The sequence below is a fragment of the Polaribacter sp. BAL334 genome (assembly GCF_015767435.1).
Lineage (GTDB): Bacteria > Bacteroidota > Bacteroidia > Flavobacteriales > Flavobacteriaceae > Polaribacter.
The window spans coordinates 1-57,671 of sequence record NZ_JADWOV010000233.1; the positions used below are offsets into that span (position 1 = coordinate 1).

At 33.7% G+C, this 57,671-nt stretch carries 46 protein-coding genes and 2 pseudogenes (1 of these 48 running past the window's edge); 21 read left to right on the forward strand and 27 right to left on the reverse strand.

Features of this window, described 5'->3' with window-relative positions; all coding sequences use genetic code 11:
- Positions 1 to 153 precede the first annotated feature (153 nt).
- The 11 genes and pseudogenes from IU405_RS03055 (at position 154) to IU405_RS03105 (ending at position 15,227) form a co-directional block, all read left to right on the forward strand.
- Positions 154 to 1,032 carry a heparin lyase I family protein gene (locus tag IU405_RS03055; protein ID WP_197437144.1) on the forward strand — a complete coding sequence of 293 codons (879 nt, stop codon included), beginning with the start codon at positions 154 to 156 and terminating at the stop codon, positions 1,030 to 1,032.
- A gap of 28 nt (positions 1,033 to 1,060) precedes the next feature.
- Positions 1,061 to 1,936 carry a polysaccharide lyase gene (locus IU405_RS03060; protein WP_197437145.1) on the forward strand — a complete coding sequence of 292 codons (876 nt, stop codon included), beginning with the start codon at positions 1,061 to 1,063 and terminating at the stop codon, positions 1,934 to 1,936.
- Between the two features lie 24 nt (positions 1,937 to 1,960).
- Positions 1,961 to 2,779 carry a heparin lyase I family protein gene (locus IU405_RS03065; protein WP_197437146.1) on the forward strand — a complete coding sequence of 273 codons (819 nt, stop codon included), beginning with the start codon at positions 1,961 to 1,963 and terminating at the stop codon, positions 2,777 to 2,779.
- 33 nt (positions 2,780 to 2,812) lie between these two features.
- Positions 2,813 to 4,204 (forward strand): sulfatase-like hydrolase/transferase, encoded by a 1,392-nt coding sequence (locus tag IU405_RS03070; RefSeq protein ID WP_197437147.1) that lies wholly within the window; start codon positions 2,813 to 2,815, stop codon positions 4,202 to 4,204.
- 252 nt (positions 4,205 to 4,456) lie between these two features.
- Complete coding sequence (locus tag IU405_RS03075; protein ID WP_197437148.1) at positions 4,457 to 6,274, forward strand: sulfatase; 1,818 nt, start codon at positions 4,457 to 4,459, stop codon at positions 6,272 to 6,274.
- A 112-nt stretch (positions 6,275 to 6,386) separates the two neighbouring features.
- Entirely contained in the window at positions 6,387 to 7,952 is a 1,566-nt protein-coding gene (locus IU405_RS03080; RefSeq protein ID WP_197437149.1) for a sulfatase, read from the forward strand.
- A 121-nt stretch (positions 7,953 to 8,073) separates the two neighbouring features.
- On the forward strand, positions 8,074 to 10,359 hold the full coding sequence (gene bglX / locus IU405_RS03085; RefSeq protein WP_197437199.1) for a beta-glucosidase BglX: 2,286 nt from the start codon (positions 8,074 to 8,076) through the stop codon (positions 10,357 to 10,359).
- A 573-nt stretch (positions 10,360 to 10,932) separates the two neighbouring features.
- The gene (locus IU405_RS03090; protein ID WP_231749495.1) at positions 10,933 to 12,459 is read left to right on the forward strand and encodes a sulfatase family protein; all 1,527 of its coding nucleotides are present in this window, start codon (positions 10,933 to 10,935) and stop codon (positions 12,457 to 12,459) included.
- A 9-nt stretch (positions 12,460 to 12,468) separates the two neighbouring features.
- The gene (locus IU405_RS03095) at positions 12,469 to 13,917 is read left to right on the forward strand and encodes a sulfatase (RefSeq protein WP_197437150.1); all 1,449 of its coding nucleotides are present in this window, start codon (positions 12,469 to 12,471) and stop codon (positions 13,915 to 13,917) included.
- 32 nt (positions 13,918 to 13,949) lie between these two features.
- Positions 13,950 to 14,271: pseudogene (locus IU405_RS03100) on the forward strand (sodium:solute symporter family transporter); the annotation flags it as partial.
- Between the two features lie 143 nt (positions 14,272 to 14,414).
- On the forward strand, positions 14,415 to 15,227 hold the full coding sequence (locus IU405_RS03105) for a DMT family transporter (protein ID WP_197437151.1): 813 nt from the start codon (positions 14,415 to 14,417) through the stop codon (positions 15,225 to 15,227).
- 122 nt (positions 15,228 to 15,349) lie between these two features.
- Here IU405_RS03105 and IU405_RS03110 read toward each other — a convergent pair whose 3' ends face one another.
- From IU405_RS03110 to kduI, 7 genes are read right to left on the reverse strand one after another with little or no spacing between them, the layout of a single operon-like run.
- Positions 15,350 to 16,015 carry a bifunctional 4-hydroxy-2-oxoglutarate aldolase/2-dehydro-3-deoxy-phosphogluconate aldolase gene (locus IU405_RS03110; RefSeq protein WP_197437152.1) on the reverse strand — a complete coding sequence of 222 codons (666 nt, stop codon included), beginning with the start codon at positions 16,013 to 16,015 and terminating at the stop codon, positions 15,350 to 15,352.
- A gap of 4 nt (positions 16,016 to 16,019) precedes the next feature.
- Entirely contained in the window at positions 16,020 to 16,532 is a 513-nt protein-coding gene (locus IU405_RS03115; protein WP_231749497.1) for a YhcH/YjgK/YiaL family protein, read from the reverse strand.
- Complete coding sequence (locus IU405_RS03120; RefSeq protein WP_197437153.1) at positions 16,480 to 17,520, reverse strand: sugar kinase; 1,041 nt, start codon at positions 17,518 to 17,520, stop codon at positions 16,480 to 16,482. The genes IU405_RS03115 and IU405_RS03120 overlap by 53 nt, the downstream gene beginning before the upstream one ends.
- A gap of 19 nt (positions 17,521 to 17,539) precedes the next feature.
- Complete coding sequence (locus IU405_RS03125; RefSeq protein ID WP_197437154.1) at positions 17,540 to 19,093, reverse strand: sulfatase family protein; 1,554 nt, start codon at positions 19,091 to 19,093, stop codon at positions 17,540 to 17,542.
- A gap of 10 nt (positions 19,094 to 19,103) precedes the next feature.
- On the reverse strand, positions 19,104 to 20,279 hold the full coding sequence (locus IU405_RS03130) for a DUF4861 family protein (RefSeq protein ID WP_197437155.1): 1,176 nt from the start codon (positions 20,277 to 20,279) through the stop codon (positions 19,104 to 19,106).
- A 4-nt stretch (positions 20,280 to 20,283) separates the two neighbouring features.
- Complete coding sequence (locus tag IU405_RS03135; RefSeq protein ID WP_197437156.1) at positions 20,284 to 21,072, reverse strand: gluconate 5-dehydrogenase; 789 nt, start codon at positions 21,070 to 21,072, stop codon at positions 20,284 to 20,286.
- Positions 21,073 to 21,092: 20 nt separating this feature from the next.
- Positions 21,093 to 21,935 carry a 5-dehydro-4-deoxy-D-glucuronate isomerase gene (kduI, locus tag IU405_RS03140; protein ID WP_197437157.1) on the reverse strand — a complete coding sequence of 281 codons (843 nt, stop codon included), beginning with the start codon at positions 21,933 to 21,935 and terminating at the stop codon, positions 21,093 to 21,095.
- Positions 21,936 to 22,233: 298 nt separating this feature from the next.
- On the opposite strand from kduI, the gene IU405_RS03145 reads away from it, so the two are divergent.
- Positions 22,234 to 23,244 (forward strand): LacI family DNA-binding transcriptional regulator, encoded by a 1,011-nt coding sequence (locus tag IU405_RS03145; RefSeq protein WP_197437158.1) that lies wholly within the window; start codon positions 22,234 to 22,236, stop codon positions 23,242 to 23,244.
- A gap of 438 nt (positions 23,245 to 23,682) precedes the next feature.
- Here IU405_RS03145 and IU405_RS03150 read toward each other — a convergent pair whose 3' ends face one another.
- The 5 genes from IU405_RS03150 to IU405_RS03170 all read right to left on the reverse strand — a co-directional run bounded on the left by IU405_RS03150 (position 23,683) and on the right by IU405_RS03170 (position 26,516).
- Complete coding sequence (locus IU405_RS03150) at positions 23,683 to 23,958, reverse strand: hypothetical protein (protein WP_197437159.1); 276 nt, start codon at positions 23,956 to 23,958, stop codon at positions 23,683 to 23,685.
- Between the two features lie 7 nt (positions 23,959 to 23,965).
- Entirely contained in the window at positions 23,966 to 24,241 is a 276-nt protein-coding gene (locus IU405_RS03155; protein ID WP_197437160.1) for an ATP-dependent Clp protease adaptor ClpS, read from the reverse strand.
- A 20-nt stretch (positions 24,242 to 24,261) separates the two neighbouring features.
- Positions 24,262 to 25,098 (reverse strand): 50S ribosomal protein L11 methyltransferase, encoded by an 837-nt coding sequence (prmA, locus tag IU405_RS03160; protein ID WP_197437202.1) that lies wholly within the window; start codon positions 25,096 to 25,098, stop codon positions 24,262 to 24,264.
- A gap of 80 nt (positions 25,099 to 25,178) precedes the next feature.
- The gene (gene tpiA, locus IU405_RS03165) at positions 25,179 to 25,937 is read right to left on the reverse strand and encodes a triose-phosphate isomerase (protein ID WP_197437161.1); all 759 of its coding nucleotides are present in this window, start codon (positions 25,935 to 25,937) and stop codon (positions 25,179 to 25,181) included.
- Positions 25,938 to 26,024: 87 nt separating this feature from the next.
- On the reverse strand, positions 26,025 to 26,516 hold the full coding sequence (locus IU405_RS03170) for a TlpA family protein disulfide reductase (protein WP_197437162.1): 492 nt from the start codon (positions 26,514 to 26,516) through the stop codon (positions 26,025 to 26,027).
- 98 nt (positions 26,517 to 26,614) lie between these two features.
- Between IU405_RS03170 and pyrF the strand changes: the two genes are divergently transcribed.
- Positions 26,615 to 27,427, forward strand: a complete 813-nt coding sequence (pyrF, locus tag IU405_RS03175; protein WP_197437163.1) for an orotidine-5'-phosphate decarboxylase — start codon at positions 26,615 to 26,617, stop codon at positions 27,425 to 27,427.
- A gap of 305 nt (positions 27,428 to 27,732) precedes the next feature.
- Here the strand turns inward: pyrF and IU405_RS03180 are convergent, their stop codons facing one another.
- From IU405_RS03180 to IU405_RS03210, 6 genes and pseudogenes are all read right to left on the reverse strand, one after another.
- On the reverse strand, positions 27,733 to 29,355 hold the full coding sequence (locus tag IU405_RS03180; protein ID WP_197437164.1) for a family 16 glycosylhydrolase: 1,623 nt from the start codon (positions 29,353 to 29,355) through the stop codon (positions 27,733 to 27,735).
- A gap of 115 nt (positions 29,356 to 29,470) precedes the next feature.
- Positions 29,471 to 29,638, reverse strand: a complete 168-nt coding sequence (locus IU405_RS03185; RefSeq protein ID WP_197437165.1) for a DUF5522 domain-containing protein — start codon at positions 29,636 to 29,638, stop codon at positions 29,471 to 29,473.
- An 18-nt stretch (positions 29,639 to 29,656) separates the two neighbouring features.
- A complete protein-coding gene (locus tag IU405_RS03190; protein ID WP_197437166.1) occupies positions 29,657 to 31,096 on the reverse strand; it encodes a flavin-containing monooxygenase in 1,440 nt (479 codons plus the stop codon).
- 5 nt (positions 31,097 to 31,101) lie between these two features.
- Positions 31,102 to 31,521: pseudogene (locus tag IU405_RS15620) on the reverse strand (DUF4174 domain-containing protein).
- Positions 31,521 to 33,341, reverse strand: coding sequence for a Xaa-Pro dipeptidyl-peptidase (locus IU405_RS03205; protein WP_197437169.1), 1,821 nt, complete (start codon positions 33,339 to 33,341; stop codon positions 31,521 to 31,523). Before IU405_RS03205 ends, IU405_RS15620 begins: the two are co-directional and overlap by 1 nt.
- A gap of 10 nt (positions 33,342 to 33,351) precedes the next feature.
- Positions 33,352 to 35,265: a CocE/NonD family hydrolase gene (locus IU405_RS03210; RefSeq protein WP_197437170.1), complete on the reverse strand. Its 1,914-nt coding sequence runs from the start codon at positions 35,263 to 35,265 to the stop codon at positions 33,352 to 33,354.
- A 180-nt stretch (positions 35,266 to 35,445) separates the two neighbouring features.
- Between IU405_RS03210 and IU405_RS03215 the strand changes: the two genes are divergently transcribed.
- A complete protein-coding gene (locus IU405_RS03215) occupies positions 35,446 to 37,401 on the forward strand; it encodes a YgiQ family radical SAM protein (protein ID WP_197437171.1) in 1,956 nt (651 codons plus the stop codon).
- Between the two features lie 20 nt (positions 37,402 to 37,421).
- On the opposite strand, the gene IU405_RS03220 is transcribed toward IU405_RS03215, so the two are convergent.
- Both IU405_RS03220 and IU405_RS03225 read right to left on the reverse strand, forming a co-directional pair.
- Positions 37,422 to 38,282, reverse strand: coding sequence for a hypothetical protein (locus tag IU405_RS03220; RefSeq protein WP_197437172.1), 861 nt, complete (start codon positions 38,280 to 38,282; stop codon positions 37,422 to 37,424).
- Positions 38,283 to 38,288: 6 nt separating this feature from the next.
- On the reverse strand, positions 38,289 to 38,990 hold the full coding sequence (locus tag IU405_RS03225) for an Ig-like domain-containing protein (RefSeq protein ID WP_197437173.1): 702 nt from the start codon (positions 38,988 to 38,990) through the stop codon (positions 38,289 to 38,291).
- A gap of 212 nt (positions 38,991 to 39,202) precedes the next feature.
- Between IU405_RS03225 and IU405_RS03230 the strand changes: the two genes are divergently transcribed.
- Positions 39,203 to 40,696: an amidohydrolase family protein gene (locus IU405_RS03230; protein ID WP_410896739.1), complete on the forward strand. Its 1,494-nt coding sequence runs from the start codon at positions 39,203 to 39,205 to the stop codon at positions 40,694 to 40,696.
- Here IU405_RS03230 and IU405_RS03235 read toward each other — a convergent pair.
- The 5 genes from IU405_RS03235 to IU405_RS03255 all read right to left on the reverse strand — a co-directional run bounded on the left by IU405_RS03235 (position 40,693) and on the right by IU405_RS03255 (position 45,218).
- Positions 40,693 to 41,583 carry a dienelactone hydrolase family protein gene (locus IU405_RS03235; RefSeq protein ID WP_197437175.1) on the reverse strand — a complete coding sequence of 297 codons (891 nt, stop codon included), beginning with the start codon at positions 41,581 to 41,583 and terminating at the stop codon, positions 40,693 to 40,695. The genes IU405_RS03230 and IU405_RS03235 overlap by 4 nt on opposite strands.
- Positions 41,584 to 41,737: 154 nt before the next feature.
- Positions 41,738 to 42,613, reverse strand: a complete 876-nt coding sequence (locus IU405_RS03240; RefSeq protein WP_197437176.1) for a sterol desaturase family protein — start codon at positions 42,611 to 42,613, stop codon at positions 41,738 to 41,740.
- Positions 42,614 to 42,617: 4 nt separating this feature from the next.
- Positions 42,618 to 43,541, reverse strand: coding sequence for a sulfurtransferase (locus IU405_RS03245; protein WP_197437177.1), 924 nt, complete (start codon positions 43,539 to 43,541; stop codon positions 42,618 to 42,620).
- Entirely contained in the window at positions 43,525 to 43,998 is a 474-nt protein-coding gene (locus IU405_RS03250; RefSeq protein ID WP_197437178.1) for a monoheme cytochrome C, read from the reverse strand. The genes IU405_RS03245 and IU405_RS03250 overlap by 17 nt, the downstream gene beginning before the upstream one ends.
- Complete coding sequence (locus tag IU405_RS03255) at positions 43,998 to 45,218, reverse strand: sulfite oxidase (RefSeq protein ID WP_197437179.1); 1,221 nt, start codon at positions 45,216 to 45,218, stop codon at positions 43,998 to 44,000. Before IU405_RS03255 ends, IU405_RS03250 begins: the two co-directional genes overlap by 1 nt.
- 139 nt (positions 45,219 to 45,357) lie before the next feature.
- Between IU405_RS03255 and IU405_RS03260 the strand changes: the two genes are divergently transcribed.
- Entirely contained in the window at positions 45,358 to 46,038 is a 681-nt protein-coding gene (locus IU405_RS03260; protein ID WP_197437180.1) for a hypothetical protein, read from the forward strand.
- A 99-nt stretch (positions 46,039 to 46,137) separates the two neighbouring features.
- Here the strand turns inward: IU405_RS03260 and IU405_RS03265 are convergent, their stop codons facing one another.
- On the reverse strand, positions 46,138 to 49,656 hold the full coding sequence (locus tag IU405_RS03265; protein ID WP_197437181.1) for a methylmalonyl-CoA mutase family protein: 3,519 nt from the start codon (positions 49,654 to 49,656) through the stop codon (positions 46,138 to 46,140).
- A gap of 256 nt (positions 49,657 to 49,912) precedes the next feature.
- Here IU405_RS03265 and IU405_RS03270 point away from each other — a divergent pair, with 256 nt between their 5' ends.
- Positions 49,913 to 50,455, forward strand: coding sequence for a DUF4136 domain-containing protein (locus tag IU405_RS03270; protein ID WP_197437182.1), 543 nt, complete (start codon positions 49,913 to 49,915; stop codon positions 50,453 to 50,455).
- Between the two features lie 102 nt (positions 50,456 to 50,557).
- Entirely contained in the window at positions 50,558 to 51,268 is a 711-nt protein-coding gene (locus IU405_RS03275; RefSeq protein WP_197437183.1) for a DUF4197 domain-containing protein, read from the forward strand.
- A 97-nt stretch (positions 51,269 to 51,365) separates the two neighbouring features.
- Here IU405_RS03275 and IU405_RS03280 read toward each other — a convergent pair whose 3' ends face one another.
- Positions 51,366 to 52,388: a glutamine synthetase beta-grasp domain-containing protein gene (locus IU405_RS03280; RefSeq protein ID WP_197437184.1), complete on the reverse strand. Its 1,023-nt coding sequence runs from the start codon at positions 52,386 to 52,388 to the stop codon at positions 51,366 to 51,368.
- 168 nt (positions 52,389 to 52,556) lie between these two features.
- On the opposite strand from IU405_RS03280, the gene IU405_RS03285 reads away from it, so the two are divergent.
- The 3 genes from IU405_RS03285 to IU405_RS03295 all read left to right on the forward strand — a co-directional run.
- Entirely contained in the window at positions 52,557 to 54,740 is a 2,184-nt protein-coding gene (locus IU405_RS03285; RefSeq protein ID WP_197437185.1) for a glutamine synthetase III, read from the forward strand.
- A gap of 73 nt (positions 54,741 to 54,813) precedes the next feature.
- Positions 54,814 to 56,013, forward strand: a complete 1,200-nt coding sequence (locus tag IU405_RS03290) for an AIR synthase related protein (protein ID WP_197437186.1) — start codon at positions 54,814 to 54,816, stop codon at positions 56,011 to 56,013.
- A gap of 173 nt (positions 56,014 to 56,186) precedes the next feature.
- Positions 56,187 to 57,671: the 5' portion of an adenosylcobalamin-dependent ribonucleoside-diphosphate reductase gene (locus tag IU405_RS03295; protein WP_197437187.1), read on the forward strand. It continues 1,065 nt past the right edge of the window; only the first 1,485 of its 2,550 coding nucleotides appear in the window; it begins with the start codon at positions 56,187 to 56,189; its stop codon lies beyond the right edge, outside the window.

Here is a 57,671-nt window from a genome sequence, read left to right on the forward strand (position 1 = left end):
AGAAAATAGGTAATTATAGTAAATATGCAGCATTAACTGCATTAGGTACTTATATGATTTTGAATCCTAAAAAAGCTCAGGCACAAAGTCCTGCTGCTCCTGGAGATGGATTTTAAGTATTGAAGCAACTAAAATTAAAAAAAAGGATTAACTATGAGAAAAATGTTTTACACCAAAAATCAATTAAAAATCACACACAAAATTACAGTTTGGTCAAAAGGTTTTTTTGCTGCATTGTTAATATTATTTACAGCTTCTTCAGAAAGCAAAAATAAACTTCCAGCAATAATAACACCTGAGGTTGAGGTGCAAGAATGTAAAGAAGGTGCCCAACTGATATTCGAAGAAGGATTTGAACTAGGAGAATTAAACTTAAAGGTTTCGGGTGATAGGAGCAATCCTCCTGAAGTGATACAAAGTGAAACTGCACGAGGAGGGAATTATGTCATGAAATATCAATTATCTTTTGAAACTGCTCATCCCTACCGAACAGAAGTTACGTTAAATAAATCAGGGTTGTTGTTTGAACCACAAAAGGAGTATTGGGTAGGAATAAGTACCAAACTTGATGAAGATTTTAACATGTTCCACTCTTTCAATGATCAAGGAATGATATTTCAATGGCATTATCATCAGCGTAGCACAGGAGTTCCGGATGCTCAACCACTTGTTGGACGCTATAGAGATGGAAAAGTATACATACAATGTGAGTTGTTAGATGATTATTTAGCTTCAACTCCTGCCAAATTTGGCGAATGGGTAGATTGGGTGATTCATGTAAAGTTCGATAGTAAAGAAGGTCTTTTTGAGGTATGGTGGAACGGTAATAAAGTGGTTGATTGGACTGGAGATAATCATCAGGAAGAAAGGGCGAATGGTTCTACTTATATGAAATTTGGATTGTATTCATCTCAATATAGAGAAACAAACATGGGTCCACTGCCTAAAGGACAGTCTCGTACTGTTTATCATGATGAAGTACGTATTGCAGGCAAAGAAGGATGTTACGAACTTGTAGCGCCTAAACATTAAATTAGTTTTAATTAAAAATAGATAAGAGATGAAAACAAAAACAAATAGCAAATTCCATTGTAATACATTACAGATATCAAAATTATGTATGGTGCTAATCTTAGTACTATCGGTTTCATGTGAAAAAAAAGAGCAGGATAATAATATAATAGTACCGCCAGATGAAGTTGGCGACTGTGTCGCTGGTGCTCAATTAACAATGCAAGAGTCTTTTGAAACTGGTGATTATACGTCAAATATAAAAGAAATTAAAACAAGCGGTAACCCAGCCGAAGTTATAAAAACCACAGATGCTCGTGAAGGTGAGTATATACTTAAATCGCAAATATCCCCAGAAAGAGATAATCTGTATCGTACTGAGCTTTCCCTTAAAGATGCCATGTACTTTAAGCCTGAAGAAGAATATTGGGTAGGTATCAGTACAAAGTTAGATACAGATTTTGTATTGCCTTCTCCTTTTAATGATCAAGGCATGATAATGCAATGGCATTACGATAATTGGAGACGTCCAGAAGTGCCAGATGCTCAGCCTTTCGTATTACGTTATGACAATGGTAAAATAAATATTCAATGTGAAATGATAGATGGGTACTTAGCAGATGTTCCTGCAACAATTGGTCAATGGATAGATTGGGTAATTCATATAAAGTTTGATGACAAGGATGGTATAATTCAAATATGGTGGAATGGTACCCAGGTATTGGATTGGACAGGAGATAACCACCAGGTAGAAATGATTGAGGGAGCTTATATGAAATTTGGGCTATATGCTGCTCAATTTAATCCAGACAAAGATTTTGTAATATCAATGCCACAAGGGGCTACACGTACAGTTTACCACGATAATCTTCGAATTGCTGGAGCTGACGGATGCTATGATCTTGTAGCCCCAGTAAGGAATTAAATTAACAAACTCAACATAAATAGTATGAAAAAAAAATTAGCAATAGCGGTAGTATTTTTGTCATTTTTTTTAAACGCAGAAGCGCAAAAATTAACAAAACAAATTGAAAAAAAGGCGCTATTGTTTGAGGAGGGTTTTGAATCCGGGCAAATGAATCTTAAAAAATCAGGAAATGCACCTGAAGTGGTAAAGATGAAAAATGCACGTGCTGGAAAATACGTAATGAAAACTCAAATAAGCCCAGACAAAGAAGTAAGGTATAGAACCGAAGTTAGTTTGAACAGGGAAGACATCATTTTTAAACCAGGTAAAGAGTATTGGTTAGGAATAAGCACTATGTTGGGTGATGATTTTAATGATTCTGATAGCATCCAAGATCAGGGTATGCTGCTGCAATGGCATTATTTCGACTGGAAATACCCTAAAGAATTGGGTCTAGGTCAGCCACAACCCCTTCTTATAAGGTACATAGGAAATAAAGAGGTAATTGTAGATAGTGAAGTCTTAGGTTTAGAAGGAACTGCTTCCCGAGAAATGGTAAAATTACCAATTGAAATTGGAAAATGGGTAGATTGGGTAATTCATTATAAAATTGATAATAAAGACGGTATTATACAGGTGTGGTGTAATAATAAGCTTGTTGTAGATTGGATTGGGGATAACCATCAAATTGAAAAGAAAGAAGGGGCTTATCTGAAGTTTGGCCTTTACTCTGCACAGTTTAAAAACAATTCTTGGGGTATAGATATGCCTGCTAATTATTCTCGTACAGTTTATCATGATGAGATACGTATTGCCGATGAAAATGGTTCTTATCAGTTAGTTGCACCTCGCAGTAAATAATATATTTTGTAAATACTTTTTATAATGAAACGTATGTCTTTAAAAACAATTTATGTTAGTATCACTGTTTTAATTTTCTCTTGCAACAATACTTCTAAAAAAACAGAGCATCAAAACAAACCTTCACAACCCAATATTGTGATTCTTTTAGCGGATGATATGGGGTATGGTGAGTTAGGTTGCTATGGTCAAGAAGTAATAAAAACACCCAATATTGATAAATTAGCTAGCGAAGGCATGCGGTTTACGCAGTTTTATGCAGGAAGTGCTGTATGTGCACCATCAAGAGGGGTGTTAATGACAGGTATGCAGGTGGGTAAGTTAAATGTTAGAGGTAATTATGGTCATGTAGCAGATGGCAACTGGGGGCGAGTAGCACTAAAAAAATCAGAAATTACTATTGGAGAAATGCTTAAAGATGCTGGTTATCAAACTTCATTTATTGGCAAATGGCATCTTGGGGTTCCTGAAGATGTAAGTACTTGGGCAACAGGTAGAGGTTTTGATTACGCAATACAAGAGCAATGGGGCAATAAGTTAGAGGGTGGAAAGTTTGATGAAAACGACCATTGGGTAAACAAAAGAGATAGTGTGCTTTATTATGATTGGAAACAATATGATTGCAAAGACGTTTTCCGTACCAATTTAGCGATTGATTTCTTAGATAAAAAAAGAGATGCTAATAAACCGCTTTTTCTAGTGATGTCATATAGAACTCCTCACGTCCATGAACCCGATTTAAGAGAAACTGAACGCTACAATGAGTTTGGTTGGCCAGAAAACGAACGACGTCATGCATCACGCATTACCATGCTAGATGAACAAGTACAACGTTTGTTAGATAAGCTAGAGGAAATGAACGAATTAGATAACACATTGGTAGTTTTTACTAGTGATAATGGGCCACAAGCCGAAAATCACAGCGATTTATTCTTTAAAAGCGCTGGAGGATTAAAAGGTAAAAAAAGAGATATGTATGAAGGAGGTATTCGTGTTCCTATGATTGCCTGGTGGAAAGGAAAGATTAAAGCAGGAAGCATTTCTAATCATCCAGGTATTTTTTATGATATCATGCCAACATTGGCTCAAATAGTGGGTGTAGAAAGTCCTTCTCAAACCGATGGTATATCTTTCTTGCCTGAGTTAATGGGTAATACCCAAAAAAAGCACGAACACCTATACTGGGAATTGCAAGAAGGTAAAACGCAAGAAGGCTTCAGAACTGCTTTGCGTAAAGGCGATTGGAAAGTATTGCGTTATCAGAAAAGTGGTAATGCCGAACTCTATAATATTAATAACGATGTGTATGAGCAGCAAAATCTTGCATTGGAGTATACCAAAAGGGTAAAGGAAATGGATACCATAATGTTAAATCAGAGTGAAGCCAATCCGCATTGGCCATTTTCTGGAAAAATAAAGAAGTAAGGGGTATTTAGACATAGGCGAAACAATTTTTAATTCTAGATAAAAAGGAGCTACATCTTATAAATGATGTCTTTCTTCTTCATAAAAATGCTGATTTAACATTAAATACTCATATTCAATACTCCCTATGAGTTAAAGATGCCATAATCGTATCATTTTAATAGAGATGTATATATTTATAAAACAAGTGTACAATCATTAAAAAAGTAAGGTTGTATACTCACTAACTTAGTAAAAATAAAATTTCATCTAATGCCTAAAATAAGATTTTTTTTGTATGTAGTGGTTTTCTTGGTAGTGAATACAAACGCACAAGACAAACCCAATATCCTTTGGCTTACAAGCGAAGACAACAGCGTTAACTGGATTGGGTCTTATGGTAACCCTTATGCAGAAACCCCAAATATTGATGGATTAGCAGAGCAAGGTTTTCGTTATACCCATTGTTATGCCAATGCTCCGGTTTGTGCACCTCAGAGAAGTTCATGGATAACAGGTGTTAATGCTATTTCAATGGGGACACACCACATGAGAAGTAGAAACAATATTCCGCATGACATGATACCTTATTATCCTGATGCATTGAAGAAAAACAAATACTATGTAGCAAATTCTAAAAAAACTGACTATAATATTGGTGGAAGAGATGACAAGGAATGTTGGGATAATAATAGCCAACCTGAAGTCGAATGGGATATTCTTAAAGCGAATCAGCCTTTCTTTCAAATTATTAATTTTGGTGAGTCTCACGAAAGCAAAGCTCATGATGGTAAAGATGGACGTGATATTGAAAAAACGGAACATAGTCCTAACGATTTGGAATTGTATGCCTACCATCCAGATTTGCCCACCATTCGAAAAAATTATGCATTATACTATGATGCAATTAAAAAAATGGATGCCAAGATTGGTGAAGCTATTCAAAAATTGGAAGAACTTGGACTGGCAGAAAATACCATTGTAATCTATAATTCTGATCATGGTGGAGTTATGCCACGCAGTAAACGTTTTTTGTTTAAAGGTGGAATTCACTCGCCTCTAATTATTAGAATTCCTGAAAAATATAAACACTTATGGCCAAATGCCGAGAAAGGAACAACAGTAGATCGTTTAGTGAGCTTCGTAGATATGCCAAAAACTTGGTTAAGTCTTACCGGTAGCGAAGTGCCTGACTGTATGCAAGGAAATATATTTATAGGGAAAGAAAAGGAAGCAGAACAACCATTTCATTTTGCTTTCCGTGGTAGAATGGATGAACGATTGGATAACGCCAGGGCTGTATATTCAAAGGATTTTCTTTACATCCGCAATTATATGCCGTATGTTCCCTGGATGCAGAAGCTTGGATACCTTTGGAAGGCAAAAGCAGCTCAGTCTTGGGATAATTATGTAAAAGAAGGCAAAGCCAATGAAGTGCAGTCGAAATACTTTTATCCGAAAATGTATTCCGAAGAGTTTTATGATTTGAACAATGATCCTGATAATATTCACAATTTAGTAGGGAGCGATACACATCACGAGCAAATTAAAAAAATGCGTGAGGCTTTGCGTAATTGGCAATTAAAAATACACGATTCAGGATTACTTCCAGAATCTGAAATGTTAAAACGGGCATCAGATCATAACACCACCATTTATCAAATGGTTCGTAATCCTGAACTTTATAGCCTACCAGCGTTATTAGATGCTGCAGATGTGGCACTTGAAAAGAAAAAGGAAAATTTACCCAAATTACAAAAACTATTAAAATCAACCGATTCAGGACTTCGCTATTGGGGTATCGTGGGTTGCTTTTTACTTGACGATTATAAAGCTGCAGAAACAGTTCTTAATGACGATTGCGACGAGGTACGTGCAATGGCTGCTTGGACACTAATACGCAATAAGAAAAAGAAAAAAGGGTTAAAATGTTTACAAACGCTTCTTACAGAAAAATCAGAAGCAACATTAACCGTGCTTAATATGATAGATTGGATAGATAAGGATGCCAAGGTGTTGATGAATTATATACCAGAAGAAGAACAATTGGGCGATTATGAAAAACGCATGTTACAAATTTTAAAAAATTAGAAAAATGAATACTAAAAAGTCGTTTAGCAAAATTTCAAAAACAAGAATAGTAAAAAGTACTTACAAAACCAGTTGGTCTGATTGTTAATATTCAAAATAGAATCTTAGACCTATGAAAATATTAAAACAATTAATAACCTATATCCTTCTTTTAGGATTTGTTGTAGTTTCATGCACGAAACCTAATAATAAACAGGCTCGCCCTAACATCATTTGGTTATTTTCCGATGATCATGCCTATCAGGCTTTAGGAGCCTATGCAGATCGGTTTCAACAATTAAATCCTACTCCTAATCTAGATCGTTTGGCTAAGGAAGGAATGTTGTTTGAAAAAGCCTATGTGGCCAACTCTATCTGTGCACCAAGTAGAGCCACTCTGCTCACGGGTAAGCATAGCCACATCAACGGAAAAGTAGATAACCGCGTACCTTTTAATCATAATCAAGAACAGTTTCAGAAGATATTACAACAGCATGGCTACCAAACAGCTATGGTAGGTAAAATTCATCTGGATGGCAAGTTACAAGGCTTTAACTATTGGGAGGTATTACCAGGACAAGGAAATTATTGGAATCCTGAGTTTGTAACCGAAAAAGATACCACGCATTATAAAGGACGTCACTCCTCCGAAGTCATTACAGAACGAGCCATTAATTGGCTAGAAAATGGTCGGGATACGAATAATCCTTTTATGATGATGGTGCACTATAAAGCACCGCATCGTAAATGGGAACCTATGAAACGTTGGCAAGAGCATTATAAAAATGTTGTATTTCCTGAACCCGAATCGTTATTCGATGATTATGATCATCGAGGTACAGCTGCCAAGAATCAGGACATGACCATCGCTTACACCATGCGCATGCTAGAAGATTTAAAGGTTGTTAAGGGAAGTGATAGATGGAACGAGTTAAAGACAAAAAATTTAACTGGAAAGGAACTGGTACGCTGGAAATATCAGACTTATATGCGCGATTATATGGCTTGTGTTTCTGGTATGGATGAACAAATTGGAGTGCTATTAAAGTATCTAAAAGAAAATGGTTTAGACCAAAATACAGTGATAATGTATGCTTCCGATCAAGGTTTTTATCTTGGTGAACATGGCTGGTTTGATAAACGTTTTATGTACGAAGAGTCATTCCGAACACCCTTAATAGCCAAATGGCCAAATGTGATTACACCTAATTCTTGTGACAAGCACTTAGTTCAAAATATTGATTTTGCAGAGACGTTTTTAGATATTGCAGGTGTTCAGATTCCCCAAGACATGCAAGGGTTAAGTTTATTACCGCTATTAAAAGGGAAGTCTCCTGAAGATTGGCGAACACATTTGTATTACCATTATTATCAATATCCAGGCTACCATGCTGTGCGACGTCATGAAGGGGTAACAGATGGGCACTTTAAATTGATAAAATTTTATGGATTAGATGTACCCAATGATGAAGAATGGGAGTTATATAATCTTAAAAATGACCCTAATGAGATGCGCAACGTTTACTCTAATACAGCATATATAAAAGTAGTAAAAGACTTAAAGTTAAAACTTAAAGAGCTTAGGATGAAGTATAAAGTTACCCAAGTACCACAAGTTGATCGTAGAAAAGAAACACTTAAGAAGCGTCAGGAGAAAAACTTTAAACGTGCAAAAAATGGCTTGGAGGGGGTAAAATGATCAATTCAATTAAAAATGTACGGATAAAGTTTTAAAGACGAATTAATTTTGCATTCTACAACCTTAAAACAAAACTATTGATTTGAAAGAAAAATTATCAAAAACTACACAAAACAAAAAAATGAAAAACTACACAACACTTTTTAAAATTCTCGTGCTGCTTACTGTAATAATAAGCTGTGAATCATCGACAGGTAAAAAGTCTAAAATAGCCATAGATAAAAAAGTAGATTCTTTATTACGTTTAATGACTCTTGAAGAAAAGATTGGTCAAATGAACCAATATACAGGTTTTTTTGATCCTACTGGGCCAAGCCCAAAAGCAGGAAGTGATGCAACTAAATACAAACATATAGAACAGGGTTTAGTAGGATCTATGCTAAATGTTAAAAGTGCAGAAGCTGTATTGGAAATACAAAAAATAGCAGTAGAAAAAACACGACTAGGTATTCCTTTAATATTTGCCTTAGATGTTATACACGGTCAGAAAACATTAGCACCAGTGCCCCTAGCAGAATCTGCAAGTTGGGATTTAAAAGCTATTGAACAATCAGCTAGAAATGCAGCCATAGAATCATCAGCACAAGGAATAAACTGGACATTTGCTCCAATGGTTGATATCTCTAGAGACGCCAGATGGGGCAGAGTTATGGAAGGAGCAGGAGAAGATACCTATTTAGGAAGCCTTATCGCAACAGCAAGAGTCAAAGGGTTTCAGGGTGATGATTTATCTGCTCACAATACAATTGCTGCTTGCGCTAAACATTTTGTAGCTTATGGGTTTGCTGAATCTGGTAGAGAATATAATACTGTAGATGTAGGAACCTCTACGTTGCATAACTTTATTTTACCACCATTTAAAGCGGCAGCAGATGCAGGTGTAAAAACCTTTATGAATTCCTTTAACGATTTAAATGGTATTCCTGCAACAGCAAATACGTATTTACAACGAGAACTCTTAAAAAAGGAATGGAACTTTGATGGTTTTGTAGTATCTGATTGGGGTACAATAGCAGAATTAGTAGCACATACCTACGCAAAAGATTTAGAAGAAGCTACAAAAATGGCGGTCTTAGCAGGTAACGATATGGATATGCAATCTTTTGCGTATGTAAAACATCTTGCGAATTTGGTAAAGGATGGGCAAGTAGATGAGGTTTTAGTAGATGAAGCTGCTGGTAGAATTTTAAAAGTGAAATTTGAATTGGGACTTTTTAATGACCCGTATAAATATTGCGATTTAGAAAGAGAAAAAGAAGTATTAGGCAATAAAAAATTACATGCAGACGCTTTAGATATCGCAAAAAAATCTATTGTTTTATTAAAAAATGAAGGCCAATTATTACCACTTAAAAAAGAGGGACTAGATATTTTAGTTGTGGGTGAACTTGCTAATGATAAAACAAGTCCATTAGGCAATTGGAGAGTAGCTTCTAAAGATGGTACTGCTATTTCTGTTCTAGAAGGCTTAAATACATATACAAATAATAGAATTAGCTATCAACCAGGACCAAAAGTGTTTGAAGGAAAGCCGAACTCTAGAGATGAAATTAAAATTAATACTTCAGATAGAACTGGGATTAAAAAGGCTGTAAATGCTGCAAAAAATAAAGATGTAGTTCTTATGGTACTTGGTGAACACGGTTTACAATCTGGAGAAGGAAGAAGTAGAACAAACTTAGATTTACCAGGTTTGCAACAAGAATTGTTAGAAGCTGTGTATAAAGTCAATAAAAATATAGTACTTGTTTTAATGAACGGAAGGCCCTTGGCAATTAATTGGGCAGATGAACATTTACCAGCTATAGTAGAAGCTTGGCAATTAGGTACGCAAAGTGGTAATGCCATAGCCGAGGTTTTATATGGTGATTATAATCCTAGTGGTAAACTAACAATGAGTTTTCCAAAAAACGTAGGACAAGTGCCAATTTATTATAATCATAAAACTACAGGAAGACCCGTATTAAAAAAAGGAAAAGGTGTGTATTGGAGTCACTACTCTGATGTTGATAATGAGCCTTTATATGAGTTTGGGTTTGGGTTAAGTTACACATCTTTTTCTTATGAGGATATCAAGTTAAGTACAAATTATTTATCAAAAGACAGTGCTATACAGGTTTCCTGTACTTTAAAAAATACCGGTAATTATACGGGTAAAGAAGTGGTGCAAATGTATATTCAAGATTTGGTAGGTTCAACAACAAGACCCGTAAGAGAGTTGAAAGGTTTTGAAATGGTTACTTTAAAACCTGGTGAGTCTAAAGAAGTATCTTTTACTATTGATAAAGAAACCATTCAATATTATACAGTAAACAATAAGTGGGAGGCAGAACCTGGCGATTTTAAAGTATATATTGGTGGTAGTTCAAATGCTTCATTAAGTGCTAGTTTTAATCTTGCTGAATAGATAAAACAACTCTAAAGGTTTTGAAAATGAAGATGCAGTAAACTGCAATTATCAGGTATATAGGAATTATTCCCAATGATATTTATAAACTAGATTTTACAATCATTTTTATTGAGGTCAACAAAGGTAAAAGAGTTGCTAAACTAAGGGAGATACAATTTCATAAAGGCAAATTCAAAAATGTAATTCAATAATCAGTAGTAATGAAATAAATAGTTCGGGTAAATTATTTCAAGAGATTTCTCGTTTTCTAGGGGTATTTTAAGTTAAAATCAAAATTCAAAAAAATGATTTATGCTATGGTATCCCTTTTTTTGTATGCATTTTCTAATCGATTTAATTCGACTACTAATGGATAAAAATATAAAATAGCTGTACAATTGTTAAAACAGTAAGGTGTCATACTTTATACTTTAGCGAAGTATTAAAATCTTTAAAAAGATGTACTCTATTTATTTTTTTGTTGATGCAGAAACATTTAGAGAATAATTTGATAAGATGAGTAATAGTATGAATACAATAGAAGTTTACGTTAAAAATAAAATTTAAAATATGATTTTTTGTATTAGGGAAATGAAACATAAAATAAAATGGATGGTAACTATTGTGCTTGTATTACTAGGTACTCAAATGGTATTATCTCAAGAAAATCCAAACATCATTTTAATTTATGCAGATGATATTGGTTATGGCGATATTGGTTGTTACGGAGGAGAAGCAATTCCTACACCTAATATAAATAAACTTGCTGAAGAAGGTATGCGTTTTACTGCAGGATATGCAACAGCTTCAACCTGCACACCTTCGCGTTATTCTATACTTACGGGTCAATATCCATTCCGTAATTATCGTGCAAAACAAGAAAAAGTATTACCAGGAAACGCACCATTAATTATTGATCCAGCACAACCTACATTACCAGCTATGTTAAAAGGCGTAGGTTATACAACAGGCTTAGTGGGTAAGTGGCATTTGGGTTTGGGTAGTCCTAAAAATCCATTAGATTGGAATACCTTTATTACACCTGGGCCAAACGAGGTAGGTTTTGACTATTCTTACCATATGGCAGCAACAAATGATCGTGTACCTTCAGTGTATATAGAAAATGGATATATTGAAAATTTGGATAGCAACGACCCTGTACAAGTAAGTTATAAAAAGCCTATTGGTAATGACCCAACTGGTTTGTCTCATCCTGAGTTATTAAAAACTCAAACCAACATACAACATTCAGGTACTATTGTGAATGGCGTAGGTCGTATTGGTTGGATGAGTGGAGGAAAAAGTGCTCGATGGAAGGATGAAAATATGGGCGATATTTATCTAAATAAAGTCGTAAATTTTATAGAGAAGAATAAAAAGAAACCGTTTTTTTTATTTTATGCTTCGCATGAAAACCACGTACCTAGAATTCCACATCCACGTTTTAAAGGTTCTACATCTCTAGGTGTTCGCGGTGATGTAGTGGTACAATTAGATTGGAATGTAGGACAGATTGTAAAATCTTTAAAAGAAAATGGTTTGTATGAAAATACAATTATTGTATTCACTAGTGACAATGGACCCGCAGTTTATGATGGCTACTATGATGGTGCTTATGAGAAGAATGGCGATCATCAACCAACAGGGCCATATCGTGGTGGAAAATATAGTGCTTGGGAGGGAGGCTGTCGTGTGCCATTTATTGTTTCGGGTCCCAACAATATACAAAAAGGGGTCTCAGATGCTATTATAAGTCAGGCAGATTTATTGGCCAGTTTTGCGGACTTAACAGGAGGTAAGATTTCCGATGATTTTGAAATCGATAGTCAAAACCTCATTAATCTGCTAACCGGAAAATCCAACAAAGGTAGAGAACACGTTGTTTTGCAAGGAGTGGGTATAAAATCCATTCGCAAAGGTGCGTGGAAGTACATTCCACCAGGTAAGGTTCGCAGCAAAGGTAGTATCGATGAAATGATATTTGATTACATAGGTAATGAAGGTGCGCTTTTCTTTTTACCAGAAGATCCAAGTGAAACAAATAATTTGGCGAGTAAGTATCCTCAAAAAGCTAAAGAATTAAGCTTATTATTGAACGCTGAGTTGAGTGAAAAATAATTTAATACAATGAATAAGGCAAATCAAATAAAAATTCAAATTTTAATAGGACTATCTCTTTTAGTTATTTTATGTATTTCTTGTAAAAATGTTTTTGATAACACGAATACAAAAAAGCCCAATGTAGTATTTATTTTAGTGGACGATTTGGGATGGAAAGATATTAGTTGTTATGGAAGTGATTACTATCAAACCCCTAATGTAGATAAACTAGCAAAAGCGGGAGTTAGTTTTTTTAATGGATATGCTGCTTGTACTGTTTGTTCTCCTACCAGAGCCAGTATTATGACTGGCAAATATCCTGCTAAAATTAACTGCACTGATTGGATTGAAGGGCATAAAAAACCTTATGCTAAGCTTAAGGTGCCAGACTGGACGATGTATATGGATACTACAGAGGTAACACTAGCAGAGGCTTTTAAACTAAATGGTTATACCACTGCTCATATAGGCAAGTGGCATTTGGGCGAAGATGCTATATACTGGCCTGAAAATCAAGGTTTCGATATGAATAAAGGGGGTTGGTCAAAAGGGAGTCCTAATAGAAATGTTGCAATGGGCAGTAAGGGGTATTTTGCACCCTTTGGGAACCCTCGCTTAAAAGATTTACCTAGTGATGAATACCTTACAGAGCGTTTGACAAATGAAGCCTGTGAGTTCATAAAAGCGCATAATGAGAAACCCTTTTTTTTAAATTTTTGGCTTTATAATGTGCACACTCCATTGCAGGCCAAAGAAGAAAAAGTAAATAAGTATACTGCCTTAGTTGATTCATCTGCGTATCAAAAAAATGCCGTTTATGCTGCTATGGTAGAGCATATGGATGATGCTGTAGGCCGAATTATTGATGAGTTAGAGCGTGCTAAAATTCTAGAAAATACCATTATTGTGTTTACATCGGATAATGGAGGATTAATTGGCAATAAAAAAAATAAGGTGACCGATAATTATCCTTTAAGAGAAGGTAAGGGTAATATGTATGAGGGTGGCGTTAGAGTGCCAAGTATTATTGTAGCTCCAGATATGATTGATAAGGGGACTAAATCTTACACGCCAATAATTTCTATGGATTATTATCCAACTTTACTAGAATTAGCGGGTTTAGAGTTGCCATCATCAATAAAAAAAGAGATAGATGGTATTAGCCTACTGCCAATTATAAATAATGAAAACGCTTATGAAAGAGAGGCCCTTTTTTGGCATTATCCCCATTATCATACACAAGGAGCAAAGCCGTACAGCGCTGTTAGAAAAGGAGATTGGAAGCTAATACGGCATTTTGAAAATGATAGTTATGAGTTGTATAATCTAAATAATGATATATCAGAAGAACAAAATCTATTGAATGAAAACCCTGAGAAAGTACTGGAATTAAAAGAACTTTTGTTTAAATGGTATCATAAAGTTGATGCTCAATTTCCGACAGAGAACCCTAAATACGATCCTAACATAAAGTAAAAAATAATTCACATTCAACTAAATACATAATAATGACTTCAAAATTTCATCTAATAGATTACATCATTTTTATTGCGTATGCTATTCTGATTCTAGGAGTAGGATTATGGGTTTCTAGAGACAAAAAAGGGCATCAAAAAAAATGCCGAAGATTACTTTTTAGCCAGTAAATCATTGCCTTGGTGGGCAATTGGAGCCTCGTTAATTGCAGCAAATATTTCTGCTGAACAATTTATTGGAATGTCAGGCTCGGGATTTGCCTCAGGTTTGGCAATTGCTTCTTATGAGTGGATGGCAGCCCTTACTTTAATCATAGTAGGGAAGTATTTCTTGCCCATTTTTATTGAAAAAGGTTTTTAAAATAATATTTTTTTGATAATTAACATGTTACTTTTGAAAAGTATAAATGAATCTAAAATAATTTTAATCACTCTGAAAATTGATTTTTTATATGATTAATATTTTTTAATATGAACAAAAACGCTCCAATATATTTCATGATTTTTAGCGTAATTGCTTTTGCGCTTATGAATATTGTTGTTAAATACTTATCAAATTTCAATGTGTATCAAATAGTATTTTTTAGGACTTTAGGAACATTGGCATTTACAATTCCAATTGTTTTAAAACAAAAAATTCCCTTTTTAGGAAACAAAAAGAGATTATTAATAGCAAGAGGTTTTTTGGGTCTTATTTCTCTTTCTTGTTTTTTTTCATCATTACAGTATTTATCTGTTGGAACCGCAGTTTCTCTTAGATACACAGCACCAATTTTTGCGGGGGTTTTTGCAATGTTTTTTTTAAAAGAAAAAATAAAAGCAATTCAATGGGTGCTATTTATCATTGCATTTATAGGGGTCCTTATCATAAAAGGCTTTGGTATTGACGTCACAACAATTGGATTGATTTTAGCAATTTCATCAGCATTTTTTATGGGGTTAACTTTTGTTGTTTTAAGAAAAATTGGAACAAATGATCATCCATTAGTAATTATAAATTATTTTATGATAATGGCTTTTTTATTTGGCGGTTTTATGTCTATAAATCATTGGAAACAACCCAATTTTTCAGAATGGTTTCTATTACTTAGTCTCGGACTTTTTGGTTATATTGGGCAGTTATTTTTGACAAAAGCATTCCAAGTTGGAGAAACTTCATTAGTTGCACCTTTAAAATATTTGGAAGTTATTTTTACAATTATTTTTGGTGTTATTGTACTCGAAGAAAACTATAATTTATGGACTTTAGTTGGGATTTCATTGATTTTAGTTGGGTTGATTTATAATATTTATCTTAAGAAAACTGATTAAAATCTATTTTAACTCACTTCAATATTACGAAGGAATAAATATTTTTTTTAAAAAAGCAAACCACAAATAGTCCATCTGTATTTTCCTATAGTTGTGTTTGTTGCAGTCATGGCGTTTTTAGGTTAGTTATTTTTAATAGTTTGTATCAAACGCAATACTTTTTTGGTTTCAGATTCAATGGTTGTATAATCGTTGTTTGCCATCAATGTTTTACTGATCAATTTGCTGCCCATTCCAACCGCAGAAACGCCTGCTTTAAACCATGCACCAATGTTTTCAGCTGTGGTATCTACACCTCCAGTAGGCATAAAAACCAAGTCAGGAAAAATATCTTTTATGCCACTTAAAAAATCAGGACCCAACATATTTCCGGGAAATAATTTGATGAATTGTATCCCTGCATTCTCAGCAACAATAATTTCTGTAGGAGTCATACAGCCTGGACTGTATAAGATTTCTTTTTCTTTGAGCAATGCAGCAACTTCTGGAACAAAACCAGGACTGATAAAAAAATCAGCGCCTATTTCAATGTATTTTTCTGCTTGCTTTTTGTTTTTAATGGTGCCAATTCCTAATAATAAATCAGGCATTTCTAAATTTCTAATGGCAACCATTTTGGTAAAATTACTGGCAGCAGTTTCTCCACGACTTGTATATTCTACGGCTTTTATCCCAGCTCTGTATAAAGCTCTTAACACTTCTATAGTGGTATGTTCGTGTGCATGAAAGTACAATGGAAGCATTCCTTGTTGAACGATGGTATTGATGACAACTTGTATTTTGCTCATTTTTTTAAATTTTAACTTTAAATACCAATTTCTTAATTATTCCCTCACCAATCATTGGCGCATGAACATCTTCAGGAAAGAAGATGACAAATTGCCCAGCTGTTAATTGAAAATCCATGTCTGGAACATCATCAAAAAAGAGGACATCTTTTTCAGAATTGTAATCGCCTTTTGGTTTGGTACATTTTTCTCTTGGTTTCCATCCCATGGTTTCAGTACCTTGTAAACAAACTTGAATATCAATATGTTGATTATGGCATTCAAATTTAGCATAACTCATTTCCCGAGTTTTTCCTTGAGCTGTATTGACAATTACCTTCAATCCTTCTTCGATTTCGATGACGTCATTTTCGATAGTTGCAAAATCATTTTGACGAATAAAATCAAAAGCTTTTGCAAAAAGAGGATGCAAATTGGTGTATTTTGAAGCGTTGTGTAGTGAATCTATGATCATTTTATCTGAATTATCTTGCCACTCTACCAGATGCATCACCACCCATAAGTTTGGTAACTTCATCTACTGTTACTAAGTTCGCGTCTCCTTTTATAGTGTGTTTTAAGCAAGATGCTGCCACTGCAAAATCTAATGCATTTTGATCATTGTCTGGATACGTTAATAATCCGTAGATTAAGCCTCCCATAAAACTATCACCACCACCAACTCTATCAACAATGTCAGTGATTTGATATTGACGTGTTTGTAGCATTTGTTTTCCATCATATAAAACACCAGCCCAAGTATTGTGTGATGCTGAGATAGAACCTCTTAAAGTGGTAATTACTTTTTTAGCTTTTGGGAACTTTGCCATCATTTGTTGACATACTGATAAGAAAGCTTCTGCCTTTACATCATGTCCATGTGTTTGAACGGCTAATCCTTCTGGTTTGATACCAAAATGCATTTCAGCATCTTCTTCATTTCCTAAGATGATATCACAAAACGAAGTTAATTCAGTCATGATTGCTTCTCTATCTCCTCCAAATTTCCAAAGTTTTGCTCTGTAATTTAAATCTGTTGAAATAGTAATTCCCATTTTGCTTGCTGTTTTTACAGCCTCTAAACAAACATCTGCTGAACTTTGAGAAATTGCAGGTGTAATGCCTGTCCAATGAAACCATTCTACGCCTTTAAACACTTCCTCCCAATTTACCATGCCTGGTTGAATGTCTGCCATTGCTGAATGTGCTCTATCATAAACGACTTTAGAACCTCTAGAAACAGCTCCTGTTTCAAGGAAATAAATTCCTAAACGATCACCACCCCAAACAATTTTATCAACACCAACGCCTCTTTTGCGCATTTCCATCATGGCACATTCTCCAATATCATTTTTTGGTAAACGCGTTACAAAATCTACTGAAATGCCATAATTTGCTAAAGAAACTGCAACATTCGATTCTCCTCCACCATAGACAACATCAAAGCTATTTGCTTGTGAAAATCTTAAAAACCCTTCAGGAGCTAATCGTAACATGATTTCTCCAAATGTGACTACTCTACTCATATTATTTTATTATTTATTTTTATTTAAACTCAACTTCTTTTACTCCAATATTGTAATCTTCACCCCTTAATTGAATGAATAGTTTTTTCATTTCGTTTCTTTTTTCAGGATTTGAATTCGCTAAATTGTTTTGTTGACTTTTGTCTTTTGTTAGATTGTATAATTGCTCAAAAGGGAAATTCCCCACTTCAATACCAACTTCTTCACGGAAGTTTTTGCCATCATAGGCTGGAATGTATAACCAGTCACCACTTCTTAAGGCAGTTTTTCCAGTAGCTTCAATAATCAATTGATCACGACCTTTTTTAGAGTTTCCTAAGAAAGCCTCCAAGATATTTTCACTATCTGTAGTTGATTCTTCAGAACCAATCAATTTTGCAATAGAAGCTAATAAATCCATTTGACAAACAATAGCATCAGACACTTGAGGTATAATTTTTCCTTTCCAATAGGTTATGAAAGGCACTCTTGGTCCTGCTTCAAAAATGCTGTATTTACCACCTCTTAAATCACCATTTTGTTTGTGATTACCAATTTTTTCCACAGCATCATCATAATAACCATCATTCAAAACAGCGCCATTATCACTTGAGAAAATGACTAAGGTATTTTCTAAAATCCCTTGTTCTTTTAAGGTTTTCATAAATTCCCCCACAATCCAATCGGCTTCTAAAATAACATCACCCCTTGGACCCATGCCCGATTTTCCTACAAATCTAGGATGTGGCGTTCTTGGTACATGAGGTTGTTGCAAGGCATAATACAAAAAGAAAGGTTTGTCTTTATGCGTTTTTACATAGTCTTGCGCTTTTCCTAAAAAATGATCTGCCATATCAACATCACTCCATTTGGCAGCTTTTCCACCTTTCATAAAACCAATTCTTGGAATGCCGTTTACAATGCTACTGTTATGTCCATGATGCCATTTCATAGTGAGCATTTCAGGATTGGAAATAGCAGTTGGTTCGCCATTAAAATTCTCAAAATAATTGACCTCAATAGGATCATTTTTGTCCAAGCCAACTACATTTCCATTGTTGATATACACCGTTGGCACTCTGTCTTGTGTTGCAGCCATGATGTAAGATTCGTCAAAACCTACTTCATTTGGTCCTGGCGAAATATGCTGATTCCAATCCACCACACCAGTTCCTAAACCTAAATGCCATTTACCCACAATGGCAGTTTGATAGCCATTATTTTTGAGCAATTTGGGCAATGTTTGTTGGGTAGTATCAATTAATAAAGGCGCGGTTCCAGGTAGAATTTTGGCGTTTTTATTTCTCCAAGGATACATTCCTGTGAGCATTCCATACCTACTTGGTGTGCAAGTTGCAGAAGTTGCATAGCCATTTGTGAATTTAATTCCGCCATTGGCAAGCGCATCAATATTGGGTGTTTTTAGTTCAGTTGCACCATAAGCACTTAAATCCCCATAGCCTAAATCATCCAAATAAATAATGACAATATTGGGTTTAGAAGTCTTATTTTCAGCCTCTTTTGCGGGTTTTTGTTTTGATTGGTTGCAAGCACAAAAAATAATTAGACCAATTAATAATTGATAAATTCTCATTTAGGTTATTTTATTTTTTTATTTCAATTAGTAACGGATTATTAATTTTTGTTGAGAACTCATTCAAATAGTTTCCCCAAGCCAATTTATCTTTAAATTGATTGCTTTTTTTCCAAGTAAACCCTGCATAATAAATCGTTTTATTGTCAATAACATGAAGATGTAAATAAGCATTGCTTTCATCTTTTGCAGTTGTTTCATATGTTTCTTGACCAGCAAAATAGTTGTTTTTTGTTACAATGGCTGTTCCAAGTTCTGAGTCTGTATGAGGTTGCCAATAACTTATAAAACCAAGTTGATTGTTTGCAGTTACTTCACCATCATTTTCATGCAGCGTTAATCCAGCAGAAATAGTTTCTGTTCCTGAAATTGTTGTTTCAAATTTTGATAAATTACTTCCATAATCTAAACTAATAATTTTTGATTCGTTAATTTCCTTTGATCCAACTTTCCAATTAGCATACTCTAAATAAAAACTTGTACGTAAAGGTCCAGAAGTAATAGTTCGCCATTTGATAAAATTCTTTGAATAATGAAAAACACTATCCTCTTTTACAGCAATTCCTCCAACACCTCTGCTAATTCCTACATGAAAATTATCCAAGCCTTCGCCTGTATCTTCGTGATAAGTTCCTTCGGTTTCTGTTTCTTTTTTATACCAATTGTTGATAATTGGATAGTCAACTCGTTTTAACCAAGCATCAATTCCGCTAGAAAGTGTGCCACCTTTGATGTTTTCTTCTACCATTTTTTGGGCAGTTGGGCCATAGGTTCTGAAAGCAACTCTGTCATTTTCCCAAGCGTAATCATCTGTTCTTTCAGGCACAAATCGAGAGTAACAATACACATTAGCTTTCGGTTTATTATCTTTGGGGAGTACAACAACTTCAAATTTCTTTTCTGAATTTACATTTATTTTTGGTTGAAATAGTAATTGATCCATTATTCCATCACCATCTAAATCAACGGTTTGAGATACTACAAATTCACCAGCATCAATATCTTTAATTGCATAAAGACTTAAATCTTTTACATTTAATTGTTCCTTAGATAATTCAACAGTTTCAAATTGTCTATCAATTGAAAGCGTATTTTTTACAGTAACAATAAGTTTTGATGATCCTTTAGAACAAGAAAGAAACAGCAATACTAAACTTACAAGAAATACATTAGAATAATATTTCATGATTTTATTCATTAGCAGGTTTTCCAATAGTAGCTAAAATACCTCCGTCAACATACAAAATATGTCCGTTTACAAAATCACTAGCTTTTGAACTTAAAAAGATGGCAGCACCCTGTAAATCCTCAGGATCTCCCCAACGTGCAGCAGGAGTTCTACTGATGATAAACTCATTAAATGGATGTCCATCAACTCTGATTGGAGCAGTTTGACTAGTGGCAAAATACCCAGGACCAATTCCATTGGTTTGAATATTGAATTTTGCCCATTCTGTAGCCATGCTTTTTGTCAGCATTTTCAATCCTCCTTTTGCGGACGCATATGCGCTTACAGTATCTCTTCCTAATTCGCTCATCATAGAACAAATATTGATGATTTTTCCACCACCACGTTGAATCATTCCTTTGGCGACATTTTTTGAAACGACAAAAGGACCCACCAAATCAACATCAATCACCATTTTAAAGTCACTCACTTCCATATCAACAATGGGCGTTCTTTTAATGATTCCAGCATTATTTACCAAAATATCTATTGGACCTACTTCTTTCTCGATTTTTTCAATGGCTTCAATCACTTCATTTTCTTTGGTGACATCAAATACATATCCAAAAGCATTTAATCCGCACGCTTTGTATTCTGCAACAGCATCAGCAAGAGCTTCTTCGGAGTTGTTATTTACAACAATTGTAGCCCCAGCATTTCCTAAACCTTTTGCCATTGCCATTCCTAAACCGTGAATTCCTCCAGTTATTAAGGCTGTTTTACCTGTTAAATCGAATAAATTGATTGACATAATATTTTAAAGTTTGATAGTTATTTTAATTCGTTTATTTTACAATGATCCATATCACCATAATCTAGATTTTCACCAGCCATTCCCCAAATAAAGGAATAACTACTAGTGCCTGAACCAGAATGAATAGACCAAGGAGGAGAAATGACAGCTTGATGATTTGCCATCCAAATGTGTCTTGTTTCTTGTGGTTCGCCCATAAAATGACATACTGCTTGATTTGGATCAATTTCAAAATAAAAATACACTTCCATTCTTCTGTCATGAACATGTGCAGGCATCGTATTCCAAGAACTTCCTGGTTTTAGCGTTGTCATTCCCATTTGTAATTGGCAAACCTCCACAACGCTATTCACAATATATTTTCGCAAGGTTCTTGCATTGGCAGTTTCAGGAGCACCTAATTCAATGGTTTCAACATCCTCTTTACCAATTTTTTTTGTTGGATAGGATTTGTGTGCAGGAGTAGAGTTTATATAAAATTGTGCAGGTGTATCTGAATTCTTGCTAGAAAAAATCACTTCTTTATTTCCTTGACCAACATACAATGCCTCTTTGTGTTCTAACGTAAATGTTACTCCATCAACAATTACACTTCCTGCTTCGCCAACATTGATGATTCCTAATTCTCTTCTTTCTAAAAAAAACTCCGATTTTAAAGCATCAATAGTTTCTAAAATCAAAGAACCGTTTTTTGGAACAGCACTTCCTGTGATAAACCTGTCAAAATGAGAATAAATTATACTAATTTTATCTTCTACCATAAGCGTATCAATTAAAAATTCCTCACGTAATCGTTTGGTATCGTATGATTTAACATCTTTTGGAGAAGAAGCGTATCTTGAGCTATAATAAGTTTTCATTTTAATAAGTTTGTAAAATTTTGGTAAAAGTAAAAAAATATTTTAAAAATACAATCGATTGTATAAATAAATATTTCCTATTTTTGTTTCCAATAACCTGTTGGGTGAAATTGAATTTTAAAAATAGGTTGCCACTAATTCATGAATTTATTGCTTCCGTAAATCCAATTTTCATCAAAGATGAAAACAATTATATTGATGAATTATTGAAAATTTGTGAATTCGTGGCGAAAAAATATACATATTGAATACAATTAGAGTTCCCAAAGAGTTAAAAATAGTTTTGCATTTTAAATAGATGAATCAGAAAAAAATTACCATTCACGATATTTCTAGAGTACTAGGAATTGATAGTTCTACGGTTTCAAGGGCTTTGAATGATAGTGACAGAGTTACCCAAAAAACGAAAGAACTCATATTAAATAAGGCAAAAGAATTAGGCTATCAGCGAAATATTTTAGCGTCTAATTTGAGAACCAATAAAACCCAAACAATTGCCATTGTATTGCCAAGAATTTCGAGATACTTTTTTGCTACTGTAATTGCGGGTATTGAAGAAACTGCGCAAGAAAAAGGATTTAATGTGGTGATTTGTCAAAGTTTGGACAGTTTTGAACGAGAGAAAAAAATTATTCATAATTTAATTGCCAATAGAGTTGATGGAATTTTAATCTCTATTGCTATGGAAACAACCAATTATGAACATTTAGAATCGTTTCAATCCTTAGGAAATCCGATTGTTTTTTTTGACAGACCCTGTCATTTAGACAACTGTGTGAACATTACTATTGATAATTATACTGCGAGTTTCAAAGCTACAGAACATTTGATTTTAAAAGGGTGTAAACACATTGCCCATTTTTCCGGAAAACAAAATATAGACTTGTACAAACAACGAAAAGAGGGATATTTAGGCGCACTTCAAAAATATCAAATACCAATTGATGAAAACTTAATTTTTGAATCCAACCTTTCTGAAGAGGATGGTGTCATCATGGCAAAGAAAATGCTCGAAAATCCTGAAATTGATGGATTGTATTCCTCAAATGATACTGCTGCCATCAGTGCCATTCAATATTTAAAAACGCAAGGAAAAAAAATTCCACAAGACATTGCAGTAGTAGGTTTTAATAACGACCCAATTGCGGCTATCATTGAACCTTCATTAACAACAGTGAATCAACCTGGATTTGAAATTGGGAAAATAGCTGCCAACCAATTAATTTTACAAATTGAGAATAAGACATCACAAAACAATTCACTCATATTGAACTCAGAATTGATCATCAGAGATTCTTCAAACAGATAATAAAGCGAGAAATATTTGAGATTAGTTACCAAATTAAAATATCATCTTTTTAATTGTTGTGATATTTTTTTCATTTTCTTTTAAAATCAAATTAAAATCACCCATAATTTCATTTTTTTGTTTACAAAATACTTTTTCAATTTTTTTATGAAACCCACTTCAATTTCTTTTAAAGTAATTTTAAAAATAGATTATTCATCTCCAAATTTTTTTTAATCTAAAATTTTCAAGTTTATTTTTTCAAAAAACTCAAATGTTTTATTTGAAGTCAGGTCTATATGGTTCACCACTCGAACCCGCAACTTATATGTTGCGGGTTTTATTTTTAAAAGAGATTTTACATTCCAAAATTATTTTAAAATCATTTAAAATATTTGAACTTTGGAATGCTTGGGGTACAAAAAAACTCATCTAAAAAGATGAGTTTTTTTATGCTTTCTATTCCGAAAAATATTGTTTCAGCGCAATTCGATGTTCAGGAATACTTTTGTCATAGTTTTCAACCAAAATTTCTAGAATCTCGGGAGCATTTTTACCAATTTCTTTCCTGTTTTTGTATCTAGAAACGTATAAATTAAAGTTGGGGTTTGTTTTTTCAAAAATCAGAAAATGAGTATTGTTTAGTTCCGAAAAACTAATTTCATTGGATGAAAAAGTCCCAGATTCATCCTTGAAAAATTCTGAAAATTGGTAATACTTGAATACGTTTTCCATAAGTTTTTTATATCAACTCAGCAGATAATCCTAGCTGTAATAGTTTGGAACATCTTGGTTCTAAATCTTTTAATTCACCAGATTTTACGGTGCATTTTCCTTTATAATGTACCAAATACGTGCATTGTTCTGCTTGTTCTAAAGTGTGTTCGCACACATTGATGAGCGATTCTATCACAAATTCAAAAGTGTTTACATCGTCATTGTGCAACACAATTTCATGTTGATGCGTTTCTTGCTCTAAAATGTCAACTTCTTCTTGAATTTTCTCTTTAGTTCCCATGCTATAAAAATAAATAAAAATTATTGTTTTTTATAATGAACAGAAAGCCATTGATTTTTTTTGATGCTTTTTTGAAATTTTAATTGATTTTTAGAAGCTTCTTCATCAATCATCGGTAAATCGTCTTCATAAAATCCACTTAACAATAGAATTCCATTGGTATCCAAACATGTTGCATAGGTTTTCATATCCTCCAACAAAATATTTCTATTGATATTTGCGATGATTACATCGTATTTTTTATCTTTTAAAAGCGATGCATCTCCTTGATAAACAGTAATATGATTACAATTATTTCGTTCGATATTTTCAATAGAATTGGTGTAACACCATTCGTCAATATCAATGGCATCAATAGGTTTTGCGCCTTTTATTTCTGCAAAAATGGCTAAAATTCCAGTGCCACAACCCATGTCCAACACTTTTTTATCGGTCAAATTGAATGCTAACAAATGTTGAATCATCATGTGAGTTGTTTCGTGATGACCTGTCCCAAAACTCATTTTTGGTTCAATAACTATATCGTATTGTAAATTTGGATTTTCATGAAATGGTGCTCTAATACTCACTAAATCATCCACTTGAATCGGTTCAAAATTCTTTTCCCATTCTTCATTCCAATTCGTTTGTGCTACTTCATGAAAATCATATTCAATTTCGAATTCGTCTGAATTAAGAATATAAATATCATCCAAAATAGCTTCATACCAATCATTTTTTTGAATGTAAGCAAACATTCCATGTTCGTTTTCTACAAAACTTTCAAATCCAACTTCTCCTAATTCAGCAACTAAAATTTCGGTTGCGGGTTCTTTGGGCGAAATGCGAAAATCGTATTCAATATAAATATTATCCATAAAAAAAAGCGTCAAGATTTCTTTTGAAATCTGACGCAAATTTATTGCATTTTAAAGGAAGTTTTATAAAAATCTTGGTTTTATATTGCTTCAATAATGGCTACAAAATCTTCAGCAACTAAAGAAGCTCCTCCAATAAGTCCTCCATCAACATCTGGTTTTGAAAAAATTTCTTCAGCATTCGAAGCTTTTACGCTTCCACCATATAAAATGGAAACAGCATCAGCAGTCTCTTGTCCGAATTTTTTAGCCAATACATTTCTTACAAAAGCATGCATTTCTTGCGCTTGTTCAGGCGTTGCTGTTTCTCCAGTTCCAATTGCCCAAACAGGTTCGTATGCCAAAATAATATTTTTAAAATCTTCCTCTTTTAAGTGAAACAAAGTATTTTTCAATTGACTTCCCACTTCTAAAAGGTGATTGTCTAGTTTTCTTTGTTCTAACAATTCACCAAAGCAAAAAATAACTTCTAAATCATTTGCCAAAGCTGCATCAATTTTTTTAGCAATCAATTCATCATCTTCACCAAAATATTCTCTTCTTTCTGAATGTCCTAAAATCACTGTTTTAACGCCAATTGATAGCAACATTTCCGCAGAAATTTCTCCAGTATAAGCACCACTTTTTGCTTGATGCATATTTTGTGCAGCAACTTCAATTTTTGAATCTTTTGCGCTATGTATTGCAGTTGTCAAGTTTACAAATGAAGGCGCAACCAAAACGCGAACATTATCCAAGTCTAATAACGAAATGGAATTTTTAACTGCTGAAATTAATTTTTCAGTCTCGCCAACACCATTATTCATTTTCCAATTTCCAGCTACTATTTTTTTTCTCATGATTATTCTATTTGAAATGATATGTAAATTTATAAAAATGAGTGTTACAAACACATCAGATTTTGAAATACTTACTAAAACGTTGTATTAATTGGCTTTTAACGTTTTTAAAATAGCCTTGTCTGAGATTTTTGTTGCTTTAAAAAGTGCAATTTTTCCGATTTCATCCACAATTAGGTATCTTGGAATCCAAGACAACCCTATAAAATCTACAAAATCGCCATTTTTCATGCCTTTTGGCAAATAATAATGAGTTCCTTCTAATTGATGTTTTTTGATACCATTTTTCCAAGAATTCATATTTCTATCTACTGAAATGAACATAAAACTTACAGAAGGATTTTCAGATTGAATCTTTTTCAATTCAGGAATTCCTTTGACACAATCTGCACACCATGAAGCCCAAATAGCGACGAATACTTTTTTTTCTTGATGATTTTGTAAAATTTCCTTCCATGAAATTGCTTGATTATCTATGTTTAAAAGCGAATCATTCAACGCTTTTTCCGAAAATTCAGTAGGTTTTTCAAAAGTGCAACTGGAGAAAATAAGTAGGATAAAGAGAAAATATTTTGTCATTTTTTAATGATTTGTCTTTATTAAATTTGAATTCTTACAATTTTAGGACGCAAATAAAACACAAAATAAGTACTTTTGTTGCGTTTTAAAAGCATTAAATGACAACAAAAGAGCTTGAATTTCAAATAAGACAAAAAAAATCTTTTTTATGTATTGGTTTGGATGTTGATTTGGATAAAATTCCAACACATCTTTTAACGCTTGAAGACCCTATTTTTGAGTTCAATAAAGCCATTATTGATGCCACTCATCAATTATGTGTTTCTTATAAATCAAACACTGCTTTTTATGAGGCTTATGGAATAAAAGGTTGGAAATCATTGAAAAAAACAATTGATTATTTGAATGAATTTTATCCTGAAATTTTCACAATTGCCGATGCAAAAAGGGGAGATATTGGAAATACCTCTAGCATGTATGCAAAAGCTTTTTTTGAAGATTTAGGATTTGATTCTGTGACAGTTGCTCCTTACATGGGAAAAGATTCTGTAGAACCTTTTTTAGCTTTTGATGGCAAACATACCATTTTGCTAGCGTTGACATCAAATGAAGGTGCTTTTGACTTTCAAACCCAAAAAGTAGCAGAAAATGAGTTGTATAAACATGTTTTGCAAACATCCAAAACATGGCAAAATTCACAAAATTTGATGTATGTTGTTGGTGCAACAAAAGCGGAATATTTCAGTGAAATCAGAAAAATTGTACCTGATTCATTTTTATTAGTGCCTGGAGTGGGTGCACAAGGAGGAAATTTGCATGATGTTTGCAAACACGGATTGAATTCACAAGTAGGATTGTTGATCAATTCATCACGCGGCATTATTTATGCTTCTTCAGCAATGGATTTTGCTGAAAAGGCGTATGAGAAAGCAAAAGAATTGCAATCCGAAATGGAAAAAATATTGAGTTAAGGGATTTTATTGGAAAAGTTATACACTAAGCTCTCTGTCAAGATAACTGACTTGGTTTAATTTTTCTTTTAATTTCATAGCTTTAAAAGCAGCTAAATCACTTTTACTCTCATCTTCGTATCGATAATTACAAGACATTTCCATTAATTTTACATACCTTTCTTGAAGATGTCTTTTGTAACTTTTTAATTGATGTAAGCGAGACATTTGAATAAATATTAGTCTATAAATATAGAAAATATTTTTAATTTTTTATAATTTATTTTAATAAATTATTCAGTGTCAAAAAGATACTCTTTTTCAGCTTAATTTTTTAAGATTTTAAAGTTCTTTGAAAAACTATCGGATTGAATATTTAAAATGTAAAACCCACTTTTCAAAAACGATACATCAATGCTATTTTCATTAGCATTTTTATTGAAAGTATGTACCTTTTTACCTGTCAAATCATAAATTGTTCCTTGATATTTTTCTGAAAAATTGGCAAACTGAATTTCTAATTGATTATTCACTGGATTGGGAAAAATCCTAATTTTTTTTTCATCAATAGTATTGTCATCAGTACTCAAACTAGATGCTTGATATACTCTTACATAGTCTATTTCCATAGCGCTTTCAGAAAATGAACCTGTCACATTTGGCAACATTGCCACATTAAATAGTAAATATTGAGGAGCATCATAAGGCCAGTTTTGGATGTTTTTTGGAGAAGGTTCATAGGTGTAATGCACAATATCATCAACACTAAAAACCATTTTGTTAGCATCCCAATACAAAGTATAGGTATGATATTCCGTAGAAGCATTTGTAATCATTCTTCCACCTTTATTGATAGTACCTCCAAAACTAGACCTGTTATGCAACGCACTTTGTACAAAGTTTTGATTATCTCCCCAATGTTCAATAATATCAATTTCGCCACAATCAGGCCAACCTGTAGTTCCGTGAGTTGCTGCAAAATATCCTCCAGTTTCCGTAATGTTTTGTCCTAACATCCAAAGTGCTGGAAAAGTTCCAACACCAAAAGGCATTTTGGCTCTAATTTCTACTTTTCCGTATGTAAATGCATATTTAGAATTCAATCTTGCTGAAGTGAAATTTTTTGTCACATTATTGAAAGTGTAATTTTCTCTTTTGGCAACAATTTTTAAAGACCCATTACTTTGGTAAGAATTGTCTGTTCTATCTGTATAATGTTGAATTTCTCCATTTGCCCAAGTAGTTCCACCAATAATAGGAATCACTTGATGATGCCATTTCGTAGCATCAACAGCGCCATTTCCATCAAATTCATCAGACCAAACTAAGGTATCAAAATTAATATCTGAATTATTATTGGTGCTTTCAGGAAGCGTTCCATCATAAGCAACATCATCAATAAAAGCGATTACTTTGTCATTATTATCTTCACCATTTACTTGCAATAAAACTCTGTTGAAATCAGTTCTGTTGGTAGGAATTGGAGAGTTTGCATCAAGATTGACAAAAGGATCGTTTTTAAAATCAAACGTAACTGTTTGCCAAGTATTCAAAGAAATTGTTTTGATAACCTCTGATTGCGTTGACCAAGGAGCATTGATTTTATTATTCTGTAATTTTAACGAAATTTGATTCGTTTGACTTCCTGTAATAGAACTAGAAGCGACATAAATTTTTAAGGTAAAAGTGTGTTTTTGTGATAAATCGAAATTTTTAGGAACATCAAATTTCACATTTGCATATTGTCCTCCATTGTCTTCATATCTCAAAACGGTATTGGAAGTATTGATTCCAGTTTTGAATGGGTTTGCAAATGCAGTATTAATAGCAGTTGCATCAGCATCCCAAGACGAAATAGTGCCATTTCCTTCAAAATCGTCTTCCACTTTTTCTTGCGAAAACAAACTGATTGAAAAGATAAATAAGAGAGAAGTAATAATTTTATACATAAAAATTTTTTAGATTTTCCAAATGTAATGGAAATTTGAAATAAATTGTAGAAAGCAACCTATACTTTACCCCAACAAATGAATATTTTAACACTCTTTTTTGATAGTAAAGCACTTATTTGAGAAATGAATCTGTTTTTTTGTCATAACCATAAGGACAATGTTTACAACCACTTTTGCAACAATAGCCTCTTTTCAAATGGTATTTAGCTGTAAACACTTTAAATCCTTCATCATTAAGATAAAAGTCATCTTCTTCCAATTCAATTCTGGGTTTAAACATGTTGCAAAAATACGTGTTTTAACGGAATTGTAAACGCTTGTCTTTGATCGAATTTAACCGCAATACTTTATAATCTAACATATAATTTTGATACAATCTCCAAGGAAATTGATTGCCTTGTTTTGGTAAAATATCTTTTGCCCTATGAATGTATCCAGAATCTAAATTGATTAGTAGCAATTCACCTAAATTCTGTTCAATTACAGATGCTTTGATGGTTTTAAATTGATGTTTGTCTATATATTTTAAAACTCTTGAAATATACTCACTAGTTAAATCGCTTTTCAATGTCCAAGAAGCATTTGTATATCCTGCAAAAATGAAAAAATTAGGGAGTTCACTCAGCATTAATCCTTTATAAACAAACTGCTTGGTAATATCAAAATGTTGTTGGTTGATGGAAATTTTTGCACCACCAAAAGGCAATAATTGTAAACCAGTTGCACTGATAATAATATCGGCCTCAAGCATTTTTCCTGAATTTAATTTGATGCCATTTTCAAGAAAAGTTTCAATAGTGTCAGTTTCAACGAATGCTTTTCCTTTTTTAATCGCTTTAAAAAAATCACCATCAGGAACCAAACAAAAACGCTGATTCCAAGGATGATAATTTGGTGTAAAGTGAGGTTCAATTGTAAAATCACCCAATTCTTTTTGGATTCCCTTAAAAATAACTTTTTTCATTGTTTCAGGATATTTCCTACACAAATTGTAAAAAATCATGTCAGCTAAAATATTTTTAGTTCTTACAAAGGAGTGTGCAATTTTACTAGGAAATACCTTTTTTATCAATTTTGCAATTTTATCTTTATTGGGCAAAGCGGCAATATACGTTGGTGAACGTTGTAACATGGTTACTTTTTCAACCGTATTTGCAATAGCTGGAACAATGGTGACAGCAGTGGCACCACTTCCAATAACGACTACTTTTTTGTTTGTATAATCAATGTTTTGATTCCATTTTTGAGGATGAATAAAGCTGCCTTTAAAGTTTTCTAATCCTTTAAATTCGGGAGTGTAACCAGTATCATAATTGTAATATCCGCTACAATTAAAAATAAATTGACAGGTATAACTATTCTCTTTTTTTGATGAAGGATTCATCGTTTTTATAGTCCATAGATTTGAATTGGTATCAAAATCATACGAAACTACTTTTTGATGAAATTCGATTTTCTCTTTAACTTTATACTCTTCAGAAGCTTCATGTAAGTATTTTAAAATAGAGGGCGCATCCGCAAAAGATTTGTCATCATCCCACGTTTTAAAAGAGTATCCAAATGTGTACATGTCTGAATCTGAACGAATTCCGGGATATTTAAACAAACTCCAAGTACCACCAATTTCCTCTCTAGCTTCTAAAATTTTGTATTTTTTGTCAGGATTTTTTCTGTGTAAATGACAAGCAGCTCCAATTCCAGATAAGCCAGCGCCAATAATAATGATGTCGTAATCCATATATTTTACTGATTTTTATTTCGGATTTCTCTTTTCCTTATGGGCATTCCATCAATAATTGTAAACAATTTTTCTGATGATATTACCCTATTTTGTTCTAGTTTAATTCCACCATCCAAACCAATTAAGGTAATTGTAAAAACATCTTTTTTTGGTTTGAAACTTGAAAACAACTCTTCGGATTTTTTCCAAGTATCTTAAAAATTCAACTTATAGCTTTTTTTAGTAAAACTATAAATTACAATTTTTCTTTCCAGCAATTCTTTTGATTGTTTTTGTAAAATAACGAATTGTTTGTCAAGTTCTTGGCTTTTTTCATCAGGAATATAAATCAACAAAACCCTGTTTTTCAAAAGATGTTTTTCCATTTTTTGACCTAATGAAAAATGGCTTGAGAATATGAAAAAAATCAGCAATATTTTCATTAATCAGTTGCTTTTTTAAAGGCTTTTTCACCTCCTACAATCGGAATTTTAAGAGAGGTGCCTTTCAAATCAACTGTTAATTCAGTACCTGGTTTTGGTAATAGGGTATATTCACTATCACTTGAAAAAATCATCAAACCAATTTGTTGTCCTTTTTTAATAATTTGATCATCAGGCTGAAATTCAAAGGTCATTTCATAAAATTTACCCGGTTTTAAAGGTTCACTTTTTGAAATCGATTGGTGATTTTGCAAATCTGCCCAACCACGAGTTATAATATTATCCGTAATTTTTGAGCCTCTTCCATCATTCCAAGGCAACGAAACCAAATAGACAGATAAGTTTGTTGCTTTTTTAGAACTGGATGCTTTTATCGTAATGGATGCCAAACCAGAAATATGGATGTCTTCTTTTAAAACAGGAGTTACATATAATAAACGGTGATTTGTATAATCAGCTTTTGCTAACGATTCAGCTGAAAACGAATAATTATCAACCAAGGTTTCTGTTCCTTTAGCTAATGATATATTTGTTGACAAACTGCCCACTTTTGGAGCACCACCACCTAGATAAAAAGTAACATTGGATGCTTCAGGATTTGGATAGTTTTTATACGAAGTTGGGTTCTCTATTTTGTCATTTTCTCTTACAATCCAAGCTTTTGGGTCATTTTCAACACCATTTTCAATTCCGTGTAAATAACGAGTAAACCATCGATTCATCATCGTCATTGGTGGTGGTCCTCCATGTCCATTTTGATGATAATAAATCTGAGTTGGCAAGCCCATTTCAGATGCTTTTTTATATATTCTATAACTATGCTCAGGCATCACATTCCAGTCATTAAAACCATGAGACATTAATAGAGCAGCCTTCATAGGTCCCATTTGATTTAAATAATCACGTCCTGCCCAAAAATTATTGTAGTCTCCCGTAATTCTATCCAAACCATTTGCCATTTCAGTATCTCTCACCACTTTATTATTACGAGCCCTATTTTCTTCTTTTCCACTGTGAATGAAATCATACAACACATCAATATCTTCACCTAGATAGCCACCTGGAGAACGTACCAATCCATTGGAACGATAATAATGATAATAAGAAGTATTTGGTGCCACAGGAATGATTGCTTCCAAGCCATCAACGCCTGTGGTTGCAGCTGCTAATGGAATTGTTCCATTGTATGAAGTCCCTGTCATGCCTACTTTTCCGGTACTCCAAAAGGCTGTTACTTCTTCAGTTCCTTCTCTTTCAGTGTACCCTTTTGCACGACCATTTAACCAATCAATTATTGCTTTTGGTGCTAGCGATTCATTTTTCCCGCCAACAGTTGGAGCACCATCAGACAAACCTGTTCCTGGTGATGAAGAATGCACCACAATATAACCTCTTGGCACCCATGTTTTTACTTGTGAATTTGAAATAATAGGACGCTCTCCTCTTCTTTGAACTTCAACATGCGTTCTTGGTTTTGTTTTTTCTCCCAATTCATGTTTTACTTCCCAAAAAAGTCCTGGAGCATCACCTGCAGTTCCTGCATAATACGGACTTGATTCATATACTATAGGCAATTTTAAACCTTCAGTTTCTGTTTGAAACGGTCTTGTAACACCCACATGCATTCGGTCTAATTTCCCATCGCCATCAGAATCAAAAGTAGTTTCTACCCATAAATCATGACGAATCCATTTGCTTGGATCGTTAAAAGCTTCTACTATTTGAGCTTCACCATCCTTAAAAATGGGTGTTGCTTTTTCTTGCGCTTTTAACGAAAAAGCAAGAAGAAATAAAAATATAAATTGATTAATTTTTTTCATGATAATTGAGTTATTTTAAGACTGAAAATTCGATGGTTGAATCTGTAAAAACAGAATGTGTTTGTGTTTTGAAATCTTTCTCTTCGGCTTTGTAAATATTGTCCACATACGTTTGTGGATTCAAATCTATCAAAGGAAACCAAGTACTTTGTACTTGAATTTGTAATTTATGTCCTTTTTTAAAGGTATGAAAAACATCTTGTAATTTGATAGTTACCTCCGTTTTTTTGTTTGGAATAAAAGGTTCTGGAAATTCAAAACTATTTCTAAAACGGCCTCTCATTACTTCGCTTCTCACCATCAAATGATAATTGCTCATTTTCAAATGGTCTTGCATTTTGTCATTATTTTCTTTGGCATCAGCTGGATGTACATCAATCACTTTCACAATCCAATCTGCTGCTGTTCCTGTAGTAGCCACCTTTAATTTTGCTAAAATATCTCCTGCTAAGGTGAAATCTTGGGTTAACACATCTGTTTCAAAAACCAACACATCAGGTCGTCTTGCTGCAAAACGTTGATCATCTGTCATGTATTTTCTGGGTGTAAAAACGGTTTTGATGTCTTCGGAATAAGGAACAGGACGTTTAACATCACTGATAAATGAGATTCCTTTTGTTTCTTTTTTGGCAGATGTTAATTCCTGATTATCGGACAAAAACCAATTTTCTTTCACCACATTTTTGGGTGGCCAAACATCATACGATTTCCATTCTTTTTTTCCAGAATCATATACATAGGCTTCTGGCAAACCTGAATTTTTATCTCCTTTGCCTTTTAAGAAATGATTGAAAAATTTGGTTTCAATTTCTTTTTGAAATTTCAATGAAATGGAATCGCCAAAATAGTAATTTCCAACGGCATTTTTAACCGCATTTCTAGCCCAACCTCCATGATCCCAAGGTCCAAAAACAAGCGTGTTGTAATTGTTTTTTCCATGTTTTTCAATGCCTTTATAGGTTTCTAAAGGGCCGTATAAATCTTCAGCATCAAACCATCCACCTACAATCATAGTGGCTACAGTTGAAGGAACTTTGTCCATATGCTGAATGATGCCCTTGCTTTGCCAAACAGAATCGTAATTAGGATGTTCTACAATTTCTTTCCAGAAAAAATCATCAATTTTGTCTTTTGAAGTTGTTGAGCTAACGTCTAATTTATCATACTGAAAATATTCGTTCAAATTTTTTAAAGGGCCTTTATCTAGAAAAAATTGATATTGGTCTTGTGTTTTTAATTCAGGTAAAGAATACCAAGCAGAATCAGTGGGCATGTCTTTATAAGTTCCAAACAATGAAATCGCTCTAAAATAGCTCAACAAAAATGCGCCATTATGATGAAAATCATCAAAGAAAAAATCGCCAATACACGCTTGTGGAGAAGCCGCTTTTAAGGCTGGGTGGGCATCAATGGCTGAAATAGTTGCGTAATGACCAGGGTAGGAAATTCCCCAAGTTCCCACATTTCCGTTGTTGTTTTCAACATTTTTTACCAGCCAATCAATCGTGTCATAGGTATCTGAAACTTCATCTGATTCATTAGCTTTTTTATTGGGCAAATACGCACGCATGTTGTCATACACGCCTTCACTCATCCAACGTCCACGAACATCTTGATATACAACAATATATCCATCTTTCATTAAATGTTCATTAGGGCCAATTTTCGTTTTTAGTTTTCCTTCTCCATAAGGTGCTGAGCTGTAAGGAGTTCTTTGCATTAAAATAGGATATTTTTTGCTGTTATCTTTCGGAGAATAAATAGTTGTGTGCAATTTTATACCATCTCTCATGATAATGTCAACCTCTTTTTTGGTATAGTTATCTTGCACATACGTGTCTTTTGGCAATTCCTTTTCTTCGGTTTTGTTGCAACCAAAAACCAGTAAAAGTCCAATTAAGGAAATCAAAAAGTAATTTTTCATGTGTGTAGTTTGATTTTGTAGCTCATAAAACTACAAAACTAATCCTCATTTTTGAATAAATATTTTGTTAAAAAGATTTCGACTATAAAATGACGCATCAATGGATTTTTATGCAGCATCAGAAAAATTGATACTAAGATGAATGTTGTTATCAAAATTGCCTTATTTTTGCATCGCAATATGAATACAACAAAATTACAATTAACAGACTGGCTGCCAACGACCAACAAAGAAGTAAAACTCCGAGGTTGGGAAGAATTGGACGTGATTTTATTCAGTGGAGACGCTTATGTGGATCATCCCTCTTTTGGGCCTGCTGTAATTGGACGAATTTTGGAAAGTTATGGATTGCGAATTGCGATTGTTCCTCAACCAAATGTGAATGACAATTTGCAAGATTTTGAAAAATTAGGCAAACCTCGTTTGTTTTTTGCAGCAACAGGGGGTTGTATGGATCCAATGGTGAGCAATTATACAGCCAGCAAAAAAAGACGTGATAAAGATGCGTATACGCCCAATGGTGACATTGGTTTTAGACCAGATTATGCAACCACAGTGTATTCTAATATTTTAAAAGAAAAATTTCCTGATGTTCCTATTTTGATTGGTGGTATTGAAGCTTCTTTGCGAAGAGTTACACACTATGATTATTGGTCTGACAAACTGATGCCAACCATTTTAGAAACTTCAAAAGCAGACATGTTGGTGTATGGAATGGGAGAGCAGCCTTTGCGTGAAATTGTAACGTTATTACAAAAAGGTGTTCCGTTTTCTAGTTTGAAAAACATCAAACAAACAGCGCTTTTAATCAATCCTAAAGAAGAAAAAATTCCTGTGGTGAATGATTGGGAAGATGTTGAAATCAGTTCGCATGAAATTTGCTTGAAAGATAAAAAAGCCTATGCTTCTAATTTTAAAGTGGTTGAACAGGAATCTAACAAGCTGAAAGCCAGACGTATATTTCAAAAAGTAGGCAATAAAATGCTGATGATCAATCCGCCTTTTCCAACCATGACTGAAGCTGAAATTGATGGGTCTTTTGATTTGCCTTACACACGTTTACCACATCCAAAATATGACAAACGAGGTCCAATTCCGGCCTATGAAATGATTAAATTCTCTATCAATATTCACAGAGGATGTTTTGGAGGCTGTAGTTTTTGTACCATTTCTGCACATCAAGGAAAATTTATTGCCAGCAGAAGTCAGGAATCTATTTTAAGAGAAGTAGACAAGGTGGCAAATATGCCTGATTTTAAAGGGTATTTATCGGATATTGGTGGGCCTTCTGCAAACATGTATAAAATGAAAGGAAAAGTGCAGGAAATTTGCGACAAATGCGTTGCTCCTTCGTGTATTTCACCTGTGATTTGTTCCAATTTAGATACTTCACACAAACCGTTAACGGAGTTGTATCAAGCTGTAGACAAACATCCAAAAGTTAAAAAATCATTTATTGGTAGTGGCATTCGTCATGATATGTTGGTGCCTGAATTCAATAAAAATGCAGATCCAAAAGAATTGGATGCCTATACAGAAGAGGTAATGACCAAACACGTTTCTGGTAGATTGAAAGTAGCTCCTGAGCATACTTCTGATAATGTATTGAAATTGATGCGCAAACCTTCCTTTACCTATTTTCATAAATTTAAAGAACGTTTTGACAGAATCAATATCAAGAATAAATTGAACTTGCAATTGATTCCGTATTTTATTTCAAGTCACCCAGCAAGTGAGGTAGAAGACATGGCAAACTTGGCTGCTGAGACCAAAAATATGGGTTTTCAATTGGAACAAGTGCAAGGTTTTACACCAACTCCAATGACAGTGGCAACTGTGATTTATTACTCTGGTTATCATCCATATACCTTAAAAGAAGTAAAAACTCCGAAAACAAAAAAGGAAAAAGAAGACCAACACAAATTCTTTTTTTGGTATAAAAAAGAAAACAAGGATTGGATTCGAAATACGCTGAATAAAGTTGGTAGACAAGATTTGCTGAAAATACTATTGCCTGAAAATAATTCTTGGAAAAAGAATAAAACTGTTCACGCAACTGCGCAACATACTTTTGATGATGCGATTCCTTTTAATAAACGAAAGAAAGTAAAACGCATTGAGGGTAAGAAAAGGTAATCTTTTCTACATTTGAATTTCTATTTCAAATCCAAGAAAATACCTCCACTAATAGACGGATTTGCATAAATAATCCTTCCAGAAATGGCAGATGTATAATTCAAGGTTACACCAAATTTTTTGGTGATATAATACGCAGCTTCTCCACCAACAGCCACATATTCTATGTTGTTGGCAAAAATACTTCCTTGCGTGTTTTGAGCTGTCAAAGTACCATTTTGCAATGAATTAACGCTATGCAACCTGCCTAAAACCCATAGTTTATCAAAAAGTTTGATGCCTGATTCAAATCCGTATTGAAACTCATCCGAAAAACCTTGAGTCCTATTATTGAAGCCTATAAATGTTTTGGCATAACTCGGTTTTTGAAATAATTGATAGGAAATTCCAGCATCAACAGTCAATAATTGATTGAATTCGCCATCTCCAGTTTGATAACTTCCATCACTTCCGCCCGAATTTTTTCCTGTGGGTAATCCGAATTTCAACGTGGTTGAAAATGACAAATTCTTTTTCTTATATAACAAATAGCGAACTCCAATGTCCAAATCTCCAAAAGCATTCAAGGATTCTCCTTCTTGTAGCACATTTCCTGTAATTCCTGAAACTTGCGCATTTTGATAAATTCGTGTAAAAAATGGAACATAGGAAATGATATCCAATTTATCTGTCAAACCATATTCACCATAAAAACTCATGGTAAAATTACCACGAGTGGCATTTGGATCAATCTGTCCTGAATTTGTGTAATGTTGGTCCGCCACCAAAGACCAAGCAGCCAATTTATAATACGCTTTTCCTTTTCCATTGGTCCATTGTGATTGGCTTTTTTGAGTGAAAAGTAGTATTGCAACAACAATAATTGCGTGTAATTGTCTCATAGTATGTTATTTATCTATAATTAATGCTTTTCCTGTAAGAATTGAAAATGGTCTGCACCATTGTACCAAATATTTGTAATCGTTCAAGCCAACATTTTCAATATTATAAGTAAATGCACCTGTATAATGAGCGCCATCAGCATCGTCATATGCATCAATTTGTAAGGCATTTGCCAATGAATTTGGGTTATTTGTGAGAAACAATGCAAATCCTGGCAGACTAGTATCTGCCACATAATTGCTAGCCAATTCAATTTTAATTCCGTTAGAAGTTTTTGTTATTTCAAAATCTCCAGCAGCTTTATAGGAAGTTGTTTTTGAAAAGGTACCTTTTTTAGGGGTGTCAATATTAATTGAATTATCTGCAACAACTTCAATTGTTTGTGAGTCAGTTAAATCTCCAGTTTTTCCAATTGCTTTTACGGTGATTATTGCAGTACCTTCTACGTTTGCTGAAATACTTGATGTTGTTGCATCTATTGACAAAACACTGGGATTTGAACTGCTCCAGATAAAAGAGTTATCTTCAATTTCACCAATATTATTAAAAAATGATGCTTCTAAAGTTGCCATTTCTCCAACTTTTAAAGTAGTAAAACTGCTGATAATTCTTACTTCTTCAGGAACTGAATCATTAATGATATCTTCATCAATACAAGAGTTAAAACTCAGAATTATTGTGATAAGAACTATTTTTAGTTTTTTCATATAATTGGATGTATATAATTAATGTATATGTCGATGTAAAACAAACATCATTACAAAACAAAAAAAGGGGAGTAAGATTTTTATTTATTTTATTGGTTTCATTTTTTTAAGTACATTTAAAAATTAAAATCGATTTTATGAAAATTCAACAACTATTCTTAATTATACTTTTTACTTCAATTGTAAATTTATATTCCCAAGAAAATAATATAATGGAAGGTCCTTTCAATCAGATGATTATCAGAGGCGTTACGTTGATTAATGGAGATGGAGCTCCACCTATTGGGCCTGTAGATATTGTGGTGGAAAACAACAAAATTGTTGCCATTGAAGTGGTGGGTTTTCCAGGAGTTGCCATTGACGAAAAAAGCCGACCAAAATTGAAAAATGGCGGCAAAGAATTGGATGCGAATGGCATGTATTTGTTGCCAGGATTTGTAGATATGCATGGTCATGTTGGTGGAAATGCACAAGGAGCCAGCCCTGAATACGTTTTCAAATTATGGATGGCTCACGGAATTACAACGGTTAGACAGCCCAGTGGAAGAAGCGTTGAGGAAGTAAATGATTTGAAGCGAAAAAGTGAAAAAAATGAAATTATAGCCCCAAGAATTTTTGGATACACTGGTTTTGGACAGGGAGCAAAAAGTCCGATTTCAACCAAAGAACAAGCCATAGAATGGGTAAGAGAGAACGCTAAGAAAGGAGCAGATGGCATTAAATTTTTTGGTGCAGAACCACAAATTATGAAAGCAGCTTTAGAGGAAAATAAGAAGTTAGGCTTGGGTTCAGCGTGTCATCATGCACAATTGAGTGTTGCACGTTGGAATGTGTTGCATTCTGCACGAGCAGGTTTAACAACTATGGAACATTGGTATGGTTTGCCAGAAGCGTTGTTTGAGGATAAAACCGTTCAAAATTATCCATTAGACTATAATTATCAAAACGAACAACATCGTTTTGAGGAAGCTGGAAAATTATGGGAACAAGCAGCAAAACCATATTCAAAACATTGGTATTCAGTGATGAACGAATTGATTTCGTTGGATTTTACGATAGTGCCAACTTTCAATATTTATGAGGCAAGTAGAGATTTGCACAAAGCCAGAAGGGCAGAATGGCATGAGGATTATACCTTACCATCTTTATGGAAATTTTACGAACCTAGCAAAATTTCACATGGGTCTTATTGGCATGATTGGGGAACTGAACAAGAAGTTGCTTGGAAAAAGAATTATCAATTATGGATGACTTTCATTAATGAATATAAAAATAGAGGAGGCAGAGTTACAACAGGTTCTGATTCAGGATTCATTTATCAATTGTATGGGTTTGCGTATATTCGAGAATTAGAATTGTTGCGTGAAGCAGGTTTTCATCCGTTAGAAATTATTCGTTCAGCCACCTTAAATGGTGCTGAAGCATTGGGTTGGGCAGATAAAATTGGTTCTGTTCAAATTGGTAAATTGGCTGATTTTGTGATTGTTGAAGAAAATCCTTTACAAAATTTAAAAGTGTTATATGGTACAGGAGCTGTTCGTTTAACAGAGGACAATAAAGTAATTAGAGCTGGAGGCGTAAAATACACCATAAAAGATGGCATTATTTACGACGCTAAAAAATTGTTAGCAGATGTTAAAAAAATGGTGGATGCTGAAAAAACCAAGCTGAATTGGAAATTAAAACAGCCTGGTTTTCAAGATTAATTTTTCAAATAGGTATTAAAAAATTCAATGGTTCGTTCCCAAGACAAATCAGCAGCTGCTTTGTCAAAACGTGGAGTGGTATTGTTGTGAAAACCATGATTTACGTTGGGATAAAAATGAGCTTCATAGGCAACGTTGTTTTCTTTCAATACTTTTTCATAGGCTGGCCAACCTTCATTCACTCTTTTGTCCAAATCTGCATAATGCAACAACAAAGGCGATTTGATATTTTTGGCGTCTTCTGCAGCAGCTTGTCTGCCATAATATGGAACAGCAGCTTTTAGCTCAGGAAGTTTTACTGCCATCATGTTCGAAATCCATCCTCCAAAACAAAAACCAACAACACCAATTTTTCCATTGCAATTGGGATGTTTTTTGAGATATTCAAATGCCGCAATAAAATCTTCCAACATTTCTTGTTGATTTCGTTTGCTTTGCATCGCTCTTCCATCATCGTCATTTCCTGGATAACCGCCCAAAGGTGTCAATGCATCTGGAGCCAATGAAATAAAACCTTCAATGGCAGCTCTTCTGCCCACATCTTCAATATACGGATTCAACCCTCGATTTTCATGCACTACAATGATGCCTGGTAATTTGGCTTTTGCATCTTTTGGCATAGAAAGTAATCCTTTGATGGTTCCACCACCTTTGGGAGAATCGTAAGAAATGTAGCCTGAATTCAATCTTGGGTCATTTTCATTGACAACAATAAAATCGGTATAATTGGGTGAAATAAAGCTCAACAAAGCAGGCAAAGTTATGGCACCTACTGCATAAAGCGAGAGTTTTTCTAAGAATTCTTTTCTGGTAATTTTGCTGTGTGCATAATCATCGTATAAATCAAAAACTTCTTGATTGATGTCTTCTTTGGTGAGTTGTTTCATAAAACTAAAATTTCAAACTAAATTATGTTGCCAAGATAACTAAAAAAATAGAGGAATTTGATTTTAAAATTTGTTTGAAAAAGGGATATTGATACATAAAAAAAGACGTTTAAGAATTTCTTAAACGTCTTGAAATATAGTAGGGGGACTACTCTTATTTTTGTCCTTTTTTAAATCCGTATAAATTTTGATCAATAAAATTTTGAGGAAACTTATCATCACCTTCAAAACCAATTTCGATGGTGCCACTATCTTCTGGAACGTAATCTGTTTTAAAAATATAATCCCATAAACTTAAACTAATTCCATAATTCATACCATATCTTCCCTCTGGTAATACATAAGCATGATGGTATAAATGCATGACAGGATTGTTTAAAACGTACTTGAAAACTCCCCACGTAATTTTAATATTTGCATGATTTAAATGTCCAATGATTACTGTGAAAAAGTGAATAAAAAAGGCTTGATCAGGTTCAGCTCCAACCAAAATCATGACTGCCAACGTTTTTAAAGGTTTGTACAAAATGTTCTCCATCCAATGGTAACGTAGGTGAGCTGCAAAGCCCATTTCTTTTACGGAATGATGTACTTTATGAAACTTCCATAAAAATGGGTAACGATGCAATAAAACATGGGTAAACCATTGTACAAAATCATTAATAATAAAGAAAATAAGGATAAATAACCATGTTGGTAATGCGTCTTTTTCGAATAAAGAAAAAGAAGTAGAGGTAATGCCAATTTTATTGAATCCATTTTCTAGTATTGTATAGATACCATACAAACCAATCTGGAAAATGAAAAAATTAAAATACATGTACATCCAATCCAGCCAAAAATCTTTTCGAAATGTTTTTTGTGATTTTCTCCAAGGAAATAATAACTCTAATCCCCAAACCACTAAAGAGACAATTGTAAGGCCCCAAAACCAATTTCGATCCCATGGAACATCAAAAATAACCTGTTTCCACTGGTATTTTGCCATTCCTGTTACTGTGTTCATAAAAATTTCTAAATATTCTCCCATTGTTTTAATTAATTGTTGTTAAACTGTCATTAGTAAAGGGTAAATCATTAAAATAACTCCATTCTGTCCAAGAGCCATCATAATTTTTCACATTTTTATATCCTAATAATTGAGTAAGAACAAAAGTGGTGTGTGCTGAGCGAACTCCACTATGGCAATACAAAATTATTGAATCATTCTTTGTTGCTTTCAACTTTTTAGCATAAAATTCTGCTAAAGTTTCTACGGATTTTAGTTCTTGATTTCCATGAAAATTGATGGCTTCAGCCCAATCAATATGAATACTATTTGGAATTCTTCCTGCTTTTGAAGCTCCCTTTTTTTGTTGCTTTCCTGAGAATTCATCAAACGATCTTGTGTCTACTAAAATAATTTTTTTTGAAAAAGCAGTTACTACTTCTTCTTTTGAAATAGCATATTTCATACTCGGATTTTTAGAAAGCGTAAATTCGGTTATTGTTTTTTTGGGGACTTCTTGAGTTACTCTGCCATTTATTGCTTTCCAACCTTCAATGCCTCCTTGAAGCATTTTGATGTTTTTAAAATCATAATTTTGCAATATCCACCACAATCTTGCTGCTTCACATAATCCATTATTATCATACACAACTAATGTATCTTCATTTGAAATTCCTAATGAACCAAAAAGAATTTCTAGTTGTTTTGCAGTGGGCATCATGCCATTATACGGATAAGAAGTGTCTTCAATAGCAGTTCTCCATAAATGGATAGCATCTACAATGTGCTCTTGATCGTAAAAGTATTTTTCCCTAAAATCAATGATTTTTATATTTTTTTGATGGATAATAGCGTTTAACTCACTAGCATTTATGAGATAATTTATATGAGTTGATTCATCGTTAATTGTTGCTTTTTTACATGCGAATGAAACCAAAACAACTAAAAGAAGGCTATTCCTTAAGATCATACCAATCAATATTTGTTAAGTTCATTCGTCTTCCTTTTTTAAGTGGAGGATAATTCGTAGTCAAATAATTTACGATAATCTCTTGATTTGCACCTAAATCCCAAAGGTTCTGAGTTTCTTGCATCCATTTAATAGTAGCGTTCCAGCGCTCAGCGTTCATTCTGTTTTGTGTCACTAATTTTGCAGAATGACAGTTTGTACAATTGTTAACCACCGTCATTAAACCTTCAGCATCTATTAATCCTGTTCTTAGATGAATTCCGTTTTCAATTTTATCTTCATCCTCAACAACCTCTGTATAAATAGGAGTTACTTCTTTTTTACCAAATACAGAAAAAGTGGGATCATATACCGTAAAAAGCAATAAAATAGAAGCCAAAAAGGAAAAAGCAGTAGCGATGTAGGCTGTTCTCTCTGCTTTTTTTATTTTTTTTTGAAATTCACTATTCGTACTCATTATACAATTTTAACGGCAATTCTGTGACAGGCATTATTTAAATATCCTTTTGGGTTCCAACCAGGAGTCAACATGGGTTGCGAAACTCCTTTCGCATCTGTTGCTTTTGCCCAAACTTCGTAATAACCTGCTTTTGGAAAATTAATTGAAGCTGAAAAATGTTGCCAAGACAACCGATTTACAGGTTTTTCTATGGTGCAAGATTTCCATGTTGCGCCAAAATCAATGGAGTATTCCATTTTGGTAACTTCTAATTCCCCAGCCCAAGCATGACCTCTAATTTTTAAAGAGCTATCTTTTTTAAGGGTTGCGCCTGTTTTTGGGTAGGTTACGATTGATTTAACAGGCATTGATTCAATAATGCACATGTCTTCGTCTTTCACTTTTTCACCTGGGGCAACTGGTTTACAAGGAACTTTGTATGAAGAACCTGTCATTTTTTCACCATCATGAACGATGTTTCGAACGCTGATTCTATTGATCCATTTTCCAGAAACGGATGCAGGCCAACCACCTACAACCAAACGTAATGGATATCCGTGAGCTAACGGAATCTCTTCTCCGTTCATTTTAAAAGCTAAAATAGTTTCGTCTTGAAGTGCTTTAAACATTGGGCAACCTCTAGAAATCGGTTCTTTTTTAGGATCGCCACTTAAATGCTGATCTATCGCATGAAATCCAATATATACCGCGTCTTTTTTAATGCCAGCATCTTCTAAGACATCTCGCAAACGAACTCCTGTCCAAGAAGCACAATGCACAGCACCTACTGTCCATTGGTTTCCTTTTGCAGGAGGATCAAATTCATTTCGCCCATTTCCACCGCATTCAATGGTTAATTGATAGGTGTGTTGTTGAAATTTTGATTTTAACTCAGCGAGTGTGTATGTTTTTTTGTTTTTTACAGATTCTCCATCAATGGTTAATGTCCATTTTTTTGGATTGATATTTTCAGGTACCAAACCATTATTTCTGATAAACATGGATGAATTAGGAGTTATTTTGTCATCTAATAAGTGAGCTTGGGCTTCAATATTCCAAGGCTTATCATTCAACACTACCATTTCTTTGTTTTTGTTGAATAGTTTAAAAGGGTCCGTTTCTTGAAGCGCTAATGGAGTATATCCATAAGGCATTTTTGAGCCAAACACTAGTTCAGTCCCTATAATTGCTGCAAATGAACCCAAAACAGCATTTTTTACAAAAGTTCTTCTTTTCAATGGATTAATGGTTTTTGTAAATACGTTGCCAATGTAATACGAATTATTATTGCTATATGTAACATTAGTTACATAAAGATAGAAGAAATACTTTTAATATTACCGAATTATAAAATTAACTAATTAATTTATGAGAATAATGGAAAAAAATTTTGAAACTAGCTTCACTGGTTGGGCGTTTATTTTAGCAGCTGTTCTGCTTTGGTTTGGTTGGGCTTTGTCTCCACATCATATTGGAGAATACATAGTTGCATCGGATTTCACAAAAATTGGTGAAAGTGTTTGGTATTGGATTTGGATGTATCGTATTCATATTTTTGGATGGGTTACTATGGGAATTTCAATGTTTGCTTTACTATCGTTAACATCAGGTAGACCTTATCGAGTGGTGGTGTTTCCGGGAATAGGAATGGTCATTGTAGGAACTTTTACCTTAGCGATTGCCAATGCTTTTTATTACAACTTTGGTGCTTGGGGCGTTGGTAAAACAGCAGGATTAAATCCGGAGGAAGTCACTGTTTTTATGGATAGTATTTTATCAACCAATCAATATGTGACTTGTTTTTTACGTTTTGGTAGAATTTTCTCAGGAGTTGGATTGGTACTATTAGGTTATGCATTTATAAAATGGAAACTACTAAGTGCTTGGTTAGGATGGTTTACAATGATATTAGGATTTTTGGCTATGGGAATCATTTTATCAATTCCTGATAATTTTGAAATTTATAAACCTGTTTTTCATATTAAAGTTTTATGGTTAATGACTATGGGAACTTTTTTAATAACAAAAGGAATTCACTTGCCAACTACAAAATCATAAGAAATTTCATCAATTAAAAAAGGCAACAAGAATCTAAATTTTTGTTGCCTTTTTTTTGCTTTACTATAAAGGATCTTGATACTAGTGTCTTAAATATGATTACATATTTCGTCGATATTGACCACCCACTTCAAAAAGCGCTTCTGTAATTTGTCCTAAAGAACAAATTTTGGTAGCTTCCATCAGTTTTTCAAACAAATTTTTATTTTGGATGGCAGCTTCTTGGAGTATATCAAGTTGCTTTTGACTTTCTGAATGATAACTTTTTTGCAGATTTTCTTTTGTTTTGATCTGATATTGTTTTTCAGTTTCAGTAGCTCTGATGACTTCTGCAGGCAACACTGTTGGAGAACCTTTTGAACTCAAAAAGGTATTTACGCCAATAATTGGAAACTCGCCATTGTGTTTCAACGTTTCGTAATACAAACTTTCTTCCTGAATTTTGGAACGCTGATACATGGTTTCCATCGCTCCTAAAACGCCTCCTCTTTCTGTAATTCTGTCAAATTCTTGCAACACAGCTTCTTCTACCAAATCTGTCAATTCTTCAATAATGAATGCTCCTTGAATGGGATTTTCATTTTTTGTCAAACCCAATTCTTTATTGATAATCAACTGAATAGCCATAGCTCTTCGTACAGATTCTTCTGTTGGAGTGGTAATTGCTTCATCATACGCATTTGTGTGAAGCGAATTGCAATTGTCATAAATCGCATACAAAGCCTGCAAAGTTGTTCTGATATCATTAAAATCAATTTCTTGTGCGTGCAAAGAACGACCTGAAGTTTGAATGTGGTATTTCAACATTTGCGCTCTGGAATTGGCTCCGTACTTATTTTTGAGCGCTTTTGCCCAAATTTTTCGAGCAACTCTTCCAATGACTGCATATTCTGGATCAATTCCGTTTGAAAAGAAAAACGACAAATTCGGACCAAAATCATTGATATTCATTCCTCTGGACAAATAATATTCCACGTATGTAAATCCGTTTGCCAATGTCAATGCCAATTGTGTAATTGGATTGGCACCAGCTTCTGCAATATGATAGCCAGAAATGGATACAGAATAAAAATTACGAACCTGATTTTCAATAAAATATTCTTGCACATCTCCCATCAAACGCAAGGCAAATTCTGTTGAAAAAATGCAGGTATTTTGTGCTTGATCTTCTTTTAAAATATCTGCTTGCACTGTTCCTCTAACTTGTGATAAGGTCTCATTTTTGATTTTTTGATACACTTCTGATGGCAATACCAAATCTCCAGTAACACCCAAAAGCAACAATCCCAAACCGTTATTTCCTTCAGGCAAATCTCCTTGATATTGTGGTCTTTCTAATTTTTTATCATCATACAAAGCTTTCAACTTTTCTTCAACAAGATGTTCTAATTGATTCTCTTTGATGTATTTTTCACAATTTTGATCAATGGCAGCATTCATAAAAAAGCCCAATAACATAGGTGCAGGGCCATTAATTGTCATAGAAACAGAGGTCATTGCATGACTCAAATCAAAACCAGAATACAGTTTTTTGGCATCATCCAAACAACAAATTGAAACACCTGCATTTCCTATTTTCCCATAAATATCAGGTCTTTTTCCAGGGTCATTTCCATATAAAGTAACCGAATCAAAAGCGGTTGAGAGTCGTTTTGCATCCAATCCCAAACTCACATAATGAAAACGTCTATTGGTTCTTTCTGGACCACCTTCGCCTGCAAACATTCTTGTTGGGTCTTCTCCAGTTCTTTTAAATGGGTATAAACCAGCTGTGTATGGAAATTCTCCAGGTACATTTTCTTGTAAATTCCAGCGTAAAATATCTCCCCAAGCACCATATTTTGGCAAGGCAACTTTTGGAATATCAGAATGAGACAATGATTTTGTATGAGTTTCAATATTGATTTCCTTGTCACGAACTTTAAACGTATAAACAGGATTTTTATACAATTGCATTTTTGCGGACCAGCCCACAATAATTTCCCAATTGAAAGGATTCAAATGCAGTTTTACTTTTTCGAATTGAGCAAGTAATAATTTGATAAACTCTTTGTCATCTCGAGCGCAGTCGAGAGACAGAATCTCATCAGCATTCAAACCAGTTTTGGTAATTTGAATTTCGATATTTGTAATAGAAAGAATCGTTTGATAAATGCCATATAATTTTTGAGCCACCAAAACTTGCTCATCTACTTTATGGTCATAAGAACGATTATTTTCCGCAATTTCTGATAAATATCGAACTCTATTTGGCGGAATGACATAGATTTTTTCAGACATTTCTTTGGTGATTTTCATGTCCGATTTCAAATTAGTCCCAGTTTTTTCCACCAATTTATCCATCACAGCTTTGTACAAAGAATTCATCCCAGGATCATTAAATTGCGAAGCAATAGTACCAAAAATAGGCAAATCGTCCATAGGAATATCCCATAAATTGTGATTGCGAACGAATTGTTTTTTCACATCACGTAACGCATCCAAAGCACCTCTTTTGTCAAATTTATTGATGGCAACCAAATCTGCAAAATCCAACATATCAATCTTTTCTAACTGTGTTGCAGCACCAAATTCGGGCGTCATCACATACAAAGAAGTGTCAGAATGTTCAATAATTTCGGTGTCAGATTGTCCAATTCCAGAGGTTTCTAAAATTATCAAATCAAATTCAGCTGCTTTCAGTACTTGAATGGCTTCATTCACATATTTTGACAAAGCCAAATTAGATTGACGTGTTGCCAAAGAACGCATATAAACCCTTGAATTATTGATGGCATTCATGCGAATTCTATCGCCCAAAAGTGCACCACCTGTTTTTCTTTTTGAAGGGTCAACAGAGATAATTCCAATGCTTTTTTCTGGAAAATCAATTATAAATCTTCGAACTAATTCATCAACTAAAGAAGATTTTCCTGCACCTCCTGTACCAGTGATTCCAAGAACGGGAGAAGAAGCTCCTTTCAAACTCCCCAAAGAGGAGGAATTCCAATCTATTTGAAAAATTTTATCAAACGCTTCATGATTGTTTTCTGCCAAAGAAATTAATCTTGCAATGGTGTTTACATTTTTGTTTTTTAAGTTTTCTAAAACTTTATCACTCCCTAATTCCAATAACCAATCACCATCTTCATTACAAACTTTTCCAGCATCAGTTCCTTTCCCTTTGGGAAGGGTTAGGGATGGGCTTTCGGCTTTCATTACCAAATCATTTATCATCCCTTGTAAACCTAATTCTCTACCATCATCAGGAGCATAAATTCTGGTAATTCCATATTCCATCAATTCTTTGATTTCTGAAGGAAGAATAACACCTCCACCACCACCAAAAATTTTGATGTGTCCAGCACCTTTTTCTTGCAATAAATCATACATATATTTGAAATATTCCATATGTCCTCCTTGATATGAAGTCATGGCAATCGCATTCGCATCCTCTTGAATAGCGCAATTCACCACTTCTTCCACACTTCTATCATGACCTAAATGAATGACTTCTACTCCAGTAGCTTGAATAATTCTGCGCATGATATTGATGGCTGCATCATGACCGTCAAATAAGGAAGCTGCAGTAACAATTCTGATTTTATGTTGAGGTTTGTAAGGTTGTATTTGTTCCATTCGTAAAAAAAGCTTGATTTTAGGTGTGCAATTTACAGAATTTTCAAAAAAATATTACAATTATTATTGATTGCTAACTGTTAATTCTTTTGTAAAGCGATTCAGAGATATTTTTATTTTCAGATTGTTTCCGTACTTTTAGGATGTATTTAATCAATCATTTTCATCTTTAAATGGCATGCTTATTGATGAATTTTAAAATACATAAATACTGTTTTATTTGTAACAAATGACTGTAAATTAAACTTAATATATCATGAAAAAAATAATATTATTACTAGCAGTTGTTCTTTTGGGCGCATGTAGCTCTATAAAAGTAACTACAGATTACGATACACAAGTTGATTTTTCTAAATACAAAACTTTTGCATTCTTCAAACCAAGCATTGACAAAGTTGATATTTCTGATTTGGATAAAAAGCGAATTTTAAGAGCTTTAGAAACAGCCTTGTTAGCACAAGGATTTACAAAATCAGAAAATCCTGACATGTTGGTTAGTTTCTTTACAAAATCAAGAGAAAGAGTTGATGTAAATCAAAACAATGTTGGTTTTGGCTGGGGCTGGGGTTGGGGCTGGAATCCTTGGATGATGAATGGAGGTATGAACAATGTGAATATTTCTCAATTTACTGAAGGAACTTTATTTGTTGATTTTATCGATAAAGAAAAGAAAGAATTGATTTGGCAAGGAATTGGAACTGGAGCTTTACGAAATGAAAACAGAGATAAAAAAGAAATAAGAATCAATGAATTTGTAAAAGAAATTGTTTCAAGATTTCCTCCAGAGAAAAAGCAGTAATATTTAAAATGCTCATTTGAGCGTTTTTTTATGGTTTCATAGTATTTTTGACTGAAATACCAATTTAATAAAATAGTTCCATAGAAACATAAAACTCAAAAAGTGAAAAAAATACTTCTAATTTTAATTTTAGCTACAGGAAATGTAGGGCATGCTCAATTTCAAAAATTGTTTGATAAGATAAAAGGAAATACGGGATTGTCTCAGGAACAAATAGGTAATGGACTCAAGCAAGCATTGGACAATGGCATCAAAAATCAAGTAACAAAACTAACGGCTCAAGACGGATTTTATAAAAATGAATTGGTGAAAATTTTAATTCCTGATGAATTAAAAGCTGTAGACAAAGGATTGCGAAGAATTGGCATGGGGAATTTGGTTGATGAAGGCATCAAAGTTTTAAACAGAGCAGCTGAGGATGCTGTCAAAACTGCCACACCAATTTTTGTGAATGCGGTTAAAGAAATTACATTCAATGATGCTAAAAATATTTTATTGGGAGAAAAAAATGCAGCAACAATGTATTTAGAAACTAAAACTCAGCAAGATTTATATCAAAGTTTTATGCCTGTTGTAGAGCAATCTTTTTCTAAAGTAGAGGCAGATAAAATATGGAATCAGTTAATTTCAAAATACAATACCATTCCTTTTGTGAAAAAAGTGAATCCAAATTTGACAGATTATGTTACCAATCAAGCTTTGAAAGGCGTTTTTACGATGATTGCTGTTGAAGAAGATGGAATCCGTGAAAAAGTAGGTTTGAGAGATACAGCATTATTAAAACAAGTTTTTGCACTACAAGATAAAAAGTAAGTTGTCATTTTAATAACTGTTTTTTATAAAATATTTTAAATAAAAAAAACTCCGAAACTAAGTTTCGGAGTTTTTTTATCTTAATGACATCAATGAATTAAAATCCAGCAGATTTTACAGTTTTGATGATTCTTCCTGCAATTTTATATGGATCACCATTTGAAGCTGGTCTTCTGTCTTCTAACCAACCTTTCCATCCTTTTTGAACAGTGATGATTGGGATTCTGATAGATGCTCCTCTGTCAGAAACACCATAAGCAAAATCATGAATAGAAGCAGTTTCGTGTTTCCCTGTCAAACGTTGATCGTTAAATTCACCATAAACAGCAATATGTTCTTTTACAACTGGTCTGAAAGCCTCACAGATTTTTTCATACACTTCACGTGAGCCACAAGTTCTCAATGTTGAGTTAGAGAAGTTTGCATGCATTCCTGATCCATTCCAATCCATATCTTTTCCTAATGGTTTTGGGTGATATTCAATATACCATCCATATTTTTCAGTCAATCTGTCTAATAAATAACGAGCAACCCAAATTTCGTCACCTGCTTTTTTAGCACCTTTTGCAAATAATTGGAATTCCCATTGACCTGAAGCAACCTCTTGATTGATTCCTTCAAAGTTTAAACCTGCATCAATACAAAGATTTGCATGTTCTTCCACCATAGCTCTTCCATGAGTATTTAACCCTCCTACAGAACAATAATACATTCCTTGTGGAGCTGGATAGCCTCCAATTGGGAATCCTAAAGGTAATAAGGTTTTCTTGTCCATGATAAAGTATTCCTGCTCAAAACCAAACCAAAAATCATCATCTTCATCATCGATAGTAGCTCTACCATTAGAAACGTGTGGAGTTCCATCAGGATTTAAAACTTCTGTCATTACTAAATAACCATTTATTCTTGCTGGATCTGGATAAATTGCAACTGGTTTTAACAAACAGTCAGAAGAACCCCCTTCAGCTTGTCTTGTTGAAGAACCATCAAAAGACCACATTCCTAATTCTTCAATAGTTCCTTGAAAGTTTTCATGCTCTTCAACTTTGGTTTTACTTCTCATATTTTGAGTTGGATAATATCCATCTAACCAAATGTATTCTAATTTAATTTTTGCCATAGTAAATTATTCTATAAGTTAATTAAGGTAACAAAAATCAAATATTTTAGCTAGATATCAAAAAAAATAGGGGTAAAAATTTGATAATCAATTAAAAATAATTTTATCCCTAATTTTTATAGGGTATATTTGCATAAAGAATAAAATTTACTATTTAAAAATCATATTATGTCAACAATTAGATTTGCTGCATTACAAGAAAGTCGCAATAGAACAGCGCTAAAAATTGAAGAGAAAGAAAAAAGATCGGCATTGTTTGGAAAAAATGTTTTCAACAAACATGCTATGCAACAGTATCTTACGAAATCTGCCTACGAAAGTGTGATGAATGCTATCGAAAAAGGAACACAAATAGACCGTAAAATTGCTGATCAAGTGGCTGTTAGTATGAAAGATTGGGCAATTTCAAAAGGAGCTACTCATTATACACATTGGTTTCAGCCTTTGACAGGTGCCACTGCAGAAAAACACGATGCCTTTTTTGAATCTATCAACGGAAGTTTGGCAATGGAAAAATTTGATGGTGAGCAATTAGTGCAACAAGAACCTGATGCATCAAGTTTTCCAAGTGGTGGTATCAGAAATACTTTTGAAGCAAGAGGTTATACTGCTTGGGATCCAACTTCGCCAGCGTTTATTTTTGAAACTACGTTATGTATTCCAACCATTTTTGTGGCATATACTGGTGAAGCTTTAGATAACAAAACGCCTTTATTAAGAGCTTTACAAGCCATTGATATTCACGCAACAGCAGTTTGTAAATATTTTGATAAAAATGCTACTAAAGTCAATGCTACTTTGGGCTGGGAACAAGAATATTTTTTGATTGATGATGCGTTGGCTCAATCAAGACACGATATTTTAATGACAGGAAGAACTTTGTTGGGACATACGCCTGCAAAAGGGCAACAATTGGATGATCATTATTTTGGAAGTATTCCATTAAGAGCCATGAATTTTATGCGCGATTTAGAGCAAGAATCTATGTTGTTAGGAATTCCTGTAAAAACAAGACATAATGAAGTGGCACCCAATCAGTTTGAATTAGCACCTATTTTTGAAGAGGTAAATTTGGCTGTTGACCACAATTCTTTGTTGATGGATGTGATGGGGAAAATCGCTAGAAGACATCATTTTAAAGTGTTATTTCACGAAAAACCATTTGCAGGAATCAATGGTTCTGGAAAGCATAATAATTGGTCTTTGTCAACTTCTGACGGAACAAATTTGTTGAGTCCTGGAAAAACTCCCATGAAAAATTTACAGTTTTTGACGTTTTTTGTGAATACTATCAAAGCAGTGTATGAAAACGAGGAATTATTGCGTGCTTCCATAGCCTCTGCAAGTAATGACTATAGATTAGGAGCCAATGAAGCGCCTCCAGCAATCATGTCCGTTTTTATTGGAACGCAACTTTCAAATGTCTTAGATGAGTTGGAAAATGTAACTATAGGGAAATTATCTCCGGAAGAAAAAACCGATTTAAAATTGAATATTATTGGTAAAATTCCTGAAATTTTATTGGATAATACTGACAGAAATAGAACTTCGCCTTTTGCTTTTACAGGAAATAAATTTGAATTTAGAGCTGTAGGTTCTTGGGCAAATTGCGCCATTCCAATGACTATTTTAAATACCATTGTTGCCAAACAATTGAAAGATTTTAAAAAGGAAGTGGATATTTTGATCGATGATAAAAATCTCAAAAAAGACGAAGCTATTTTTAATGTATTGAGAGAATACATTAAAGAGTGTAAAAAAATACGTTTTGAAGGTGATGGATATAGCGAATCTTGGGAGAAAGAAGCCAAAAAAAGAGGGTTGTCAAATAATAAGACAACACCTGAGGCACTTAAAATAAAGATTTCTAAAAAAGTGATTGATTTATTTCAAGAAATGGAAGTCATGAACAGCATAGAAATGGAAGCGCGTTATGAAATTGAATTGGAAGAATATACCAAACGCTTGCAAATAGAAAGTCGTGTTTTGGGTGATATTGCCCGAAATCACATTGTTCCTGTGGCTATCAAATATCAAAATACCTTGTTGGAAAATACCAAGAATTTGAAAGAAATCTTTGGAGAGGATTTTAAAAAAATCGCCAAAGAACAAATCGAACTCATCATGATTATTTCCAATCACATCACTGAAATCAATGCGCTTTCTTTGCAAATGGTAGAAGCTCGAAAAATAGCCAATTTATTGCATGGCGCAAAATCTGCGGACGCTTATTGCAAAACTGTGAAACCATTTTTCGATCAAATTCGATATCATTGTGACAAACTGGAAACCATGGTTGATGACGGTTTGTGGCCATTAACAAAATATAGAGAATTATTGTTTACAAGATAATAGAAAACATCCTACTTTTCAGTAGGATTTTTTTTGTAAAAGAGTAAATTTGCAAACGCACAAATCCATATTTATGAGTCAAGAAGTTTCAAAAAGATACGCACAAAGAGGTGTTTCTGCCGCAAAAGAAGATGTTCACAATGCCATCAAAAACATTGATAAAGGTCTTTTTCCAAAAGCTTTTTGCAAAATTGTTCCTGATTATTTAACCAATGATGATGATTTTTGTTTGATTATGCACGCAGATGGCGCAGGCACAAAATCTTCTTTGGCTTACATGTATTGGAAAGAAACTGGTGATATATCCGTTTGGAAAGGCATTGCGCAAGATGCTTTAATCATGAATATTGACGATTTAATTTGTGTTGGTGCTACAGATAATATCATGCTTTCATCTACCATTGGAAGAAATAAAAGTTTGATTCCTGGAGAGGTTTTATCTGCAATTATTAATGGAACTGAAGAATTGATTGGCGAGTTGAAAAAGTTTGGTGTAACCATTCATTCCACTGGAGGAGAAACTGCAGATGTGGGCGATTTGGTTCGCACAATTATTGTTGATTCCACAGTTACTGCAAGAATGAAACGTGCTAATGTGATTGACAATTCGAATATAAAAGCGGGTGATGTCATAGTTGGTTTGGCATCTTTTGGACAAGCAACTTATGAAAATCAATACAATGGAGGTATGGGTTCAAACGGATTGACTTCTGCAAGACATGATGTTTTTCATAAGTATTTAGCCGAAAAATATCCAGAAAGTTTTGATGCAGCAGTTCCTGAAGATTTGGTGTATGCTGGAAATATAAAACTAACTGATTCCGTTGAAAATTCCACAATTGATGCTGGAAAATTGGTATTGTCGCCCACAAGAACCTATGCACCAATCATCAAAGAAATTTTATCAAAATACAACTCAGAAAGCATTCATGGAATGATTCATTGTTCTGGTGGTGCACAAACTAAAATTTTGCATTTCGTTGACAATCTGCATATTATCAAAGATAATTTATTTCCAATTCCACCTTTATTCAAGTTGATTCAAGAGCAATCAAAAACGGACTGGAAAGAAATGTATCAAGTATTCAATTGCGGTCACAGAATGGAATTGTATGTTTCTCCTGAAATTGCCAGTGATATTATTGCGATTTCAAAATCCTTTCATGTGGATGCGCAAATTGTAGGTCGTGTTGAAGATTTTAATTCTGATGAAAATCAGAACCTAACTAAAAAACTGACAATTAAAAGTGAATTTGGGGTTTTTGAGTATTAGTATTTTTTGAAATCTATAACTTATCAACTTTTTCTTGTTGATAAGTTTTAAAATGCTGATATTTAGTTATCTATATAAAAGTCAATGATTTTTATGATAAATATCATGTTTTGCAAATCATATTTTAAGGAAATTTCACATGCAAAAAAACAACCTCAAAAACGTATTTTATCATGTCAATTTCAGAGACTTCTTCGATCAAAAAAACATCAAAAATTACCCGAGAATCAGCCTTAAAAGCAGCATTGATTTATTTTAAAAACGATGAGTTAGCAGCATCAGTTTGGTTGAATAAATATGCATTAAAAGATTCAGAAGGGACCATTTATGAAAGTTCTCCTGATGACATGCACCACAGAATTGCCAAAGAAATCGCAAGAATTGAAAAAAAATATCCAAATTCACTTTCAGAAAAGGAAATATTCGATGTGATTAAAAATTTCAAATACATTGTTCCTCAAGGAAGTCCAATGGCTGGTATTGGAAATCCTTTTCAAATTGCCTCACTTTCCAATTGTTTTGTCATCGGAAATAATGGAGAATCAGATTCTTATGGAGGCATTTTAAAAATTGATCAAGAGCAAGTGCAATTGATGAAAAGAAGAGGTGGAGTTGGGCATGATTTGTCTCATATTCGTCCAAAAGGATCGCCTGTAAAAAATTCTGCTTTGACTTCCACAGGTATTGTTCCTTTTATGGAACGCTATTCAAATTCCACAAGAGAAGTGGCACAAGATGGCAGACGTGGAGCGTTAATGTTGTCAGTTTCTATCAATCATCCTGATGCTGAAGATTTTATTGATGCAAAATTAGAACAAGGCAAAGTTACTGGCGCAAATGTATCTGTAAAAATTGATGACGAGTTTATGAAAGCTGTAAAATCAGATTCAAAATACATTCAAAAATATCCTGTTTTTAGCAAAATTCCAGTGTTTCAAAAAGAAATAGAAGCATCCAAAATTTGGAAAAAAATAGTACACAATGCTTGGAAATCTGCTGAACCTGGAATTTTATTTTGGGATACTATTATCAAAGAATCAGTTCCAGATTGTTATTCAGATGTTGGTTATAAGACAGTTTCCACAAATCCATGTGGCGAAATTCCTTTGTGTCCTTATGATTCTTGTCGTTTATTGGCCATCAATTTATATTCGTATGTAACTCATCCTTTTGAAGAAAAAGCCAGTTTTGATTTTCCATTGTTCAAAAAACACGTTGAAATTGCCCAAAGAATGATGGACGATATTATTGATTTGGAATTGGAAAAAATCGACAAAATTCTAGAAAAAATAGATCAAGATCCAGAGGAAGATGTAGTAAAAGCCGTTGAAAAACAATTGTGGCTCAACATCAGACAAAAAGCTTATGAAGGCAGAAGAACAGGAATTGGCATCACTGCTGAAGGGGATATGTTGGCTGCTTTGGGTTTGCGATATGGAAGTGAAAAGGGCAATCAATTTGCCACAGAAATTCATAAAACATTGGCGGTTGAAACCTACAGAGCTTCTGTAAATTTGGCCAAAGAACGAGGTTCATTTTCGATTTTTGATGCTGATAAAGAAAAAAACAATCCATTTATTCTTCGTTTAAAAGAGGCTGATTCTCAATTGTATTACGAAATGTTGGAACATGGCAGAAGAAATATTGCTTTGCTCACC

Coding starts and splice junctions, on each gene's coding strand:
- IU405_RS03055 (WP_197437144.1), top strand. CDS start 154: ATGAGAAAAATGTTTTACACCAAAAATCAATTAAAAATCACACACAAA.
- IU405_RS03060 (WP_197437145.1), top strand. CDS start 1,061: ATGAAAACAAAAACAAATAGCAAATTCCATTGTAATACATTACAGATA.
- IU405_RS03065 (WP_197437146.1), top strand. CDS start 1,961: ATGAAAAAAAAATTAGCAATAGCGGTAGTATTTTTGTCATTTTTTTTA.
- IU405_RS03070 (WP_197437147.1), top strand. CDS start 2,813: ATGTCTTTAAAAACAATTTATGTTAGTATCACTGTTTTAATTTTCTCT.
- IU405_RS03075 (WP_197437148.1), top strand. CDS start 4,457: ATGCCTAAAATAAGATTTTTTTTGTATGTAGTGGTTTTCTTGGTAGTG.
- IU405_RS03080 (WP_197437149.1), top strand. CDS start 6,387: ATGAAAATATTAAAACAATTAATAACCTATATCCTTCTTTTAGGATTT.
- bglX (WP_197437199.1), top strand. CDS start 8,074: ATGAAAAACTACACAACACTTTTTAAAATTCTCGTGCTGCTTACTGTA.
- IU405_RS03090 (WP_231749495.1), top strand. CDS start 10,933: ATGAAACATAAAATAAAATGGATGGTAACTATTGTGCTTGTATTACTA.
- IU405_RS03095 (WP_197437150.1), top strand. CDS start 12,469: ATGAATAAGGCAAATCAAATAAAAATTCAAATTTTAATAGGACTATCT.
- IU405_RS03105 (WP_197437151.1), top strand. CDS start 14,415: ATGATTTTTAGCGTAATTGCTTTTGCGCTTATGAATATTGTTGTTAAA.
- IU405_RS03110 (WP_197437152.1), bottom strand. CDS start 16,015: ATGAGCAAAATACAAGTTGTCATCAATACCATCGTTCAACAAGGAATG.
- IU405_RS03115 (WP_231749497.1), bottom strand. CDS start 16,532: ATGAAGTTACCAAACTTATGGGTGGTGATGCATCTGGTAGAGTGGCAA.
- IU405_RS03120 (WP_197437153.1), bottom strand. CDS start 17,520: ATGAGTAGAGTAGTCACATTTGGAGAAATCATGTTACGATTAGCTCCT.
- IU405_RS03125 (WP_197437154.1), bottom strand. CDS start 19,093: ATGAGAATTTATCAATTATTAATTGGTCTAATTATTTTTTGTGCTTGC.
- IU405_RS03130 (WP_197437155.1), bottom strand. CDS start 20,279: ATGAAATATTATTCTAATGTATTTCTTGTAAGTTTAGTATTGCTGTTT.
- IU405_RS03135 (WP_197437156.1), bottom strand. CDS start 21,072: ATGTCAATCAATTTATTCGATTTAACAGGTAAAACAGCCTTAATAACT.
- kduI (WP_197437157.1), bottom strand. CDS start 21,935: ATGAAAACTTATTATAGCTCAAGATACGCTTCTTCTCCAAAAGATGTT.
- IU405_RS03145 (WP_197437158.1), top strand. CDS start 22,234: ATGAATCAGAAAAAAATTACCATTCACGATATTTCTAGAGTACTAGGA.
- IU405_RS03150 (WP_197437159.1), bottom strand. CDS start 23,958: ATGGAAAACGTATTCAAGTATTACCAATTTTCAGAATTTTTCAAGGAT.
- IU405_RS03155 (WP_197437160.1), bottom strand. CDS start 24,241: ATGGGAACTAAAGAGAAAATTCAAGAAGAAGTTGACATTTTAGAGCAA.
- prmA (WP_197437202.1), bottom strand. CDS start 25,098: ATGGATAATATTTATATTGAATACGATTTTCGCATTTCGCCCAAAGAA.
- tpiA (WP_197437161.1), bottom strand. CDS start 25,937: ATGAGAAAAAAAATAGTAGCTGGAAATTGGAAAATGAATAATGGTGTT.
- IU405_RS03170 (WP_197437162.1), bottom strand. CDS start 26,516: ATGACAAAATATTTTCTCTTTATCCTACTTATTTTCTCCAGTTGCACT.
- pyrF (WP_197437163.1), top strand. CDS start 26,615: ATGACAACAAAAGAGCTTGAATTTCAAATAAGACAAAAAAAATCTTTT.
- IU405_RS03180 (WP_197437164.1), bottom strand. CDS start 29,355: ATGTATAAAATTATTACTTCTCTCTTATTTATCTTTTCAATCAGTTTG.
- IU405_RS03185 (WP_197437165.1), bottom strand. CDS start 29,638: ATGTTTAAACCCAGAATTGAATTGGAAGAAGATGACTTTTATCTTAAT.
- IU405_RS03190 (WP_197437166.1), bottom strand. CDS start 31,096: ATGGATTACGACATCATTATTATTGGCGCTGGCTTATCTGGAATTGGA.
- IU405_RS03205 (WP_197437169.1), bottom strand. CDS start 33,341: ATGAAAAAAATTAATCAATTTATATTTTTATTTCTTCTTGCTTTTTCG.
- IU405_RS03210 (WP_197437170.1), bottom strand. CDS start 35,265: ATGAAAAATTACTTTTTGATTTCCTTAATTGGACTTTTACTGGTTTTT.
- IU405_RS03215 (WP_197437171.1), top strand. CDS start 35,446: ATGAATACAACAAAATTACAATTAACAGACTGGCTGCCAACGACCAAC.
- IU405_RS03220 (WP_197437172.1), bottom strand. CDS start 38,282: ATGAGACAATTACACGCAATTATTGTTGTTGCAATACTACTTTTCACT.
- IU405_RS03225 (WP_197437173.1), bottom strand. CDS start 38,990: ATGAAAAAACTAAAAATAGTTCTTATCACAATAATTCTGAGTTTTAAC.
- IU405_RS03230 (WP_410896739.1), top strand. CDS start 39,203: ATGGAAGGTCCTTTCAATCAGATGATTATCAGAGGCGTTACGTTGATT.
- IU405_RS03235 (WP_197437175.1), bottom strand. CDS start 41,583: ATGAAACAACTCACCAAAGAAGACATCAATCAAGAAGTTTTTGATTTA.
- IU405_RS03240 (WP_197437176.1), bottom strand. CDS start 42,613: ATGGGAGAATATTTAGAAATTTTTATGAACACAGTAACAGGAATGGCA.
- IU405_RS03245 (WP_197437177.1), bottom strand. CDS start 43,541: ATGATCTTAAGGAATAGCCTTCTTTTAGTTGTTTTGGTTTCATTCGCA.
- IU405_RS03250 (WP_197437178.1), bottom strand. CDS start 43,998: ATGAGTACGAATAGTGAATTTCAAAAAAAAATAAAAAAAGCAGAGAGA.
- IU405_RS03260 (WP_197437180.1), top strand. CDS start 45,358: ATGGAAAAAAATTTTGAAACTAGCTTCACTGGTTGGGCGTTTATTTTA.
- IU405_RS03265 (WP_197437181.1), bottom strand. CDS start 49,656: ATGGAACAAATACAACCTTACAAACCTCAACATAAAATCAGAATTGTT.
- IU405_RS03270 (WP_197437182.1), top strand. CDS start 49,913: ATGAAAAAAATAATATTATTACTAGCAGTTGTTCTTTTGGGCGCATGT.
- IU405_RS03280 (WP_197437184.1), bottom strand. CDS start 52,388: ATGGCAAAAATTAAATTAGAATACATTTGGTTAGATGGATATTATCCA.
- IU405_RS03285 (WP_197437185.1), top strand. CDS start 52,557: ATGTCAACAATTAGATTTGCTGCATTACAAGAAAGTCGCAATAGAACA.
- IU405_RS03290 (WP_197437186.1), top strand. CDS start 54,814: ATGAGTCAAGAAGTTTCAAAAAGATACGCACAAAGAGGTGTTTCTGCC.